This is a genomic window from Billgrantia ethanolica (genome assembly GCF_021404305.1).
Classification (GTDB): domain Bacteria; phylum Pseudomonadota; class Gammaproteobacteria; order Pseudomonadales; family Halomonadaceae; genus Halomonas; species Halomonas ethanolica.
Map to the genome: position 1 here is coordinate 57672 of NZ_JABFTX010000004.1, position 55848 is coordinate 113519.

The window sequence follows — 55848 nt, forward strand, 5'->3', positions numbered from 1 at the left end:
ACAGCGAGAAATTGCCGCGCCGGCACTGCTCGCACTCGCCGCAGGTGATGGTGAAGGGCACCACGACGCGGTCGCCGACCTTGAGCTCGCGGGTCTCGCTGCCGACCTCCATCACCTCGCCCATGAACTCATGCCCCACCACATCGCCCGATTCCATGGCCGGAATGAAGTGGTGGAACAAGTGCAAGTCGGAGCCGCAGATGGCGCAGCTGCTGACATTGATGATGGCGTCGCGGGGATGCTCGATCTGCGGGTCGGGAACCGTTTCGTAGCGGATATCGTTCTTGCCGTGCCAACACAGCGCTTTCATGACTCTCTCCCTGTCTTTGACTGCCTGCGAAAGCGAATGACCTGGACTTCACCTTAGTTCAGCGGCGTCCGGCGACAGGTAAGGGAGTTTGGTAGCTAGGTTACGATCCTTTGCTCGGACGGGCGGCCCGGCGCCCTGGCAAGCGCCGGGCGCTGGTCACCCGCAGTTGGCACCGTTGTCCATCACAGACTTCCGTGCCCGCCTCAGTCTTCCGCCAGTGAGGGCAACAGCGTCTTGAGCTTGCGCGTCAGTGTATTGCGCCCCCAGCCCAGCAGCTCGGCGGCTTCGCCCTTGCGCCCGCCGGTGTGTTTCAGCGCCGTCTCGATCAGGATGCGCTCGAAGTCCGGCACCGCCTCCTCCAGCAGATGGGTATGACCCGCCGCCAGGGCGCGGTCGGCCCAGTCGCGGAAGGCGGCACGCCAGTCACCGCTGGGCGCCTCACCGCCCTCGCCCTGGCGCAGCTCCGGCGGCAGGTCCTCGACCAGAATCTCGCGCCCCGAGGCCATCACCGTCAGCCAGCGGCAGGTGTTCTCCAACTGGCGCACGTTGCCGGGCCACGGCAGCCGGGTCAGGTGAGTCTCGGCATCCTTGGTCAGCACCTTGACGTCGGTAGCGAGCTCCTTGGCCGCCTCGGCCAGGAAGTGCCGCGCCAGGCGAGGAATGTCCTCGCGCCGTTCGGCGAGCTTGGGCAGGTGGACACGAATCACGTTGAGGCGATGGAAGAGGTCCTCGCGGAAGCGACCGTCCTCCACCAGCGCCTCCAGGTTCTGGTGCGTGGCGGCGATGATGCGCACGTCGACCTTGACCGGGGTATGACCGCCGACGCGATAGAACTCGCCGTCGGCCAGCACCCGTAGCAGCCGTGTCTGGGTCTCGGCCGGCATGTCGCCGATCTCGTCGAGGAACAGCGTGCCGCCGTTGGCCTGCTCGAAGCGTCCCTGGCGCTGGGCGGTGGCGCCGGTGAAAGCCCCCTTCTCGTGCCCGAACAGCTCGGACTCGATCAGATCGCGCGGGATGGCGGCCATGTTCAGCGCAATGAACGGGTGGGCCGCGCGCGGGCTGTGCTGATGCAGGGCGCGAGCCACGCGCTCTTTGCCGGTACCCGACTCGCCATTGATCAGTACGGTAATGTGCGAGTGCGACAGGCGGCCGATGGCGCGAAACACCTCCTGCATCGCCGGTGCTTCGCCGATGATCTCGGCGCTCAGCCCTTCAGGCACGCTCACCGGCCGCTTGCGCTCGCGGGCGTGGGCCACGGCGCGGCGCACCAGGGCCAGCGCCTCGTCGACGTCGAAGGGCTTGGGTAGGTATTCGAAGGCGCCGCCCTGATAGGACGCCACGGCGCTGTCGAGGTCGGAGTGGGCGGTCATGACGATGACCGGCAGATCGGGATGCACCTCGCGGACCCGCGACATCAGGTCCAGGCCGTCGATACCCGGCATGCGGATGTCGGTGACCAGCACGTCGGGGGGATCGTCGAGAAGACGGCTGAGCGCCATATCGGCCCGGTCGATGCACTCGACCTCGAGGTCGGGCTGAGCCAGGGCGCGCTCCAGCACCCAGCGAATGGCGCGGTCGTCGTCGACCACCGCGACACGTGCGACATCAGTCATGGCGCTTCTCCAGTGGAATAAGCAGACGAAATTCGGTATGCCCGGGGCGGGACTCGCATTCGATCAGTCCTTGATGCTGATGCAGAATGCCCTGGGCAATGGACAGTCCCAGTCCACTGCCGTCGGCACGCCCCGATACCATGGGGTAGAAAAGGGTTTCCTGCAGGGCTTCGGGAACGCCGGGGCCGTTGTCGATCAAGGCCACCTCACAGACCAGGCGATGACGCTCGGCGCCCAGGGTGAATTGGCGGCGGGCGCGGGTACGCAGCAGTAGACTGGGCGCTTCGGTTCCGGCTTCGGTCATGGCTTCCACCGCGTTGCGCGCCACGTTGAGCACCGCCTGGATCATCTGCGCCTCGTCGCCAGGAAAATCCGGCAGGCTGGGGTCGTAATCGCGCTCGATTCTCACCCCCGGCGTCTCGGCGGAAAGCAGCGTACGCACCCGCTCCAGCACCTTGTGTACGTTGAGCGGCTCGTGACGCAGCAGCTTGTTCGGTCCCAGCATGCTGTCGACCAGGTCGCGCAGGCGGTCGACCTCCTCGACGATGATATGGGTGAACTCACGCAGGGCGGGGTCGTCGAGGTCGCGCTCCAACAGTTGCGCGGCGCCACGGATACCGCCCAGCGGGTTCTTCACCTCGTGGGCCAGCCCCCGCGACAGCACCTTGATCGCTTCCTGACGATTGAGCAGGGCTTCCTCGCGGGATATTCGCAGCAGACGGTCGCGTGGCTCCATTTCCACCAGCAGCTCGGCCGAGGAGAGCGGCGTGACCGTATAGTCGATGGTCACCACGCCGCCGCCCAGCAGCGCCAGGCGAACTTCGCGCTGGGTAAAGGGATGCTGGTCGTCCCGCGCCTTGGCCAGCACCTCGCCCATGCCATCGTCTTCGACCAGCAGTGCCGCCAGACTGTGTCCCTTGACCCGGCCCAGGCTGACTGCCAGCAGGGCCTCGGCCGCCGGATTCATCCAGCTTAACTGCAGCTCATCGTCCAGCAGCAGCACCGCCGTGGTGAGGTGTTCCATCAGGCGTCGATACATTTTCGACCTTTTCTCGCAAAATGAAGGGGGACTGAGCGCTGCGTTTGCATCGTCTTGGCGCATGCCCGGCTCATCGCCGAAGCGGCATCTCCCATGGGCGCCCCCTGCCCCTACACAAGAAGGAAGCAAGAAGCGCGCCAACCCTTGCAAGTGCGATATGGCGCCGTTTCGGGGCGGATGCAGCACCCACTCATGCACCATAATGGTGCATGCTATTGGGAGGCGCCAGTGAAGATTGCACCGACCTCACCCACCATGGCGCGACGTCCTATCGATATCGGGGCAATTCTCTGCGCGAGCGATGCGCAGAAGGCGTTCAGCCACCGGCACCCTGCGGCTGCGTGGCGCTGGTGCGCTGAACGTAAAGCGAGACCGGCGCCGTGCGGTGGCGTATCTGGCCTTGAGCATCGAGCAGCTCGGCCTGCAACACGTACTCGCCGCGGGGCAGGTTGGTCAGCATGAAGGCACTGGTATGCATGGCGGTCTGGCTTACCTGGCCGTCGACCAGCAGCCTCACGCGGTGGTCGGGGCGCAGCGCCGGCACGATGGCCAGCTCGACCTGCAGATTGCCGGCGTAGCTGGCGGGAAGCTCGCCCCCGCGCCCCGGCGAGCGAATACGGAAGGTGTCGTAGGGCATGAACGGCTGGCCCGGTGACTGACTCTCCCGTGGGGCAGTTCCCTCGACCCGCGGCGGCTCGGCCCGTCGCCCTTCGCTACGCGCAGGAATCACGGTCACCGGTGCCAGCTGGACCGGCTCGCCGCCGCGATTGGGGTCGTCGGTGAAGATCACGTTGCCCTGGGCATCGGTGGTGCGATAGATGGTCGTGGCCTGCGCCGAACAAGCCACCAGCACTCCCAGCAGGCACGGCACGATCAGCTTGAACATGGGTCGCTTCCCCTTGGCTGCTCCGCAGCTTACCCGTGGGCCTAACCCGGGCATGAGCAGGGCGGAGTCGGGTGCACGTAACGGAACGTTCCGCCTAGTGTACGACAAAAAAGGCCCCGCAATGCGGGGCCCTTCGCGGCGGACCGGCAGCAATGCCACCGGACGCGGCGGCTGCTTAGCAGCTGTAATACATGTCGAACTCGATCGGATGCGTGGTCATGCGGATACGCTCGACATCTTCCATCTTCAGCTCAATGTAAGCATCGATCATGTCATCGGTGAACACGCCACCTTCGGTGAGGAACGCACGGTCAGCGTCCAGCGCCTCGAGCGCCTGATCCAGGCTGCTGGCGACGGTCGGAACCAGCTTGCCCTCTTCCGGCGGCAGGTCATAGAGGTTCTTGTCCATGGCATCGCCGGGGTGGATCTTGTTCTTGATGCCGTCGATACCGGCCATCAGCATGGCGGCGAAGGCCAGGTAGGGGTTGGCGGTCGGGTCGGGGAAGCGAGCCTCGACACGCTTGCCCTTCGGGCTCGCGGTGTAGGGAATGCGGATGGAGGCAGAACGGTTGCGGGCACTGTAGGCCAGCATGACCGGCGCCTCGAAGCCCGGCACCAGACGCTTGTAGGAGTTGGTCGAAGCGTTGGTGAAGGCGTTCAGGGCACGGGCGTGCTTGATGATGCCGCCGATGTAGTAGAGCGCCATTTCGGACAGGCCCGCGTACTGGTCGCCGGCGAACTGGTTCTGACCGTCCTTCCAGAACGACTGGTGCACGTGCATGCCGCTACCGTTGTCGCCGACCAGCGGCTTGGGCATGAAGGTGGCGGTCTTGCCGTAGGCGTGGGCCACGTTGTGGATCACGTACTTCATTTCCTGAACTTCGTCGGCCTTCTTCACCAGGGTGTTGAACTTCACGCCGATCTCGTTCTGGCCGGCGTTGGCCACCTCGTGGTGGTGCACCTCGACGGTCTGGCCGATGGCTTCCAGGGTGTTGCACATCGCGCCGCGAATATCGTGGAAGCTGTCGACCGGGGGCACCGGGAAGTAGCCGCCCTTGACCCGCGGACGGTGCGCCAGGTTGCCGCCTTCGAGCTGGCGATCGGTGGCCCAGGCACCCTCTTCGGAGGTGATCTTGTACATGGCGCCTTCGATGTCGGCTTTCCAATGCACTTCGTCGAAGATGAAGAACTCGGGCTCGGGGCCGAAGAAGGCAGTATCGCCCAGGCCGGTGGACTGCAGGTAGGCTTCAGCGCGCTTGGCGATGGAACGCGGGTCGCGCTCGTAGCCCTGCATGGTGGCCGGCTCGATGATGTCGCAGCGCACCACCAGGGTGGCGTCTTCGGTGAACGGGTCGAGGAAGGCGGTACCGTCTTCCGGACGCAGGATCATGTCCGACTCGTTGATGCCCTTCCAGCCGGAGATGGAGGAGCCATCGAACATCTGGCCGTTCTCGAAGAACTCCTCGTTGACGTCACGGGCCGGAATGGTGACGTGCTGTTCCTTGCCCCGCGTGTCGGTGAAGCGCAGGTCTACCCACTTCACATCATGTTCTTCGATCAGGGCGAGAGTCTTGGCTGACATTGTGTCCTCCGTTTGAGCGGTAGCTCGATACGTTTTGGCTGAAGTCCACTGCGCTGGTTCATTCCAGCATGTGTTGTAGCACGCGGCAGATATCCTGCCCACGTTCACCATGCACGAACATGGCGCTGGCCAACCTAATGCAGGTTGCGTGCCAACCTGCACCATCAATGCCCCGTCAGCACGCAAGCCACTGTTCACGTTTAAAAAACCCGTCCACCCACATGCACCACTCTGTGGCGGCAGCGCGGTGCATCATGGTGCCGGGCGATTTTCAGGCTTTTTTTCGCGCCATGATGGTGCGTTTTTTTCATCTTTGCACCATGTTGGCCCATCAGCTTCCACCACCATAGATAACACCTGCCCGTCGGGCTCACGCGCTTGCGTTGATTAAGCGTCGAATCGATGGATTGAGACGGACCCCACCAGCGCATAGGGTGCTAGGTCCGAGCTTAACTCAGCAAAAGTTTTTAGCGACAAGCCCTAGCTCAAGAAAAATTGCTGCCTGCTGCCCACTAACCAATAAATAACCTGCTCGCTCCACTATGCCCGATACGCCACGCATGCACTTCTGGCCGGGCCTGGGCCTCGCCGCCGTTGCGCTGATTCGCCAGCACCAGCGTGCCGCCGCACATCGCGATCCCGGTGGTGATCCTCCTGTGCCAGCTGAGCCGAGGACCGAGTTTTTGCACTGCGCTCCCGGACACCCCGGGGGCAGCAGCACTTGAGGCCAAGCAGGAGAAAGCCTGCCCACGCCTGACAACCCAGCGCTGCTCGTACCGAGGGCGCACGACAACAAAGAGGGGACAAGAATGAAAATGACAACGATCGGCACCGCGGTACTTGCCGCTTCCATGGCCTTCGGCGCGGCCGGCCTGGCCCAGGCCGAGGACTTCCCAACCAAACCCCTGACCCTGGTGGTGGGCTTCGCCGCTGGCGGTTCCACCGACATCCAGGCCCGCGTGCTGGCCAACGTGCTGGAGGAGAACCTCGGCCAGCCGGTCAACGTGGTCAACCAGCCCGGCGCCGGCGGCGCGGTATCGCTGACGCGCCTGATGAACAATCAGGACGAGGGGCACACCTTCGTTTATGCCGGCACCAACGGCACGCTCACCTTCGCGCCCCACGCCCACGATACCGACTTCACCCTGGACGACTTCCGCTACGTCGCCAGCATCACCACCGTGCAGCATGCCATTGTCACCGGCGAGAACCGCCCCTTCGGCGACAGCTGGGAAGACCTGGTGGAGTATGCCCGTGAGAATCCGGGCACCAGCTATGCCACTCAACACGCTCTAGACCGTCTGGTAATCGAGTACATCATGGAGCAGGAGGGGCTCGACCTGCGCATCGTGCCCACCTCCGGCGGTGGCGGCATGGCGCCGCTGATCCTCTCCGGCGACGTCGACTTCGGCTACAGCGGCGGCACCCACTCCGGCTACGCCGAGACCGGCGAGATGCCGGTGCTGCTGAGCATGGACGGCGAGCGCCTGTTCGCCTACCCCGATGCCCCCACCGTGATGGAAGCCGGGTATGATATCGACACCTCCGACTTCCGCGTGGTGGTGGTACCGAAGAGTACCCCCGATGCTCACGTGGAACGTCTGGCCGAGGCGCTGGAAGCCGCCACCCAGGACGAGCGCTTTATCGAAATCACCGAAGAGCGCATTCTGATGCCGGTGCACTTCCGCGGCGAAGAGGAAGCCACCGAGCTGCTCTACGCTCAGTCGGAGAACTATCGTGAACTGCTCGAGCGCATGGGCGGCGTACCCGAGGAGGACTGAGCCACGCGCCTAGCCGCGACAGTGCCCACCTTGCGGTGGGCACTGCGCCTTATATCTGGCCATATCGTGATCCGCCCGCCAGAGGCGAGCGCCGCAGGCGCGCAGCCGGTCGAGCAGGTCGGCGGGGGCCTCACTGTCCAGCTGCGGATCGAAGCCGCCGATGAGCTCGAACCAGGTCCGGTCAACCCAGAAGGTAACCCCCGAGGCGGTCCGCTGCATCCAGCCCCACCAGCGCAGCAGCCGACCGTCGCGATGCACCGGCAGCACTGCCACATCCCAGGTTCTTTCCGCTTCCACCTCCGGCAGCCAGTCGCTCAGCCACTCGAGCACACGACGGTCGACCAGGCCGGGGAACAGCAGCAGCTCGCCGTGGCTGGCATCGACGGCGGCGTTGAGCCGAGCGCCCTGGGTGGGCGCAATGCACGGCAGCAATGTCGCTCGATGTCGCCGTGCCAGGTCGGGCAGGCGCCGGTCGCCGGTATCGTCCACCAGCAGCAGCTCATGCGCCTCTTTCCAGTTGCCCGTGACCCGCTCAAGGATCACCAGGCTGCGTGGCAGCTGGGCTCCTGCAGTGCGAGCATCGAGAATGACACTGTAAGTCGGCATTGCCCGGGCTCCGCAGGTGTACATGAGTTACTGTTTGTTTAGTTGAGTGTAGAAAGGTATCCAAAAAGGTCGCTAATGAATTTTCCAGCGAGTTTTTTCAGCGCCTGCCCAGCCATTGCCGGTAGAGAACATGGTCGGGTCAAAGCAGAATGCATGGGACAGGACGATGCAGCGGGCTGAGGACGGTCATATCGCCCGGTAGTGCTATTCCCCATCCCTTGTTATCTGTACAATGCGCCTCCACTCCCTACCCAGCGCCTAGGGGACCTCACTTCAATGTGGTCATAGGTGCGCCCCTGTTGATGAGTCACACCTTATGAACACAGCTGTAACCCCCTCTCGCATCGAGAGTTTGCGCAATATTGCCATCATCGCCCACGTCGACCACGGCAAGACCACCCTGGTCGACAAGCTGCTGAGTCAGTCCGGCACGCTCGATCGCAAGGCCGAAGGCCAGGAGCGGGTCATGGACTCCAATGACCAGGAGAAGGAGCGCGGCATTACCATCCTGGCCAAGAACACCGCGATTCGCTGGCAGGACGGCAACGGCCGTGACTACCACATCAACATCGTCGACACCCCCGGACACGCCGACTTCGGCGGCGAGGTGGAGCGCGTGATGTCGATGGTGGACTCGGTGCTGCTGCTGGTCGACGCCGTCGACGGCCCCATGCCGCAGACCCGCTTCGTGACCCAGAAGGCCTTCGCCCAAGGGCTCAAACCGATCGTGGTGGTCAACAAGATCGACCGTCCCGGCGCGCGCCCCGACTGGGTCATCGATCAGATCTTCGATCTGTTCGACAACCTCGGCGCCACCGACGAGCAACTCGACTTCCCGATCGTCTACTGTTCGGCGCTCAACGGTATCGCCGGCATGGAGCCGGAGTCGCTGGCCGAGGACATGTCGCCCATGTTCCAGGCCATCGTCGACATCGTCGAGCCGCCGGCGGTAGAGCTCGACGGCCCGTTCCAGATGCAGATCTCGGCGCTGGACTACTCCAGCTACGTGGGCGTCATCGGCCTTGGCCGCATCAAGCGCGGCTCGGTCAAGCCCAACCAGCAGATCGTGGTGGTCGACACCGAAGGCAACACCCGCAAGGGCAAGGTCGGCCAGGTGATGACCCACCTGGGCCTGGAGCGCGTGCAGACCGAACTCGCCACCGCCGGCGACATCGTCTGCATCACCGGTATCGACGAGCTCTCCATCTCCGATACCCTGTGCGACCCGGCCGCCGTCGAGGCACTGCCGCCGCTGTCGGTGGACGAGCCTACCGTCTCCATGACCTTCCAGGTCAACGACTCGCCCTTCGCCGGGCGCGACGGCAAGTACGTCACCAGCCGCAACATCAAGGATCGCCTCGACCAGGAGCTGATCCACAACGTGGCGCTGCGCGTGGAGCAGGGCGAGAGCCCGGAGAAGTTCAAGGTTTCCGGCCGCGGCGAGCTGCACCTCTCTGTACTGATCGAGACCATGCGTCGTGAAGGCTTCGAGCTGGCGGTGGGCCGCCCCGAGGTCATCCTCAAGGAGATCGACGGCGTCAAGCAGGAGCCGTACGAAGAGGTGATCATCGACTGCGAGGAGCAGCACCAGGGCTCGATCATGGAGGAGCTCGGCTACCGCAAGGGCGAGCTGACCAACATGAACCCCGACGGCAAGGGCCGCGTGCGCCTGGACTTCATCATCCCCGCGCGCGGACTGATCGGCTTCCGCGGCCAGTTCCTGACCCTGACCTCGGGCACCGGCATCCTCACCAGCCGCTTCGACCACTACGGCCCGCTCAAGCCCGACGCCGCCATCGAACGGCGTAACGGCGTGCTGGTCTCGATGGTCGACGGCAAGGCGCTGGCCTACGCGCTCTACGCCCTGCAGGAGCGCGGCAAGCTGATCATCGATCACGGCACCGAGGTCTACGAAGGCATGCTGGTGGGCATCCACAACCGTGCCAACGACCTGGTGGTCAACCCCACCAAGGGCAAGAAGCTCGACAACATGCGTGCCTCGGGCAACGACGAGAACATCGTGCTGACCCCGCCAGTGAAGTTCAGCCTGGAGCAAGCCATCGAGTTCCTCGACGACGACGAGCTGGTGGAGATCACCCCCAACCACATTCGCCTGCGCAAGAAGTTCCTCAAGGAGCACGAGCGCAAGCGCGCCAAGAAGTAAGCCTCGCTTTCGCATCCCCCAACCGGCGCCAGCATCTGGCGCCGGTTTTTTTTCGCCCGCGCATCCTGCCGCACTTGCAGGCCCGATTCTTGGCATTTCGCACTCCCAGAACCTAGGTTGAAGCTGACCGCAGCCGACTTACTGACCAGCCAGGGGAGCAAGAGAACACCATGTGCAAGCTGTGCAAAGCGCGCGCCGGCGCGACACGCCGCGAGTTCCTCAAGGGCACCCTGGCCGCAGGGGCCGGCGCCATGACCGGCGGCGGCCTGCTCGCCTCCGCCAACGGCTCTCCCAGCGTCGCCACTCGCAGCGACGAAGCCCGCAGCGAGATGCCGGCACACAGCGGCGAGGCGGGGCGGCGCGTACTGATCCGCGGCGGCCACGTGCTCTCCATGGACGACAGTGTCGGCGATTTCGCCCACGGCGACGTTCTGATCGAAGGCAGTCGCATCGTCGCTGTCGGCGCCGAACTCGAGGCCGACGACGCCGAGGTGATCGACGCCCGCGGGCGCATCGTCATGCCGGGCTTCATCGACACCCACCATCATCTGTTCGAGACGGCGCTGCGCAGCTTCCTGGCCGACGGCATCATGTTCGACGACGGCACGCCGGAAGGCTCGCCCAACTACATGGATCACATCCTCGGCAAGCTGACCCCGGTTTACCGCCCCAAGGATGTCTACATCAACGTGCTGTTCGGCTCGCTCAGCCAGCTCGATGCCGGAGTGACCACGGTGATGGACACCAGCCAGATCCATCACAGTCCCGAGCACTCCGATGCCGCGCTGGAAGGCCTGCGCGACTCCGTCCGGCGCAGCGTGTTCGGCTACTTCGAGGGCCAGGGTGAGCACAGCCGATACCCGCAGGACGCAAGTCGCCTTCGCGAGCAGTACTTCGCCAGCGGCGATGGGCTCTCCGCCGACGGCCTGATGACCATGGTGATGGGCGGCGAGATCTACCTGCCCGACCACGAAGCCGCCTGGGCGCTGGCCCGTGAGCTGGAGCTGCCGCTGGCCTACCACGTGGTGGGCAGCCTCGGCATGGCCGAGACCTTCGATGAGCTGGCGGCAAGCGGCCAGCTCGCCGAGAACCACATCCTCATCCACATGACCGGCATGAGCGATATGGCCTGGCAGGCGGTGCGCGATGCCGGCGCTCACGTGTCGCTGGCGGTGCCCATCGAGATGACCATGCGCCACGGCACGCCACCACTGATGAAAACGTCGGAACTGGGCATTTTGCCCTCGCTTTCCAGCGACGTGGAGTGCACCATGACGGCCGATTTCTTCACCCAGATGCGCTCGACGCTGACGCTGCAGCGGATGTTCGTCAATGAGCTGGCGCTGCAGGGCGAAGAGGAGCGGCCAGCGCTGCTGACGTCGCGAGAGGTGATCCGCTATGCGACCATGGGCGGCGCCAAGGGGCTGAGGCTGGAGCAGCGGGTGGGCTCGCTGACGCCGGGCAAGGAGGCCGACATCCTGCTGCTGGACGCCGAGGCGATCAATGTGGCGCCGCTGAACAACGTGCCGGGGGCGGTGGTCACCCTGATGGAGCGCAGCAACGTCGAGACGGTGCTGGTCGGCGGGCGCATCCGCAAGTGGCGCGGCCAGTTGCTGGGGGCAGACCTTCCCCGTCTGCGCGACGAGCTCACCGCCTCCCGCGACTATCTGTTCGAGGCCGCCGGCGTCGATCGCCGCCTGTTCGACTGACAGCGACCACGAGAGAGAAGGAGCGAACCATGCATCGCCACGTGGAATGGGACGACCCCGGCGCCGACAGCGTCATGCGCCACTACCAGAAGAACCCCACCGGCTACTCCGACCCGGGGCCGGGCGACATTCTCTCGGCCCGCTATCAGGGCCTGGTGGTCAGGGTGCGGGTCGAGGCCTACGTCAATGGCACCAGCATCGGCGAGGTGGTAGCGCTGATCGAGCCGTACAGCGGCAAGCGGCGCAAGCTCATCGGCAAGCTGGCCCTGGGCGATACGGTGAGGCTGGCAGACGAATGCCGCGCCTTCGAGCCGCGGCCGGGAGATAGCGACGAGCCGGACGAGGAGCCCAAGTGACTTTCATGATCGCACGGACTCTCATGATCACACGGGCTTTCATGATCACACGGACTTCCATGATCGCACGGCCGCGTCATCTGCCGCGTCCAACGGATCCTTAACGATTTACCACTGGCCACGAAACGGGTTCTGTCGCACAGTGTACGCGCTCCCGGCAGGCCCCACCCGCACGGCCCAAGGTAGCGACATCGCGGGCTCAAAAGGCCACAAGACGGATTTCGAAGACACCATGAGTACGCACAACGTCTGGACACACAAGGGCACCTTCCTGCTGGCCGCCGTCGGCTCGGCGGTGGGGCTCGGCAATTTATGGCGCTTTCCCTACCTGACCGGCGAGAATGGCGGCGGTGCCTTCATTCTGATCTATGCCCTGACCATCTTCGCCGTCGGCATTCCGATCCTGATCGCCGAAACCATGCTCGGGCGCGCCAGCCGCAGAAGCCCGATAATGGGCATGCGCTTTCTGATCCGTACCCACAAGACCTCCCGCGCCTGGGAGTCGATCGGCTGGCTGGGCGCCGCGGCCGCCTTCCTGATCCTGAGCTTCTATTCAGTGATCGCCGGCTGGGCCATTCACTACACCTGGCAGATGCTCACCGGCTCGCTGGTCGGCGCCGATGCCGCCACCATCGGGGCCGGCTTCGATGCGCTGCTGGCCTCGCCGGGGCTGCTCACGCTCTATCACACCCTGTTCATCATCGCCTCGGGGCTGATCGTCGGCCTGGGCATTCACAGGGGGATCGAAAGCGGGCTGCGCATCATGATGCCGGCGCTGTTCGTGATCCTGCTGGTGGTGCTGGGCTACGGCATCGCCAACGGCGACTTCGGCGCGGCGGCTAGCTTCCTGTTCACCTTCAATCTGGCCGATCTGAGCCTCGAAGGCTGGCTGCAGGCCATGGGTCAGTCGTTCTTCACCCTGAGTCTCGGCATGGGCGCGATCATGGCCTACGGCGCCTATATGTCCAGCGAGGCCTCGCTCAGCCGCACCGCCTTCGCCGTGGCCTTCGTCGATACCGCGGTGGCCATGGTGGCGGGCCTGGCGATCTTCTCGCTGGTGTTCGGCGCCGGCCTCGACGCCGGTGCCGGCCCGGGGCTGATGTTCGTCACCCTGCCGCTGGCCTTCGCCGAGATGCCCTTCGGCGCGCTGATCGGTGGCGTGTTCTTCATCCTGGTGCTAGGGGCCGCCATCAGCTCCTCGATCTCGTTGATCGAGCCGGTGGCCGCCTTCCTCGTCGAGCGCTTCGACCTCACCCGCCCCCAGGCGGTGTTCGCCATGGTGGTGGCCAGCTGGGCACTGGGCCTGCTGACGGTGATGAGCTTCAACATGTGGGCCGAGGCCAGCCCCTTCCACACGCTGTTCGGCCGCAGCGCCTTCGACTTCATCGAGCTGCTGACCAACATCTTCATGCCGCTGGGCGGCCTGCTGATCGCTCTGTTCGCCGGCTGGGCGCTGACCCACTCCGAGGTGATGAAGGAGATGCGCACCAGCGAAACCTGGTTCCAGGTATGGCGCTTCCTGGTACGCTTCGTGGCACCCGCTGCGGTCGCCTTTGTCTTCCTGCGCACCATTCCGCAGGTGGAAGGCTATCTGGTACCTACCGTCGGTGCCCTGGTCATCGTCGGCGCCTTTGCCGCCGGTCGCACCTTCCTGGCCGAAAACAGTCAGCAACAGTAGCAGCACGAGAAAGCCGTCGCCGCCAAGAGCGGGGACTCGATATACGCCACCCGGCCTCGCGCCATGCGCAGGGGCTGGGCGCATAACAAAGATATAAAAGTGCAGGAACCAACATGCCATCCATCATCGACGTGCGACACGTCTACAAGGCCTTCGGCGGCCTGAAGGTCATCAACGACTGCTCGATCCAGGTCGAGAAGGGCTCAATCACCGGCCTGATCGGCCCCAACGGCGCCGGCAAATCGACCCTGTTCAACATCATTGCCGGCGCCCTGCCGCTGGACAGCGGCCAGATCCTGCTCGACGGCGAGGACATCACCAATCGCCCCGCCAACGAGCTGTTCCACAAGGGCCTGTTGCGCACCTTCCAGATCGCCCATGAGTTCTCCCACATGACCGCGCTGGAGAACCTCATGATGGTGCCGCCCAAGCAGGCCGGGGAGAGCCTGTTCAGCGCCTGGCTCAAGCCGGGCCTGGTCAACCAGCAGGAGACGGCGGTTCGCCAGAAGGCGCTCGAGGTGATCGACTTCATCGGCCTGCACCACGTGCGCAACGAGCTGGCCGGCAACCTCTCCGGCGGGCAGAAGAAATTGCTCGAACTCGGCCGCACCATGATGACCGACGCCCGCGTGGTACTGCTCGACGAGATCGCCGCCGGGGTCAACCGCACCCTGCTGGGCGACCTGGTCGAGAACATCGAGCGGCTCAACCGCGAGCTGGGCTACACCTTCCTGGTCATCGAGCACGACATGGACATGATCGCGCGCCTGTGCGACCCGGTGATCGTGCTGGCCCAGGGCAGCGTGATGGTCGAAGGCACCATCGAAGAGATCCAGAACAATCCTCAGGTGATAGAGGCCTACTTTGGTTCTACCGCGGCCTGAGGGGCTCTACCACGGCCGGAGGGATTCCACCGCGGCCTGAGGGGAGAGGCCACGCCTGCCCAAGGTCTCGGTACAGCCACAAGAAGAACAGTAACGATAGCGCAGAGACTCCACGATGCCATTACTCGAAGCACGCGACGTGCACGGCGGCTACGGCGGCATGAACATCCTCAACGGGGTGGACATGTCGATCGAAGCCGACGAGGTCGGTGTGATCGTCGGCCCCAACGGCGCCGGCAAATCGACCATGCTCAAGGCCATCTTCGGCCTGCTCACCGTCAGCCAGGGCGAGATCCTGCTGCGCGGCGAACCGATCCACAACCTGCCGCCCAACAAGCTGGTACAGCGGGGCATGGGCTTCGTGCCCCAGGAGAAGAACGTCTTCCCCAGTCTCACGGTGAAAGAGAACCTGGAGATGGGCGCGTTTCTCAAGCCGAACAACGTCAAACGGATGCTCAAGCAGGTCTACGACTTCTTTCCACCGCTCTACGACAAGCGCCACCAGCCCGCCGGCGAGCTCTCCGGCGGCCAGCGCCAGATGGTCGCCATGGGCCGCGCGCTGATGGCCGAGCCCGAGGTGCTGCTGCTCGACGAGCCTACCGCCGGCCTCTCACCGCTCTACATGAACGAGATCTTCGAGCGGGTGAAGGAGATCAACGCCGCCGGCGTCGGCATCCTCATGGTCGAGCAGAACGCCAAACAGGCCCTGGCCATCGCCGACAAGGGCTTCGTGCTGGCGGCCGGCAAGAACCGCTTCACCGACACCGGCGCCGCCCTGCTCGCCGACCCGGAAGTGGCCAAGAGCTTCCTGGGCGGTTGAGCCCGGAGCCCGTAATGGAGAGTAAGTCGTGAACGAACTGGTATTCTTCATCAACAACGTGATCATTGCCGGCAGCGTAACCGGCTCGATCTACGCCATCGGCGCCATCGGCGTGACGCTGATCTTCAGCATCATGCGCTTCGCCCACTTCGCCCATGCCGACATGATGACTTTCGGCGCCTTCATGGTGCTGCTGCTGACCCTGGCCTTCCCCGGCGTGGGCGGCGTGGTGGGTCTGCCCACTCCCATCGTCATGCTGCCGCTGGCGATGATCCTCACCGCCGCGCTGGCCGTGGGCATCGACAAGGTGTTCTACAAGCCGCTGCGGGCCCATGGGGTCAAGCCCATCGTCATCGTCATCGGCTCGCTGGGCGTGACGCTGATGCTGCAGGGGCTGATTCGCCTGTTCGCCGGCACCAGCGCTCAGAACATGTACCTGGCCGGCGAGCGCAAGGAGATCTACCGTCTCGACGTGCCGTTCGAGCTGGCTACCCGGCCGATCATCGTCACCGAGCCGCAGATCATCCTGTTCATCCTGACCATTGCCTGCGTGGTGGGGCTGCATGTGTTCCTCAACCGCACGCGGCTGGGCAAGGCGATGCGCGCCATGTCCGACAACCCCGACCTGGCGCGGGCCTCGGGCATCAACACGAACTACATCGTCTCGGTGACCTGGGTGATCGCCGGCAGCCTGGCGGCCATTGCCGGTACGCTGCTCTCTCTCGACGTGACCTTCAAGCCCGACCTGAGCTTCTTCCTGCTGCTACCGATCTTCGCCGCGGCCATCGTCGGCGGCGTCGGCCACCCCTACGGGGCCATCGCCGGCGGCTTCGTGGTGGGCTTCGCCGAGACCCTGGCGGTGTTCAACTGGGCGGTGCTGCTGCGCCCCATTGCGCACTTGTTCCCCGAGTGGATCGAGATCCCGCGCAACCTCGCCTTCGTCGGCACCGAGTACAAGATCGTGGTGCCCTTCTTCATCCTGGTGGCGATCCTGGTGTGGCGCCCCACCGGCATCTTCAAGGGTAAGGTGATCTGATGAACGCTCAACGTACCGAACGCCGGGAAGACACCGTTGCCGAGCCGTCGCGCTTTCCGCTGCGTGAAATCATTCTATTCGGCGCCCTGCTGGCGGTGATCCTCGGCATCTATATGGTGATGGGCACCGCCTACAGCACGCGCATGCTGGTGGAAGCCTCCTGCTACGCCATCCTGGCCCTGGGTCTGACCATCCAGTGGGGCTATGCCGGTCAGTTCAACGCCGGTGTGATGGGCTTCGTCGCCCTGGGTGGTTTCTCCGCCATGCTCTTCAGCGTGCCGGTCAACAACGCCTTCTGGGGCACCGAGCTGCCCGGCGAGCTGGGCCGCGTGCTGCTCTACGGCGCGGCCGCGGCAGTGTTGGTGTACGGCGCCACCAAGCTCGACCGCATCGGCGTGCCGAAGAAGCTGCGCACCGTCATCGCCATCGTGCTGGCCGTGGTGCTCTATCTGGTGGTGATCAGCATGCTGCGCAGCGTGACCGGCGAGATCCAGTCCCGCGCCGGCTTCATCGGCGGCTTCGGGCTGCCCGCCTGGACCGGCTGGATCTTCGGCGGCGCCCTGGCCGGTGCCGTGGGCTACTTTATCGGCCATATCTGCCTGGGCCTGCGCAGCGACTACCTGGCCATCGCCACCCTGGGCATCGCCGAGATCATCAAGGCGTTCCTCAAGAACTCCGACTGGCTGACCCGCGGCACCGCCACGGTATCGCCGCTGCCCTGGCCCACCCCGGGGCCCAGCGAGCTGGGCTTCACCCTGGCCCGGGCACTGTACCTCTCGGTCACGGCGGTGATGATCGCGGTGATCTTCTTCCTGCTGCATCGCGCCTATCATGCCCCCTGGGGCCGCATGATCCGCGCCATTCGCGACAACGAGATCTCCGCCTCGGCGATGGGCAAGGACATCAACAGGCGCCGCCTGGAAATCTTCGTGCTGGGCTGCATCCTGATGGGCATCGGCGGCGGGGCGTTGGCCTCGTTCAACAGCCTGTTCGACCCCAACGGCTACCTGCCGCTGAACCACACCTTCCTGGTGCTGGTGATGGTGATTCTGGGCGGCCCGGGCAACAACCTGGGCACCATCTTCGGCGCCGTGGCGGTGTACATCATCTGGCTGATGTCCGAGCCGCTGGCACTGTTCCTGATGCAGGGTGCGGTGAGCATCGGCGAGGGCTGGTTCGGCTGGCAGCCGCCGGGCAACCTCGATAGCCGCGCACTGCAGGCGCGGGTGTTTGTGATCGGCCTGCTGATCACTCTGGTGCTGCGCTTCGCGCCGAATGGGTTGTTGCCCGAAAAAGTCAAACACCACGGTTAGGCTTCAACGAAAACTGTCTGCGCTCGGCCATACGGCGTTAAAAATCAGCTCAAGGTACTCATTTACAACTGTAAACTCCGTCCTTTCGCTGATTTTTGCCTTGTCTGGCCTTCGCTCGACGACTTTTCGAAAGAAGCCTTATGAAAATGAATGGCCCCGGCGGGAATTCCCGCCGGGGCCATTCTTTGCGAGCTTGGTGCGTTAACGCTTAGAGGTCGACGAGGCCCTTGCCGACGAAGGCGCCGTCCTCTACCACCATTTCCACGACTACGCCCGGTACGTCGCCGTTCTCGTCGAACTCATGGCTACCGGAAGCACCTTCGTAGTTGATCTCCTCGCCTGCGGCGATCAGTTCAACGGCCTTCTCCCACTCGCCCGGCAGGATCACTTCACCCGGTGCGGAAGAAACGCTGCGCAGGGCCTGGGAGAGACCTTCGCGCTCGGCGCTGCCGTTCTGCTCGATAGCCAGTGCCAACAGGAAGGCGGCATCGTATGCCTGGGCCGCGAACACCGCGGTGGGATCAAAACCGGCGGCCTCAGCGGCCTCGGCAAAGATCTCGGTGCCCGGCAGTTCGGGGCTGCCGGGGCGGGTAGCGATCATGCCTTCGAGCACATCGGCACCCACCGCCTCGACCAGCGACGAGCCCACCATGCCATCGGCGCCGGCATACTGAGTGAACATGCCACCCTCATAGGCCTGACGCAAAATGGTCTGGCCCGAGCCATCGGCGTAGGCCAGCACCACCAGAGTTTCAGCACCGCTGGCGGAGAGCGAGCCCAGCTCGGAGCGGTAGTCGGCGCGGCCATCCTCATGGGCCACGTTCTCGGCCACCAGGCCGCCACCCGCCTCGAAGGCTTCGGTGAAGGCATCCGCCAGGCCACGACCGTAGTCGTTGTTGACGTAGGTGACCGCGACCTCATCGAAGCCCTTGTCGAGCATCAGCTTGGCCAGGATCTCACCCTGATAGGAGTCCGAAGGTACGGTACGGAACACCAGGTCGTTGTCGTCGAGTTCGGTAACCGCCGGTGCGGTGGAAGCCGGCGACACCATCACCACCCCACCGGGAATGGCGGCACTGTTGGCCGCTGCCACGGTGGCACCGGTACACAGCGCACCGACGATGGCCGTGACGTTCTCGGTGTTGACCATGCGGTCGGCCGCGTTGGAAGCCGCCGAGGCGTCGCTACAGGTGGTGTCGGCGCTGGGCATGACCAGCGTCTGCCCGCCAAGAATGCCGCCCTGCTCATTGATCTGCTGGACCGCCAGCCGCGCGCCGTCATAGATCGGCGGCGTCAGGCTCTCGATGGGGCCGGTGAAGCCGCCGATGAAGCCGACCTTCACTTCCGCCTGCGCCGCGCCAACGAATGCTACGCTGGTGGCTGCGATCGCCATCGCTAGAACGCTTTTCTTCATGGTTGTTCTTCTCACTCTGGTTTTTTTACGTCTGGTTACCAAGGTTAGGCACCCCCTAAATCTGGAAGCCTACGAGGCAAAACACAAGCCCCCCATACCAACGTTCTAGCCCCGAACGACAACGCCAACTGCCTATCGATGAGGAGCAATCCCGTTTCGGCACAGAAGTCGGGCACGACCCACGAAACGCCGCCGCCAGCCTTCGCCTATACTGATTGACCCGTCATGCCATCCGACAGGAGGCACCTCATGCGCCCCGCTCTCGCACTCCTTGCGCTGCCGGCATCGCTCGGCCTGGTCACCGGCGCTCACGCCTTCACCTCCACCGGCAGCGATATTGTCTACGAGGTGGGCGACGAAACCTTCGAAGGCTACTACGCCGCCGCCAGCGGCGAGGCCAGCGGCACGGTACTAATCGTTCACGACTGGAACGGGCTGGACGACTACGAACGCCAGCGCGCCGACATGCTAGCCGAGCTGGGCTATGACGCCTTCGCCGTCGACCTGTTCGGCCAGGGCCAGCGCCCCGAGACTCTCGAAGCCCGTCAGGAAGCCACCCGCGCGCTCTACTCCGACCGCGAGCGCATGCGCGAGCTGACCCTGGCCGGCCTGGCAGAGGCGCGCGAGCAGGGCGCCGCGGAGAGCGTCGTGATCATGGGCTACTGCTTCGGCGGCGCCGTGGCGCTGGAGATCGCCCGTTCGGGCGAGGCCGACAACGTGGCCGGCTATACCAGCTTCCACGGCGGAGTGGCCACACCGGACGGCCAGGAGTGGCCAGAGGAGGTGCCGCCGCTGCTGATCGCCCACGGCGGCGCCGACACCAGCGTCACCATGGAAGACGTCAGCGGGCTGGTCGAGGAGCTCGAGGCCATCGAGGCCACCTACGAGATCCAGATCTACTCCGGCGCCCCCCACGGCTTCACCGTCTTCGGCGACGAGCGCTACCAGCAGCGCGCCGACGAGAAGTCCTGGGCAGCCTTTCTGAACCTGCTAGAGGAGGTGCTATGACCCGGCGACTACGCCCCCTGCCGCTGACCGAGCTGAGCGGCAGCCATCACGAGATCGGCGCCCAGCACGGCCGCATTCACCGCCAGTTGATCCAGCGCGGTATCGAGGTCTACGGCCGGCTGTTTCACGATTTCGTCGGCATTCGCTGGGAGCAGGCCCGCGACCGCGCCTGCCACTTCGAGGCCCAGATCGCCCAGGGTTTTCCCGCCATTCTCGAAGAGATGAACGGCATCGCCTGGGGCGCGGGGGTCGATTTTCTCGACGTCCTGACGCTCAACTGCCGCAGCGAAATCGCCCTCACCCAGGCCAGCGGCGGCTGCTCGGCCTTCGCCCTGCAGCGCCATGGGCAGCAGTGGCTGGCGCAGAACTGGGACTGGCGCAGCGACCAGCTCGACAACGTGGTGGCCCTGCACGTGCGGGGCAATGGCAAGCCGGCCCTGGTAAGCATCGGCGAGGCCGGCATGGTGGGCAAGGTCGGCCTGAACGAGCGAGGCATCGGCGTGTGCCTCAACGCCATTCGCTCGCAGACCTGCGGCAGCGGGCTGCCGATCCACATCGCCCTGCGCAAGATTCTGGAGAGCGATGACATGCAGAGCGCCCTTGCCGTGGCCAGCCACGACCGGGTCTGTTCCCCCGCCCACTTCCTGCTCGCCAGCGCTCAGGTCGGCAACGAGGGCGGCCAGGCCGTGGGGCTCGAGGTGCAGCCCGGCGAGCCGGGGCGAATCGCGCCGCGCAACGGCATCGTCACTCACACCAACCACCTCTACGCCGACAACACCCCTTGCCCGGTGCAGGACTATCCCCGGATCGACTCACAGCCGCGGCTGTGTCGCCTCGACGCGCTGCTCCACGACGAGCTGCCGCCGGACGCCCCTCTCGACGAGGCGCGCCTGTTCGACGTGCTCAGCGACCATCAGGGCGCGCCGCTGTCGATCTGCCGTCACTTCAATCCCGACCAGCCCGCCGAAGAGCGCATGGAAACCCTCTTCTCGGTGGTGATGAACCTGAACGAGCGCCGCCTGACCCTGCGCCACGGCAAACCCTGCGAAAGCGAAGACAGCCTGAGCGTCACTCTGAACTGAAGCGCCCCAGCCCCTCGTCTCCCGGGCCAGGCTCGGGCAACTCCCCTTTCAGGTAGCGCTCGGAGGTGAGCATGAACGAGCGCCGGAACAGCTCGTGCCGGGCCTCTTCCCGATGGAGCTGCAGCAGCTCGAACTCCTCCTGGGAGAGAGCGGTGTCGTGACGCGGGTACTCGCGGGCCAGGCGCACCGAGCCCGGTGTGACGTCGCAGATCTGCAAGGTAGGAGCGATTTCCCACATGGCGGCAGGGGTGAAGTACGACATTGGCGACCTCCGTTAACGCCATTAATGATAACAATTATCATTAACTATCGGAAATCTAGTCACCCCTCACTCAGCTGTCAACACAAAGAAAAATCATTCTCAAAACTCGCCTAGCCGGCCAACGCCTCTTCCACCACCGCACGCGCCTCCGCGCTCATGGGGAGCGTCAGCGCCAGCTCATGGGCTTTGGGCGACATCTTCTTCCAGGTCATCTGCACGATGCGCACCAGGTGGTCGTGCTCCACCTGCTTGGAAAAATCGGCGAAGTAGTTCTCGAGAAACACTAGGCAGGCACAATCTTCCACCGCCTGAGTGCCCGGATCGCGGCCCAGGCCCTGCTTGCGGATCATCCGCGACACCTCGGCGGCCTCTTCGGCCGAGTAGCCCGCCGTCTCCATCACCCGTGCCGTGGTTTCCCCGGCGCGCTTGCCCTGGTCGCGGCGCCAGGTCAGATAACCCACACGCCCCTCGGGGTACTCGCTACGCGGCACTTCCCAGCGCTGCAGATGCTGCGAGCGCACGGCGAGCTGAACCAGTTCGCTGGGCGCTTCCACCACGCGCTCGAGCCAGGCGCTCATGCGCCCCGCGTGCCAAAGCTCCAGCGGCAGCGTCTCGCCCTCCACCTCTACCTGACGCGGGTCCTGCGCATGCAGGGCATCCAGCTCGGTCATCGCGCGCTGAAAGGGAGTCGGCTCAGTCATGGGGCATTCCTCGTAAATCGTCATGGGCACAGCATACCGCACCTGACGACACGGCCACGAGCCAGCGCCTGGACAAGGCCCACCTGCCGTATGGCGAGGCGGGACAAGTTGCCGCATCGCTTCGCCTTGTTGAGCGCATCGGCGTTAACTAGCATTCAAAATGCTTCTTAACAAACGAGGTATGCAGATGAAACACCTTACCGTGGCCATCCTTCTCGCCCTGCTGCCCCTGGGCATTGCCCAAGCCCAGGAAGAGGCTCAGGAACAGATGCAGGAAGAAGAGCTCGTCGAACAGCTAGAGCAGGCTCAAGGCCAGCCCATCGACACCCTCAAACAGGCCGTCGACGCCCTGGAACTCCGCAACGACCTGCTCGACGTGCTGCTCAGCAAGAATGAGCTGACCGAAGGCGACATGGCCATCATTCAGCAGCTCACCGAGACCATCGACAACGCGCTGGCCAAGATCGACGAAGAGCTCGGCATCATGCGCGAACACGTGCAGGAAGTGCGCTCGGGTGCCGGTGACCGGGAGCAGGCGCGTATCCGCGAAAACGGGCAGGCGTATCTGGAACGGATCAAGACGCTGATGCAGTAAGCCAGGCCAACGCCCGGCGAGGTGCCGCCGGGCCTACCGTTCCTAGCGCACCAGCATGCGGCCCAACACATCCTGCCCGTGGCGGCGGTGCCAGAACACCATTGCCACATGGCCGACGATCAGCGCCAGCAGAAGCCAGCCCAGCTCACCGTGCAGCAGGCTGCCCGCAGCCACCATCCACTCGATACGCTCGCCCTCGAAGCCCGACATCAGCGGAATGCCGAACGGCTCGAAGGCGCGACCCGAACCGTACTGCCGCAGCAGCGCCAGAGTCGGCACCACCAGCATCAAACCGTAGAGAGCCAGGTGTCCCAGGCGCGCTGCCCTGCTCACTGCCGGCGGCTGGCTCGTCCGGCTCGCCAGCGCCCAGAGTACTCGCACCGCCACCAGCACCATCAGCAGGAAGCCTGTAGACCTATGGGTCGGCCACAGCAGCTCGTCCAGTGCGCTGTCGCTCAACAGCACCCGAACGCTGGTGGTGGTGAACTGCCAGGCCAGCAGCAGCGCCATACCCCAGTGCAAATAACGATTCACGCGCCCGTAGTGGGCGTTCCCTGCAGTGCTCATGACTCATTCCTTATCACGGATCAGGAAGCGGGTTCGTTACGCCTGAAAACCCAACGATAACGACAGAATGAGGAAACCCTGTGAACGATGCGACGGGGCCGCTCGCTTGGGATGGAATGCTTGGCTTGCGCATCCTGTACTGCGCTCGGCATGATGAGAGCCAACATCACTGACGCGGAGCCAGCATGTCGTTCTTCTCTCGCCTGAAAGAAGTGGCCTCTCCCACCATCGGCCTGGGCTGCATGAATCTCTCCCACGGCTACGGCAACCCTGTGCCCGAAGCCGAGGCGATCCGCGCCCTCCAAGAAGCCTTCGAGATGGGCTATCGACACTTCGACACCGCCACCCTCTACGGTGCCACCGCCAACGAGCAGGTAGTGGGCAAGGCGCTGGCGAGCAAGCGCAACGAGATACTGCTGGCCAGCAAGTGCGGCATGGCCATGGACCCGGCGCTGGGCAAGAAAGTGATCGACGGCCGCCCCGAAACGCTGCGCCGCCAGTGCGAAGCAAGCCTCGAGCGCCTGCGTACCGACCACCTTGACCTCTACTACCTGCACCGGCTGGACCGCCAGGTACCCATCGAAGAGAGCGTCGGCGCCCTGGCGCGACTGGTGGAAGAAGGCAAGATTCGCGCCATCGGGCTCTCGGAAATCTCCGCCGCCACCCTGCGCCGCGCCAGAACCGAACACCCCATTGCCGCCGTGCAGTCCGAATATTCGCTGTGGACCCGCAACCCCGAGATCGCCCTGCTCGACGCCTGCCGCGAAGCAAACACCGCACTCGTCGCCTTCAGCCCGCTGGGCCGCGGCTTTCTGGCCGGCGCCGTGACCGATGCCAGCCAGCTCAGCGAGAACGACGTGCGCCACGGCATGCCGCGCTTCAGCGCCGACAACTTGCCACGCAACCTGCGCCAGTTGGAAAAGCTCCAGGCCATCGCCAGCGAGCAGGAAGTCACCACCGGCCAGCTCGCCCTCGCCTGGCTCACCGCCCAAGGCGACGACGTGATCCCTATTCCCGGCAGCCGCTCCATCGCGCACATGCGCGAAAACCTCGCGGCGGAAAGCCTGCGTCTGGACGCCGCCACCCTGGAACGGCTCACCGCCCTGCTGACGCCGGACCAGGTCGCCGGCGCCCGCTACAGCGAAGCGCTGCAGAAGGAGATCGATACGGAGGAGTTTGAAAAGAGCTGAGCAGCGGCGCTAGATGACCTCCGCCACTTCTTCGAACGCCAGCCTCGGCCCCCTTGGGCGCTGGCTTTGCGGCTCTCCCACGCCGAGGTTGACCAAAAAGTTGCTCTTGTAGCGGCCGTCGGGAAAGAACTCTTCGTCGATCATGTCGTGGTCGAAGCCGCTCATGGGGCCGACGTCGAGCCCCAGCATGCGGGCGGCGACGATGAGGTAGGCGCCCTGCAGGGTGCCATTGCGGCAGGCGGTGTCGCTGGCCTTGTCGGGGTTCTCGGCGAAGCGCTCGCGGGCATTGGGCGATTGCGGAAAGACGGTGGGCATGTGCTCGTAGAAACGGGTGTCGACGGCCACGATCACGGTGGCCGCGGCTTCGTGGGCCTTGTCGCGGTTGCCTTCGGAGAGCGCCGGGATCAGGCGCGACTTGCCCTCGTCGCTCACCACGAAGACGTAGCGCGCCGGCTGACAGTTCATCGAGGTGGGGCCCCACTTGAGCAGGTCGTAGAGCTCACGCAGGGTAGCCTCTTCGATGGGCTCCGGCCGAAAACCGTAATGGGTGCGCGCTTGGCGAAACACGGTGTCCAGCGCGGTATCGTCGAGGGGCTGACGAGGCATGAAGCTCTCCAGGTCGCGGTAGGCTTGTTTCACTTTACGCGCTCGTTACCGGCCGGTCACGACCGGTTGTGCGAAGCGTTACCCATTCAGCCAGACGATCCCTGCATTGAGGTAGCCCGCAAAGCTGACCCAGGCCAGGTAGGGCACCAGTAGCCAGGCAGCCAGTGACGAAATGCGAGCAAAGCGACGAATCGTCAGCAGCAGCAGTCCCCATAGCAGCACGAGATCGAGCAGGGCGACGACCATCAGGTTCATGCCGAAAAACAGCAGCGACCATAGCCCGTTGACCGCCAACTGGGCGACGAAGGGCCACAGCACCGTGACCCGTTGCTCGGGAGGAACGCGTAGCGTAACCCGCCAGGCGGCGATCACCATCAGCAGGTAGAGTATCGGCCAGACCACCGAGAAGACCCAGCCGGGGGGTGTGAGCGGCGGCTTTTCGAGCTCGGCATACCAGGCGCCAGGCGAGGTAAAAGCTCCAATCATGGCCACGAGGGCGACCAACAACAGCCAGCCGAGAAAGATCACCAGCGAGTGACGGGGGGCGACGGAAGGGACTGTCATGCGCAACTCCTTTTGCTCGATGTCGCCAGTGGAACGAAGCGGTTGCCCCCGGCCTGAACCATACTCTAGACCAGAGTAGCGCTATTCAATTAAACGCCCGGGACGGCACCACGCCATGACCCTCCGGTTTGACGACTTCGAACTCGATACGGCGCACTATGAGCTGCGTCGACACGGCGAGCTGCGCCGCGTGGAACCGATGGTCTTCGACCTCATCGTGCATTTTGCCCATCATCCGGATCGGGTCTTCAGTCGCGATGAACTAATCGACGCCGTGTGGGCGGGACGCATCGTCTCGGACGCTACCGTCGCTTCCTGCATCAAGCAGGCACGTCGCGCGCTGGACGATCGCGGCGATACCCAGGTCTACATCAGAACGGTACGCGGCCGAGGCTTCCGCTTCACCGCGAGCGTGACCGAAACCGACGATGGTGTCTCTGAACGTATAGCGGTTGCCGCCGCCCCATCCTTCGGTAGCGACGACCCTTCCCTGCTCATTCTTCCGCTGCGTGCACTGGCCGCCCCCCCTGAACTCGTTCGCTTCGCCGATGCGCTGACCGGCGAGCTGAGCTCCGTCCTCACACGGATACCCCTGCTGCGCCTGAGCGCCCGGGGCGAGCAGTATCTCGACCGCCCGGTGGCTCCGTCCGCACGCGAGATTCACGAGGCGCTGGGGGTCGACTACGTGCTGGAGGGCAGCGTGCAGGCCTGGCCCGACGAGGGCACGGAGCGGATGCGCATCACCGTGCATCTGACCGATGCCAAGGCCGGCTTTCGGCTGTGGGCCGAGACCTTCACCCTGATCGGTCCGGTGGGCGAGGCCCTCGATACCGGCGTGCCCATGATCATCGCCAAACTGGAACCTCAGCTGCATCGCGCCATCTATCGCAAGGTGCTCTGCATCGATGGCGAACGTAGCGCCCGCCAGCTCTATCTCGAGGCCAGCGGTATCCTGGCGCTGCGGGGTTGGCATCATGAGTCCTTCGCCGCGGCGGCGGATCTGCTGCGGCGCAGTTGGCGGCTGGAGCCGGGCTTCGCCCTGGCGGCGGCCTATCTCTCGTTGGTGCGTGGCCTGGGGCATCGCTTCGATCTGATGAGCGATCGCGAGCAGGCGTGGGCGGAAGCACTCGATGCCGCCGAGTGCGCGTTGCAACTCGATAGCATGGACTCGATCGTGCTCGGTTACGCCGGCTGCGCCTTGGCCGATATCGGTTATCCCGACCGCGGCGTGCCGATGCTACGCAAGGCCCTGGAACTCAACCCGGCCAACGCCCAGGCCTGGGCGGCACTGGGCTCGGCCTACCTGGCCGGCAACCGCCTGGTGGAGGCTGTCGCTCACCTGAGCCATGGCATTCGCATCAGTCCGCTCGACAGTCGCCTGTCGATCTGGGGCTCGGTACTCGCCATGGCCTATCTGCTCATTGGCGATCGCAGCGCCGCCCGCGAGCAGGCCGAGCTCGCCTGCCAGCGCGACGACCGCTGCTATATGCCGCGCATCGTGCTAGCCGCCATCCATCGGCTCGATGGCAGGCAGGAGCTGGCCCGCCGGGCGCTCGAGGATGCCTACCGTATCAAGCCCGACCTGACCCTCAAGCAAATTGCGGCGCTGGTCGGGCAAAAGCACGGCATGCGCTTGATGGCACTGTAGCCCTGTTTGCCCCCCTCCCTCTCCTCACTCCCTCTCCCCACGCAAATCCCCACAAATCCCCACGCAACCCGCAAGCCGGCGGTGAGAGCCCTGCATACGCTGTGCTTGTCGCTCGGCAGCGCCCACTGCGGGTCGAGCGACGAAAGCACAAAAACAATCCACCCAAGGAGTTTTGCCATGTCTCTCTCTACCCCGCTCGGGTCGCAGGCCGCCGGCCCCGATTACGCGGCGATCAAGGCCAAGCAACAAGCGGTTTGGGGTGCCGGTGACTATGCCCGTATCGGCGTCACGCTTCAGATCGTCGGCGAACAGCTCTGCGAAGCCATGGACCTGCATGCCGGCCAGTCCGTGCTCGACGTGGCCGGCGGCAACGGCAACGCTTCGCTGGCTGCGGCCCGGCGATTCTGCAAGGTCGTCTCCACCGACTACGTGGAAGCGCTGCTGGCCAAGTCTGCCAAGCGCGCCGAAGCGGAAGGACTGGCGATCGACTACCAGACGGCGGATGCCGAGAACCTGCCGTTCGCCGACGCTTCTTTCGACAACGTGGTTTCCACCTACGGGGTGATGTTCACGCCCAACCAGGGCCAAGCCGCCGCGGAGCTGCTCCGGGTATGCCGGCCCGGCGGCAAGATCGGCCTGGCCAACTGGACCCCGGCGAGCTTCATCGGTCAGTTGTTCAAGACCGTCGGTCGCTATGTGACGCCGCCGCCGGGCGTGAACTCTCCGGCGGCGTGGGGCACTCGGGACTTCCTCGATACGCATTTCGGCCCGCACGTACAGAAGCTCGAGGCCCAGCCGAGGTATTTCACTTTCCGCTACCAGTCGCCAACGCATTGGGTGGATGTGTTCAGCACCTACTATGGGCCGACGCTGAAGGCGTTCGAAGCGCTGGATAGCGACGCCAGGCAGGCGCTGCGAGGGGAGATCCTGGCCCTGATCGAGGCCCACAACCGCGCTACGGACGGCACCATGGTGGTGCCCTCGGAGTATCTGGAGGTGGTCATTACGCGCTAGTTGGCCGCACTTCTCTCCACCGCCGGGAGCGGCATCCTGTCGCTCCCGGCATTGCTCACGAGCCGTAATGTCTCGTCGCGCTTTTCTTCTCGCGCTTTTCTTTGCTCGACTACTTTTATAAAAACAAAAGATCACATTTCCCTTATCTGACAAGGAATCCCCTCATGCTTCGCCGTTTCTTCCTGCCATTCGCGAGTGCCGTGCTGATGCTCCTCGTTTCTCCCTTGGCCCTGGCCCAGCAGTCCTCTCAGGAGTACCAGGCCTACGAGGACGCCCTGGCCCGGGGCGAGCGCCATGCCAACGTGTGGCAGTACGGTTGGGCGGGGGTGTACGCCTCTACGCTGGCCGTGAATGTCTATCAGGCCAGCGAGTCGGACAGCCGCGATACCCGTTACGATGCCCGGGTGGGCACGGTGAAGTCTGCGCTGGCACTGGCCGGCACGCTGATGGACCGTCAGCCTCACCCAGCGGCCCGCCGTCAGTTGCGCGAGGGGGACGGCGATATGGAGAGCGCGCGCCGGCTGCTGCATGAGGTGGCCGCAGAGGAGCGCCAGCGCCGCAGCCTGGAGGCGCGCCTGGGCTCGCTGCTGGTGAATACGGCCTCAGGCCTGCTGATCGGTGTGGGTGACGGCCGCGGCCGCGACGGGGCGATCAATTTCGCCACCGGCATGCTGGTCAGCGAGCTGCAGCTGCAGACCCAGCCACGCCAGGCCTCGGTGGCGATCAATCGCTTCCAGCCGGCGCGGGTCTCGTTCGGCGACATGCACCTGGAAGGCGAATACGCTCTGCTGCTGATGCCCAATCAGGTGGGCGTGGCGCTGCGCTATTGAGCCATTGATGAAACGTATTGTTTAGAGACCAGAGCCAGGCTGCCGAGTCTGGGCTCTTATTTGGTTCATTTGTGTTATGATATAACATATCTAAAATGACACTTGGCCGGTCCCATGTTCGATACGCTGCTCTGGTGGCTGACGTCACCCTTCGACTATGCCTTCATGCGCCGTGCTCTGGTGGCTGCCCTGGCGCTGTCGCTCAGCGCACCGATTCTCGGCGTGTTTCTCACCCTGCGCGGCATGAGCCTGATGGGCGAGGCACTGTCTCATGCCATTCTGCCGGGTGTGGCCGTTGCCTTCATGCTGGCCGGCTTCTCCCTGCCGCTGATGATGACCGGCGGCGTGCTGGCCGGGCTGGTTACCGTGGCCCTGGCCGGCGGGGTGACGCAGTTCAGCGGGCTCAAGGAGGACGCAGCCATGGCCAGCCTGTTCCTGGTGGCCATGGCCGCGGGCGTGCTGATTGTCAGCTTGTCGGGGAACGCGCTGGACCTGGGCCATGTGCTGTTCGGTACCATACTCACGGTGGACAGCCGTACGCTGATGCTGGTGGCGGTGGCCAGTAGTGCGATAGTGCTCGGTGTGGCAGTCGCCTTTCGTGCCTTGGTGGTGGAGTGCCTGGACCCGCAATTCCTGACGCTCCAGGGGCGCCACGCCGGCTGGACCCATGCCCTGTTCATGATGATGGTGGTGCTCAGCCTGGTGGTGAGCTTCCAGACCTTGGGCACCTTGATGGCGGCCGGCCTGATGCTGCTGCCCGCCGCTGCCGCTCGCTACTGGAGCCAGCGCCTCGAAGGGATGATCGCCATCGCCGTGGGGCTTGCGGTGGTTTCCAGCGTGGTAGGGTTGCTCGTTTCCTATCACGCCGGATTGCCCTCCGGCCCCGCCATCATCCTGCTGGCCGGGCTGGGCTATGGCGCTTCCGTGCTGCTGGGAATCCATGGCGGGCTGTTGCCGCGCCATGTTCGTGCAGCGTCAGATATGGCGCCCGGCCAGGCAGAACTGCGACAATGACGCTTCCTCGGTTCATCGAATGCGAGATACTGCTGCCCTTGGTCTGACTCGAGTTCATCCCCACATGAGGGTAGGCATTCATTCGGCAGTGCTCTTTACTGAATGTTTTGTTATGTTATATCTTAATCAGTTTTGCGAGGTCATTGTATGGCACACCGCACGCATCGGCATCGCCCCGAGGGGCCGTGCCATTTTTCACTGATGTCGCTTTCCGCCACGCGCCGCCTGCTGCTGGCCACCGCACCGCTGGGCGTGCTGTGGCTGGCCGTTTCCTGGGCGGCAGGATGGTGGGGCTGATGCCGGTGGAGCAGAGCTCACGTCTGGAGCTGCGCGACCTGCAGCTGGCCCAGGCCAACCGCACCGTGCTAGAGCACGTGAACGGCCGCTTCCGCGATGGCGCCATCACTGCCCTGGTGGGAGCCAACGGTGCGGGCAAGAGCACGTTGATCCAGGGCATCATGGGCATGCTGCGTCCCGTGGCGGGCAAGGTGATCTGCTCCGTCCCCAAGGAGCGCCGCGCCTGGCTGCCACAGCAGCTGGCGCTCGATCTCACCTTCCCCATGAGCGTGGAAGAGCTGGTGATGACCGGCAGTTGGCCGAGCCACGGCGCCCTCACCGGCTACTGTGCCCATCACTATCGCCGTGGGCGTGAGGTGATGGCGCGCCTGGGCATCTCGCACCTGGCTCATCGCCCCCTGGGCGAGCTCTCCGGTGGCCAGCGTCAGCGCGCGCTGATCGGACGCACCCTGATGCAGGAAGCGGAGCTGCTGCTGCTCGACGAGCCGTTCGCCAACGTCGACGTGGAAACCGTCGAGGTGCTGATGACGGTGCTGCAGCAGATGGCCGCCGATGGCGCCACCATCATCGTGGTACTGCACGACATGGAACAGCTCGCCCGCCTGGCCGACGAGGTGGTGGTACTGAACCACGGCCACGCCCAGTGGACCACGGCGCGGGAGATCCTCCACAGCCGCCCCACTGCCGCCGATTCGGCACGCCTGGCCCTAGGCATTCCGGGGGTGGGGGCATGATCGAACTGCTTCATGAGTGGCTGATCGCCCCCTTCGACTACGGCTTCATGCGGCGCGCCGCGGTGGCCGGCCTGGCCCTTTCGCTGGCGGCACCGCCCATGGGCGTGTTTCTGATGCTGCGCGGCATGAGCCTGATTGGCGATGCCATGGCCCACGCCATACTGCCCGGCGTAGCGCTGGGCTTTCTGCTTGCCGGCTTCTCGCTGCCGGCCATGAGCCTGGGCGGCGTGCTCTCGGGGCTACTGGTGGCGATGCTGGCGGGCAGCGTGTCGCAGATGACCGGCCATCGGGAAGACTCGGCCATGGCCAGCTTCTTTCTGATCTCGCTGGCGGCGGGGGTGATGCTGGTCTCGCTGGGGGGCAGCAGCGTCGATCTCACCCACGTGCTGTTCGGCTCGATTCTGGCGGTGAACACCACCGCGCTGCTGCTGATCGCAGCGATCAGCAGCGTGATCGTGATCACCCTGGCACTGATCTTCCGCGCCCTGGTGGTGGAGTGTCTCGATCCGCTGTTCCTGCGCGGCCAGGGCATGCAGGGCGGGCTGGTTCACGGCATCTTTCTCGGCCTGGTGGTGCTCAACCTCACCGCTGGCTTCCAGACCCTGGGCACGCTGATGGCGGTAGGCCTGATGATGCTGCCGGCCACCACCGCGCGCTTCTGGAGCAAGCGCCTGGAAGGACTGATCGGTATCGCCGTGCTATTGGCCCTGGTGGCCAGCACCGGCGGACTGCTGCTGTCGTACCACCTCAGCATTCCTTCCGGTCCGGCGATCATTCTGCTGGCCGGGGTGGGCTATACACTCTCGGCTCTGTTCGGCCGTCATCACAGCCTGTTGGCGAAGTTTCGCCGGCACGCCACGCCACTCGGCTCACCCGAGCCGCACTGACCCTAGACGAAAAACACCAAGCTACGAGGAGGCTTACCATGCGACACGCCACACCTGCGGCCCTGATCCTGGGCACTTCGGCCATGCTGGCACTGCCGGCCGCCATCGCCGCCGAACGTATTCAGGTCGTCACCAGCTTCAGCATTCTGGCCGACATGGTGCAGAACGTGGGCGGCGAGCATGTGGAGGTCATCTCGCTGGTCGGCCCCGACAGCGACGCTCATGTCTACTCCCCCACGCCGCGCGACGCCCGCGCCCTGGCCGATGCCGACCTGGTAGTGTTCAACGGCCTGTTGTTCGAAGGCTGGATGGAGCGGCTGATCGACTCCAGCGACTACAGCGGCCCGCTGGTGACCACCACCGACGGCATCGACAGGCTGGACTATCACGGTCATGACCATGAGGAAGCGCATGGCCATGACCACGGACATGACGACGATCATGGGCACGACCATGGCCACGACCATGATGACCATGGCCACGACCACGATCATGACGACCATGGCCACGACCACGATCACGATCACGATCACGATCACGACGATCATGGCCACGACCACGATCATGCGCATGGCGATTACGACCCGCACGCCTGGCAGGATCTGGCCATGGGCAAGGTGTACGTGGGCAACATCCGCGACGGCCTGATCGAGGCGGACCCGGACAACGAAGCCGCCTATCGCGAGAATGCCGAGCGCTACATCAACGAGCTAGCGGCCACCGACGCCGAAATCCGCGAGCTGCTGGGCGAGATTCCATCTTCCACAAGCGTGATCACGGGACATGACTCCTTCGGCTACTTCTCTAACGCTTACGGCATTCGCTTCCTCTCGCCGGTGGGGCTCTCCACCGAGGCCGAGCCCAGCGCCGCCGACATGGCCAGACTGATCGACGTGATTCGTGAGCAGGACGTGCGCGCCCTGTTCCACGAGAACATGACCAGCCCGGCGGTGATCAATCAACTCGCCGAGGAGACCGGCCTACCCATTGCCGGTACGCTCTATGCCGATGCGCTGGCGGCCGAAGGCGAGGCCAGCACCTATCTGGGCATGATGCGTCACAACGCCCAAGTGCTGCACGACGCCCTGGCCGAGCCGGGTCACGACGATCACGGTCATGACCACGGTCACAGCCATGATCACGGTCATGGCCACAGCCACTGAGATTCAGCACGATATTGTCCACAGGGGGCGCCGGCGGCGCCCCTTTATTGTCTCCCGTCATTCACCACCTGGCTGCGCACGAAGTTGTGCACATGTCGCCTACCGCTTATTCACAGCCAGTCACAGGTTTACCCACAGGCCAAGCGCCTCTGCTCGCGCCATCAGAGCCTCAGGCCGCCATCGCACTCGATGATTCGTCCGGTGAAGTAGTCGTTGTCGAAGATGAACGCCACGCTCTGGGCAATGTTGTCGGCCTCGCCCAGTCGTTTCAGCGGTATGCTGGCGGCCACCTTCTCGACCATGTCGGGGCGCATGGCGGTCGTCATGGGAGTCTCGATGAACCCTGGTGCCACCGTGCCCGTACGAATGCCGTACCGGGCCAGCTCCTTGCCCCAGGTCACCGTGAGCGCATGCACGCCCGCCTTGGCGGCGGCGTAGTTGGTCTGGCCCATGTTGCCCGCGCGAGAGATACTCGAGATGTTGACGATCACGCCCCCCTGCCCCGCTTCGACCATCTGAGTCGCCGCTTCGCGGCCGCACAGGAAGACACCGGTCAGGTTCACGTCGATCACTCGCTTCCACGACTCGAGCGACATGCGCTTGGTGACGGCGCCATCTTCCGCCTTGAGCAGCATCGCGTCATCGGTGATGCCGGCATTGTTGATACAACCCGCCACCGGGCCCAGCCGCTGGGCGATATCGGCAAACGACTCGATTACCGATGCCTCATCTGCAACGTCCAGCGGAAAGGCGTGGGCATCGATGCCCCGGGCAGCCAGCGCGGAGACCGCCTCGTCCAGGATTTCCGCACTTCTGTCCAGCAGCGCGACGCTTGCGCCCTGGCTGCCCAGCCGCTGTGCCATAGCATAGCCGAGCCCGCGGGCACCGCCCGTGATAGCAATGACTTTGTCGTTGATATTCATGTGCTTCGTCGTCCTGTCGTCTCGTCAGAAACCGACCTTGTCGGCGCCTTTCAACTGCAGCATTTCGCGAGCCTCGTCGGGGGTCGCGATCTGCAAGGAGAGTCCTTCCAGGATCTTGCGCACCTTGGCCACCTGGCTGGCATTGCTCTCGGCCAGCTTGCCCGGCGCGAGCCACAGCGAATCCTCGAGGCCGACGCGTACATGGCCACCCATGGCGGCGGACTGGGCGGCAATCCGCATCTGGTGGCTGCCCGCCCCTAGAACGGACCACTCGTAGTCGTCGCCGAACAGCCGATCGGCGGTACGTCGCATGTGCAGCACGTCTTCCGCATGGGGGCCGATCCCACCCAGGATGCCGAACACGCTCTGCACGAACACCCGACCGTCGATGAAACCGCGGTCCATGAGATGGCGCAGATTATAAAGGTGGCCGATGTCGTAGCATTCGCACTCGAAGCGAGTGCCGCTCTCGGCGCCCAGCGTCATGGTCTTCTCGATGTCGGCAAAGGTGTTCCTGAACACCAGGTCGCGACTCTTCTCGAGGTGCTCCACCTCCCACTCGTGCTGGAAGCTGTCGTAGCGCTTGAGCATGGGAAACAGGCCGAAGTTGATCGAGCCCATGTTCAGCGAAGCGAGCTCGGGCTTGAACTCGATGGCCGGTCGCATGCGCTCCTCCACGCTCATGTGCGGGCTGCCGCCGGTAGTGAGGTTGACGACGGCGTCGGTGGCGCTCTTGAGGCGTGGCAAAATGCGCTCGAACACGGCCGGGTCCTGGGTGGGTTTGCCGCTGTGCGGGTCGCGCGCATGAAGATGAAGAATGGCAGCACCAGCCTCGGCGGCGGCGATGCCCTCCTCGGCAATCTCCTCGGGCGTGACCGGCAGGTGCGGTGACATGGAAGGGGTATGAATAGCGCCGGTCAGGGCGCAGGTGATGATGACCTTGCGTTGCGATGCCATGGAAAATTTCTCCAGGTAGGTGAGATCCAGAAGCGATCGGTGCAGGACCGATGGGCCATCGGAGCTGTTGCGATAAGGCACGGCTTCGCCGTCTGGCACCGGAAATTCCGGTGCCAGCGTCAGGCGCTGCCTGAGGTGCCGCTTACAGTGATTCGACGTTGGCGCAGACGCTCAGCGCTTGGCCCGAGATGTTGGCGCCGGCGGGAGCAGACAGGAACAGCGCCATCGCGGCGATATCCGTGGGCTCGACCATGCGCTTCATGGAAACCCCGGAGAGGTATTCCTTCTCCATCTCGGCGTAGCTGAGCCCGCACTTGGCGGCCCGATCCGCGATGACTCTCTCGATGCGTGGACCGCGCACGATACCGGGCAGAATGGCGTTGACCCGAACCCCCGCAGTGCCGAGCTCCGAGGCCAGGCTCTTGGTCAGGCCGACGATGGCCCACTTGCTGGCCGTGTAGGGCGTGCGATAGGCGAGGCCCAGACGGCCGGCCACCGAAGACATGTTGATCAACACCCCCTGGCTCTCGCGCAGCAACGGAACGGCCCGATGCGCAACCCGGTACTGGCCGTTGAGGTTGATGTCGATGGTGCGGGTCCAGGCCTCCTCGCCGATCTCCTCGATGCCGGCGGTGGGCCCGGCAATGCCGGCATTGTTGATCACCACGTCGAGCCCGCCCAGGGCCGCGACGTCCTGAAACAGCCTGTCCACATCCACTTCCTGGCTGACGTCTGCCACGGTGTGGCTGACACCCTCGGGCAATGCCGCCAGCGCCTGGGTATCGATATCGCAGACGTGCACCCGGGCGCCCGCCTCGACAAAGGCCTGGGCCATGGTCAGGCCGATGCCGTTGGCGCCGGCGGTGATCAGCACTCTGAGGCCCGGGCGAGGCATCAAGCTATCTATCACTTTCATCGTCAGTTACTCCATTCAATCTCGAGAGCGAGCCGGCTCAACTGCCCATCAGCAGCGAAGGCAGACCGGTGATCAGCACCGGGAAGAAAGCCATCAGCACACAGGCCAGTACGATCAGCGCCACGAAGGGCACCACCGCCTTGTACAGGTCGACGATCTCGACCCCCTTGGGCGCCACCCCCTTCATGTAGAAGAGCGCGTACCCGAACGGCGGGGTGAGGAACGAGGTCTGCAGCACCACCGCCACCATCACCACGAACCACAGCACGTCGACGCCCAGCTGCTGGACGATCGGTAGCATGATCGGGAAGCTCAGTAGCACGATGCCGGTCCAGTCGAGGAACATCCCCAGCAGGAACACCAGGAACAGCATGAAGATCAGCGCGCCCACGGTGCCGCCGGGCATCGCCATGACCAGATCACTGATCACCGTCATGCCGCCGCCGCGGGAGAAGACCCCGGTGAAGGCGGTGGCGCCGACCAGCACCAGCATCACCATGGTGGTGGTCTTGCCGGCATCGATCAGGGTACGAAAGCAGGTGGTGAGCTTGCGGTCGCCGAAGATCAGGAACAGCAGGAAGGCGATGGCCACGCCGATGGCCGAGGCCTCGGTGGCAGTGGCCACCCCGGTGAACAGCGCGCCCAGCACGCCGAGGATCAGCGACATCGGCGGCAGCACGTACTTGGCCAGCATGACCAGCAGCTGCCCGGTGGAGACCTCGGCGCGCTCCGCGGCGGGCACCGGGGGGCCGTAGCTCGGCTTGACGAAGCAGATCACCAGCACGTAGAGCGCGTACATCGCCCCCAGCATCACGCCCGGCACCAGGGCGCCGGCGAACAGCGCGCCCACCGAGACCGGCGAGTAGCTGGCCATCAGGATCAGCATGATGCTCGGCGGGATCAGGATGCCCAGACAGCCGCTGGCCATGATCACCCCGGTGCTGAGCTCCTTGTTGTAGCCGTACTTGAGCATCGGGGCCAGGGCGATCATGCCCATCACCGCGATGGAGGCGCCGACGATGCCGGTGGTGGCGGCCAGCAGCACCGAGACGATGACCACGGTCAGCGCCAGGCCGCCGCGCAGGTTGGCCAGCAGCAGGCGCATCGCTTCGAACATCTTCTCGGTGACCCCCGAGTCGTTGAGGAAGCGCGCCATCAGCACGAACAGGGGAATGGCCACCAGGACGTAGTTGTCCATGGCGTTGCCGTAGATGTTGTTGATGATGGTGCCGAGCACGCGCTCGCCGGGGCCGAGATAGGCGCCGATGACGGCCACGCCGCCCAGCACGAAGGCCAGCGGATGGCCCATGAACAGGCCGATCAGCAGCCCGCCGAACATCACCAGGGTGAGCAGTTCGGGACTCAGGTTCATGCGGCTCTCTCCTCCCGCAGCTGCTGAATGGCGCGGATGACGATGGCGATGGCCTGCAGCAGGATCAGCACGGCAGCCACCACGATCACCCCCTTGATCGGATAGACCGGGATCGAGACCATGCCGTAGGTGGTCTCGCCGCGGCTCCAGGAGCGCAGGAAGAAGCTCCAGCCCAGGGTGGTCAGCATGTAAATGAACGGCACGAAGAAGATCAGGTAGCCGAGGATCTCGAGCAGCGCCTGCTTGCGGCGGGCGAGCAGACGCTTGAGCACGTCGACCTCGACGTGGGCGTGATGGCGCAGGCCGTAGGCGGCCATCAGCATGAAGTGGGCGCCGAACAGCATCTTGGTGATGTCGAAGGCCCAGTCGCTGGGGCGCCCGGTGAACAGGCGCAGGGCGATATCGTAGAGCACCACCAGGGTGATGACGGCGATCAGTGGCGCAATGACCCGCCCGAACACCTCGTTGAGCGTGTCGATCGCCTTGGCAATCGCATTCATGGGTCCAGTCTCCGACGTCGGAACGACAGCCGCCCCGGGTGGGGCGGCCGGTACAGCCTTACAGACAGGCTTCGATCTCTTCCAGAGACGGCAGGTTGTCCATGGTGCGGCTCATGTTGAAGGGCGCGGAGATGTCACGCCAGGTGGCGTAGTGCTCCAGGTAGCCGATCATGGAGTGGTAGACCTTGGCGTGGTCCGGGTGCTCGCAGGCGCCGCGCAGGATCACCTCGTTGGTGACTTCCTGGATATGAGCCAGGTCGGATTCGGAAAAGTGGTTGATGGTCACCCCGGCGTCGATGAATTTCTGGGTGCCCTCGGTCGACTCTCTTTCCGACCATGCCAATGACCAGGCCAGGGTGGCATCGGCGGCGATCTTCAGCTTCTCCTGGGTCTCCTCGGAGAGGGCGTCCCAGGCGTCCTGGTTGATCATCACGCCGAACACCGTTGCCGACTGGTGCCAACCCGGCGTAGCCCAATAGTCCGCCACTTCCGCCAGGCCCACGCTATAGTCGATTCCCGGCGCCGAAAACTCGGCGGCATCGACCACACCACGCTCGATGGCCTGATAGACCTCACCGCCGGCCAGCGTCACCTGGGAGCCGCCGAGCTGTTCCAACACGCGACCCTGGTCGCGTCCGGCGAGACGCAAGCGTTTGCCGTCGAGATCGGCCAGGCTCTCGATGGGCGTACGGCCCATGAAACCCGACTCGTTGTTCAGTACACCATACGGCAGGTAAACCAGACCGAACTGGCCGTAGATCTCTTCGTAGAGCTCGCGGCCGCCCCACTGCTGAATCCAGTTCAGGTAGTCGACGGCGTTGAACAGCATGGGCGTGGAGGCCAGCGGGGAGAAGGCCGGATTGCGGCCGGCCCAGTAGCCGGGCCAATCACCGGAGGCTTCGATACTGCCGGTCTCGGTGGCGTCGAATACCTCGGTGCCGGGCATCAGGGTACCGCCGGCACGGAAGTCGATTTGCAGCTCGTCGCCGGCGATCTTGTTGACCAGCTCCACCCAGTGGCGGTCGATCTTGATCGCATCGATACTATCCGGCCAGGTGGTAGTCATGGTCCAGTTTTGCTGAGCCTGAGCGGTAGCGCTCAGAGAGACCAGGCTCACGCCGATGGCGAGCCCGGCGAGCATGATGGCGTGCTGGGATTTCATCTTGTTTTCCTTACCTTTCAATCAGCTTGATGCTGTTTTTATAAAAAGAGGCGTTTTCACTCCCGACAACCCAGGCCTGACTGGCGCTCTTTTGGCGACCCCTCATGAATGGCCTCGGGAGCGATGTTGTCTGCAGCTACTCTACAAAGGTATCCTGGGTTCAAGGAAGGTCAGAAACGGTCTTCATGAGGTCTTTTTCGGACATTCATCGAGGCAACCATCATGCCTGCTTTCCAAGCTAACCTGCTGAACCAGAAGATTTATGCACCTTACAAGATTGCCGCTTTGGTTGATGCCGTGGCGGCACAGGGCATCGCGCCCGAAGTGGTAATGGATGGGCTCGGTCTGGATCGGGAGGCCCTCGCGGACCCGGCCACCCTGGTTTGCATCAAGCAGTACATCGATGCCTGCACCAATGTCATTGAAGCAGGGGCCAACCTTTCCACTCCTTTCGAAACTGCCGCCAGGCTGCATTTGACTGCCTACGGCATGTATGGATATGCCCTGCTCACCAGCCCGACCATTCGTGATTACTTCAATTTCGGCGTGAAGTATCACCCCCTGGCGACGCCGACCCTGCATATGACATGGCGGGAATCAGAGGAATCGGCCATCTTTGCGTTCAAGGAGGCCTACTCGTATATCACTAACATCAACACGAGAAATTTTCTTATCCAGCAACAGATGGGGCAGAACGTCATCCATATTCGTGACGCCGTGGGCCCAAGCCTGACGCCTACGAAAGCCCTGCTTGCCTATTCCGACGCAGGCACACGGGACATTCACGAAAAATATCTTGGCTGCGAGTGCCACTTCGACCAGGAAACGAGTGAAATTCACTACCCGAAGGAAATTCTCGATCAGTCTCCTTTGTTGGGCAATCAGCTCTCCATCAAGCTGCTTCAGGAGACCTGTAACCAACTCCTCGGCCAGACCAAGATGTCGTCTGGCATCACGGGGGAAGTCTATCAAGTCTTGATGATGTCACCGAACAGCTTTCCCAGCATGGAAGCCGTCGCCGATTTGCTCTGCATCACCACACGCACCCTGCGCAGAAAGCTGGATGCGGAAATGACCAGCTACAGGGAAATTCTCGATGATGCGCGCTGCACCTTGGCAACCGAGTATCTGCTGGCAACGAAAATGAGTACGGATGATATCGCGGCAAGGCTGGGATTCAGCGACAGCGCAAACTTCAGAAGAGCCTTCAAGCGCTGGACAGGCAAATCGCCGCATCAGTTCAGAAAGAGCGGATAGCCATAGCCGCTGAATTTCAGCCCGATACTGTCCACAGGGGGGCGCCGACGGCGCCCCTTTATCGTCTCTCGCCCCGCTTTCCTTTACGCTTCACTCGGATTTTGATTCGGCTTCGATGCCGCAAGACGCCGGATGGCACGTTCTGACCCACAAACCCTAGACCAAAGTCTTATTATGCTATTTCCCCCCTAATAGATGGCACGAAATGCAAAAAGTGTGGCTCGATGCGTAAACCCGGCGAATCACTTTCCCCCTACCATGAACGGGCGTGCCTGGGAGCGAGTAACCGCTTTTGAGACAACTCACATCCTTTACACAGAGGTTCACCAAATTACACACAATCTTATCCACAGCCTGTCGCAACGACCCAAAGCCTCACACAACAACCACAAGGGCAGACAATGACAACGACACGCCAAGGCCAAGGCCAAGGCCAAGGCCACACAAGAGCTGCCCCATGAACGCACCGCAAGACGACCTGACGCCGCTGTTCCACGACACCATCCGCCGCTTCCTCGAGCAGGAAGTGGTGCCCTACTACCAGGCGTGGGAAGAAGCCGGCGAAATGCCGCGCTCGCTGTGGCAGAAGCTCGGCGAGGCCGGCCTGCTGGGCATCGATTTGCCTGATGAGCTGGGCGGCAGCGGCGCCGACTTCGCCATCGTCCAACTGGCGCTGGAGGAGATCTCACGTCAGGGTTTCGGCGGCCTAGCCAGCGCTTACAACATCCACGCCAACATCGTGATGCCCTACCTGCTCCACATCGGCACGCCGGCCCAGCGCGAGCGCTGGCTGCCGGCCATGGCCAGCGGCGAGACCATCGGTGCCATCGCCATGACCGAGCCCGGGGCGGGCAGCGATCTGGCGGCGATGAAGACCCGCGCCAGCCGCACCGAATCGGGCTGGCGGCTCGACGGCAGCAAGCTGTTCATCACCAACGGCCAGGTGGCCGATCTGGTGATCGTCTGCGCCAAGACCGATCCATCCGCCGGCGCCCGCGGCGTCTCGCTGTTCCTGGTCGACACCACGCTTGCCGGCTTCTCCCGCGGCCAGCCGATCAAGAAGATCGGCCAGCACGCCAGCGACACCGCCGAGCTGTTCTTCGACGACCTGCGCCTGCCGGAAGAGGCCCTGCTCGGCGAGGCCGGCGCCGGCTTTGCCTACCTGATGCAGGAGCTGCCCCGCGAGCGCCTCGGCGTGGCGGCTCAGGCCTTGGGCGCCATGGAGGGTGCGCTGGCGCTGACCCTCGACTACGTGCGCGAGCGCCGCGCCTTCGGTCGCGCCATCGGCGAGTTCCAGAACACCCGCTTCACCCTGGCCGAGGTGCGCGCCCAGATCGACATGGGCCGCGCCTACTTCGAGCAGTGCGTGGCCAAGTACCGCCAGGGGGAGATGAACGGCACCGATGCCGCCATCCTCAAGCTCCAGCTCAGCGAGATGCAGTGCCGCACCATCGACGCCTGCCTGCAGCTGTTCGGCGGCTACGGTTATACCCGGGAGTACCCGATTTCACGCTTCTACCTGGATGCCCGCGTGCAGACGCTCTACGCCGGCACCTCGGAAATCATGAAGGAAGTGATCGCCCGCTCGCTGCTCGGCAAGAGCGACGCCGCCTGATCGCTTGCACGGCAATTCAAGAAGACAGGAGAACTCCATGCGGCTCGATTCCGTCGTCATTCTCGGCAGCGCCCGCACCGCCATCGGCAGCTTCGGCGGCAGCCTGGCCGGGCTCGCTCCCCATGAGCTGGGCACCGTCACCGCCCGTGAGGCGCTGGCCCGCGCCGGTGTCGAAGCCGGCGCCATCGATCACGCCGTCTACGGCCACATCATCACCACCGGACCGCAGGACGCCTACCTGGCGCGCCACATCGCCCTGGATGCCGGCGTGCCCGAGGGCGCGGCGGCGTTCAACGTCAATCGTCTGTGCGGCTCCGGCGTGCAGGCGATCCTCTCGGCGGCGCAACAGATCGTGCTCGGCGACAGCCGCCTGGCACTGGCCGGCGGCGCCGAGTCGATGAGCCGCGGCGCCTACCTGCTGCCGCCCCAGGCGCGCAACGGCCTGCGCATGGGCCACGCCAGCGTCACCGACCTGACCCTCGGCGTGCTCAGCGACCCCTTCGGCAGCGGCCACATGGGCGTGACCGCCGAGAACATCGCCAAGCGCTGCGGGCTCGAGCGCGAGGCCATCGACCGCTTCGCCCTGGAGAGCCACCACAAGGCCGCCCGCGCCATCGCCGAGGGCCGCTTCGACGGGCAGATCGTGCCGGTCACGGTGCGCGAGGGTAAGAACGAGCGCCAGTTCGCGCGCGACGAGCACGTGCGCGACGGCGTCACGCTTGAGGACCTCGCCCGGCTAAAGCCCGCCTTCGCCAAGGAGGGGGTGGTCACCGCCGGCAATGCCTCGGGAATCAACGACGGCGCCGCCAGCCTGGTGCTGGCCCATGCCGACGAGGCCGAGCGCCGCGGCCTGACGCCTCGCGCGCGGTTGATCGCCGCCAGTACCGCTGGGGTCGAGCCCAGCCTGATGGGCCTGGGGCCGATTCCCGCCGTGCGCCACTGCCTCGACGAGGCGGGCCTCGCCATCGCCGACATCGACGTGATCGAATCCAACGAGGCCTTTGCCGCCCAGGCCATGGCGGTGGCACGCGAGCTCGATTTCCCCGCCGAGCGGCTCAATCCCAACGGCGGTGCCGTGGGGCTGGGGCACCCGGTCGGCGCCACCGGCGCGATCCTGACCATCAAGGCGCTGGCCGAACTGGAGCGCACCGGCGGTCGCTACGGGCTGATCACGCTGTGCATCGGCGGTGGCCAGGGCATTGCACTGTTGCTGGAACGGTGAGAGATGTGAGCGCATCCTTTCCGGTTCCCGAACGCTGTGCGATTCTCCATCAACGCTTACATAGCCATTATTGCCCTGCAGCACAGATGGTTACTGCAAGAAGTAATAAACTGTAAGAAGCCATAAACTGAAAGAAAGTAATAAGAAAGGGCCTGAGTCGCTGTGTTGGCGTAGTGCTTACGCAGCAGCCAGGCCGCTCATGAGAGGCCATTCATGTCGAACGTTCAGTATTACGATAACAAACCCTGGATGAGCCATTACCTTGCCGTCCGCCCTGACACCGGTGAAGCCACCGCCAGCCACCACCTTCACGACAGCCTGCCGGCGCTGATCCAGGCGGCCGGGCAGACCTACAGCCAGCAGCTCGCCTTCACCACCTGCATGCCCAACGGCATGAACGGCCGCCTGACCTATGCCGAAGTGCAAGAGATGTCGGATGCCTTCGCCGTCTACCTGCGCGAATCCCTCCAGTTGGAAGCCGGCGCCCGTGTGGCCGTGCAGATGCCCAACTGCCTGACGCTGCCGGTGGTGGCCTTCGGCATTCTCAAGGCCGGCTGCATCCTGGTGAACGTCAACCCGCTCTACACCAAGCGGGAAATGGAGCACCAGTTCAACGACAGCGGCGCCCAGGTGCTGGTGATCGTCGACATGTTCGTCGACAAGCTCGAGGCGATCATCGACCGGACGGGGATCAAGCAGGTGGTGGTCACCTCCGTTGCCCAGTGGTTCCCGCCTGTGGTGAAAGGGGTCTTGCAGCTGGTGCTCAAGTATTGGAACCGGGTGATTCCCAAGCACCGGCTGGACGTCCACACCATCGACCAGGCCCTGGCGAAAGGGCGGCAGGCGAAGGCCTCTAACGGTATCGACACGCGCCAGTACTGGCAGCATCTGACCCGCACGGATACCGCCCTGCTGCAATACACGGGTGGCACCACCGGGGTCAGCAAGGGCGCCGAGCTGACCCACGGCAACCTGATCAGCAACCTGGAGCAGGTCGATTCGGTGGCCGGCGACCACATCGAGCCGGGCAAGGAGTGCATCCTGACGGCGCTGCCGATCTACCACATCTTCGCCTTCACCGTTAACCTGCTGGCCTTCTACCACAAGGGCGCCCACAACGTATTGGTGCCCAGCCCGCGGCCGATCCAGAACTGCCAGCGCGCCTTCGACAACTACGACATCTCCTGGATCTCGGGAGTCAACACGCTCTACAACGCCCTGCTGAACGAGGAGTGGTTCACCGTCTACCCGCCCCGCTCCATGAAGGTGGCATTGGCCGGCGGTACCTCACTGCACAAGTCGGTGGCCGAGCGTTGGCGCAACGTGGTGGGCAGCCCCATTACCGAGGGCTACGGCCTGACGGAAACGTCTCCCGTGATCTGCTTCAACCCCATCGGCAAGGAGCGCACCGACTCCATCGGCATCCCCGCGCCGGATACCGACGTGCGGCTCGTCGATGAGCAGGGCGAGCCGGTGGCGGTGGGGGAACCGGGCGAGATCATCGTGCGCGGGCCGCAGGTGATGAAGGGCTACTGGAACCGCCCAGAGGAGACCGCCAACTCCCTCAAGGATGGCTGGTTCTATACCGGCGATATCGCCGTCATGAGTGAAGACGGCCACTTCAACATCGTCGACCGCAAGAAGGACATGATTCTGGTCAGCGGTTTCAACGTCTATCCCAATGAGGTCGAAGAGTGCATCGCCCGCATTCCCCAAGTGCAGGAGTCGGCGGTGGTCGGTGTCGCCGACAGCCAGACCGGAGAAGCCGTCCATGCCTATATAGTGCTGCGCGAGGAAGGCATCAGCGAGAAGGATGTCATCGCCCACTGCAAACAGGAGCTCACCGGCTACAAGGTGCCGAAAAAAGTGGTGTTCTGGGACGAGCTGCCCAAGACCCCCGTCGGTAAGGTACTGCGCAAGGAAGTGCGAGCCGCCGCCACTGGCGGTTGACCTCATTGGCCGCGTAGCGGATTCGATAACAACGACTCAATGACAATTCAATAACAACGAGATGCTGGAGCATAACGAATGCTGAGCCCATTGGAAGAGACCCTGCTCTCCCTCATGATGGTGATTATCATGTTCGGCATGGGGTCGTCGCTGACCTTCAAGGACTTCAGGCTGGCCATGCGCCACCCGCAGGCCGTCGGTGTGGGATTCGCCTCCCAGTACATGCTGATGCCGTTGATCGCCTTCCTGCTGTCGCGGGTGCTGAATCTGACCCCCGAGCAGACGGTGGGCCTGATACTGGTGGGCTGCATGCCCGGCGGCACCACCTCCAACATCTTCGCCTACTTCTCGAAAAGCCTGCTCAGCCTGAGCATCATGATGACCATCTGCTCCACCCTGGCCGGTTTCATCATGGTGCCGCTGCTGATGGAGTTCTACACCCAGGGCATCGACGACGCCTTCCGCATTCCGCCGGACCAGATCGCCCGGCTGCTCTTCGTGCTGCTGATCCCCACTCTCATCGGCATGTGGCTGCGGCGTAAGAACTCCAACGTCGGCGCCGTCATCGAGCTGATGGGGGGCGTGCTCGGCGCCATCGTCATCCTCTTCCTGGTGGTCACCTGGGTGCCCAGGAACTGGCGTCTGCTGGTCGAGACCGGCTGGGAAGTCTATGCCGCGGTCATCCTGATCGGCCTGATCGGCTTCGCCTTCGGCTATCTGTTCTCCCGCGCCTTGCGACTGAATCCGCAGAAGGCCAGAACGGTGTCGCTGGAAACCGGCATCCAGAACGGTCCGCTGGCGGCGCTGATCGTGATCATGACCTTCGCCGACGAAACCCAGCAGCTGATCCTGCTGATTCCGGTGATGTACTCGCTGTTCATCGTCATCAACTCCACCATCGCCACGCTCTTCTACCGCCGCATGACCCGGCGCGAGGAGCTGGCACGGGATCAGGCCAAGGTCGAGCCGGCCTGACGGCGCGGATTCAGACGCTCTGGGGCAGCCTTGTACTCGCCCGCCGATAAGCGGCGGGCGAGTTGCCCGTCCAGCCCTTGAAGGCGCGGCTGAAGCAGGCCAGGTCTTGAAAACCCAGCTCGTCGGCAATGGCCAGCAGCGGACGCTCGCTGCGGGTCAGGGCCTGGATGGCGAAGTCGCGCCGAAACTCGTCCTTCACTGCCTGGAAGTGCGTGCCCTCGGCGGCCAGCCGCCGTGACAGCGTGCGCACCGACATGTGCAGCGCCCGGGCCACGTCATGCACCGAACCCGAGGTGGCCAGATGGCGCGCCAGGTGCTCGCGCACCCGATGCGACACCACGCGATCCTCGAAGGAGACGTAGAACCAGTCGGCCGGCGCCCGGCGCAGGAAGGCGCCCAGGTGCTTCTTGGTCTGGCGGATCGGCTGCTCGAGCAGGGCGGCGTCGAAGTAGATGGCGGTCTGCGCCCGATCGAAGCTCACCTTGCCCGGATAGAAGTAGAGGTAGTCGGCGCTGTGGGGCGGCTGGGCGTAGGCGCACTCCATCATCACCGGCGGAATCTTGCTTGCAATCAGCCACGAACAGATGCCGTGAAACAGCTTGAGCATCAGCTCGTGCACCAGGATACGGCTGCCCGTCGGCGGCCGATGCTCCACCAGCGCCACCCGCGCCAGCCCGTCCTCGACGCGATACTCATAGCCGAAGTCGTCCAGCACGATGCGGAAGAACAGCGTATAGCGATGCAGCGCCACCTTCAGCGTGGGCGCTTCCAGCACGCTGAGGCAGAGCAGCTTGAGCGTGCCGCTGCGCAGCGGCCGGGCGAAGAAGCCCGGCGTCTCGTCGTCGCAGGCGTTGACCAGCAGCCGGTAGAGCGTGGCGAACTGCTCCACCGTCACCCGCCCGTGGGGCGCGCTGAGCAGGAACGGCGAGATGCCCGCGCGGGCGAGATAGCCCTCGCGGTCCGCCTCGCTCTCGGGCACCCCGCGGAACAGCTCGTTGACGAAATGCATGGATACCGTGACGGTCAAGACTGGCTCACCTGCAAGCGTGATATCGCGTAATGATGCTAGACTCATCATGCCATTGATGGAGCACACCGCAATGCGCCTGACACATGAACAGGTTCATATCATCCTGACGACTGTCCACGATATTGTCGGTGGCGACGTCGAAGTGCGGTTGTTCGGCTCTCGCCTGGACGACAACCGCAAAGGCGGCGATCTCGATCTTCTGCTCATCTCATCGACTCCGCTGCCACGCCTTTCCCTGGCCGAAATCAAGTGCAAGCTCGAAGAGAGGCTTTACCTGCCTGTGGATATTTTGGCTTACTCGCGGGACAAGCAGCCTTCGCCTTTCCAGGCCATTGCCCTTAACCAAGGTTGCCCATTGAAAGAGGCGGCATGACACACGACCTGCTCGAAGAACAGCGACTCCACCTTGCCAGGCTGCTCGAAGCCATTCAGCGCTGCGCATGGTTTCTTCATCAGTCTGATGGCAAGCTCGAGTGGCCGATCGATGCTGCCCAGTTGGAAGCGCAGAAGAAGGACGTCGACCTGTTCGAAACCTTGGCTGCCATCAATGAGCGATTTGCCAAGCTGCAAGACTCCCTCGCTTCCGCCATGCGGCACAGCGCTCTGCTGATGGGTGAGCCTACCGACAGCTTCCTGAAGGTACTCGCCTTTTTCGAGAAACAGGGTGTCGTCGAGTCAATGGATGACTGGCAGCGCTGCCGTATGGTTCGAAACATGGCAGCGCATGACTATGCCACGGACTACAGCGAGATCGCTGAGCATTTCAACTTGCTTCATGATCTCAGCAAGATGCTGTTCCAGACAGCACGCAGGTTGCTCGATATTTGCCATCGCCTGATCGGAATTGAGCCCGCTTCCTCCGACTTCACCAACGAGTTCGAACGCATCTTCGCCTGAGCCGTCCACTTGTGGGACGATGAGCCTTTACCCAAGGAAGGCCCGGCCATGCTCGAATTTCGCCAGGTTTACAAGACCTACGCCACGCCCCAAGGTCCGCTTGCGGTGCTGGAAGGCGTCGACCTCGAGTTGCGCGGAGGCGAGAGTCTGGCGCTGATGGGCGAGTCCGGCAGCGGCAAGTCGACCCTGTTGCACCTGGCGGCGGGTCTCGACCTGCCGGACAGCGGCGAGGTGTTCCTTGCCGACCGCTCGATCTCCGCGCTGGACGAACCGGCCCGCGCCCACCTGCGTCGCGACACCCTGGGCCTGGTGTTCCAGCAGTTTCACCTGGTGCCGAGCCTGAACGTGCTCGACAACCTGCGCCTGCAGGCACGGCTGGCCGGGCGCGACAATGCCGAGTGGTCGACGCACTTGTTGCAGCGCCTGGGTCTGGCCGGCCTGGAACGGCGCTACCCAGAGCAGCTCTCCGGCGGCCAGCAGCAGCGCCTGGCCATTGGCCGGGCGCTGGCGCCGCGCCCCGCCCTGCTGCTGGCCGACGAGCCCACCGGCAACCTCGACGAGACCACCGCCGGCGAGGTGCTGGCCCTGCTGCTGGAACTGGTGCGCGAGGCCGGCAGCGCCCTGCTGATGGTGACCCACAGCGCCCAGGTGGCGGCACCGCTGGACCGCTGCCTACGCCTCACCCACGGCCGGCTGGGCGCACTCACGGAATCGGGATCCACGGAACCGGAGCCGAGCCGCCGCTGATGCTGACCGCCTTCGCCACCCTGCTCTCCCACTACAAGCGCCACCCCGGCCAGCTCGCCATGCTGCTGCTGGGGCTGTGGGTGGCCAGCGCCCTGTGGAGCGGCGTGCAGGCGATCAACGCCTCGGCCCGCGACAGCTACGCCCGCGCCGAGGCGCTGTTCACCACCGGACTCGACCGCCTGGAGCGCCGCGACGGCGAGCCGCTGACCCGCGACGACTACCTGCGCCTGCGCCGCGCCGGCCTTCCCGTCTCGCCGCTGCTGGAAGGCAGTATCGATGCCCCCGACGGCACCCGACTGACGGTGATCGGCATCGAGCCCTTCACCCTGCCCGGCGACAGCGACTTCGCCGCGGCGGGCACAGCCGGTGAGCTCACCGACTTTCTCACTCCGCCGTGGCAGACCCGCGTCGCCCCGGATACCCTGCCGGCGCTGAGCGTGAGCCATCGCGAGGCCCCCGGCGCCGAGCCGCGCCTGGCTGAGGCCCGGCTGCCACCGCTGATCCTGGCCCCCAGGCTGCCTCCCGACACCCTGGTGATGGACATCGCCGCCGCCGCGACGCTGCTCGACAGCGGCGAACGCATCACCCGCCTGGTCACCGCTCCCGAGGCGCTCGAACAGGCCCCGGCAGGGCTGGTACTGACCCGGGCGGCTACCCTGGTCTCGCCCGGCCAGTTGACCGAGAGCTTCCATCTCAATCTCACCGCCATGGCGCTGCTGGCCCTGGCAGTGGGGCTGTTCATCGTGCAGGCGGCGCTGGGTCTGGCCCTGGAGCAGCGCCTGGGGCTCTTGCGAACGCTACGGGCGCTGGGTGTGTCGGGGCGCGGGTTGGTCGGGCTGCTCGCCCTGGAGCTGTTGCTCCTGGGTATCATCGGTGCGCTGGCCGGTATCGTCAGCGGCGTGTGGCTGGCCCGGGTGCTGCAACCCGACGTGGCGGCCACTCTGGGCAGCCTCTACGGCGCCGACGTGGCGGTGACTCTCAACCTGCCTTGGCACTATTGGCTCGGCGGGCTCGCCGTAACCCTGGGCGGGCTGCTGCTGGCCGGCAGCGGCGTACTGTGGCGGGCGGCCCGCTTGAGCGTACTGGGGCTGGGCCAGGCCCAGGCCTGGCGCAGCGGCTTTCAGCGTCAGCTCAAGCTGATGAGTGCGGCGGGCGGCGCCGTGGCCCTGGGCGGTCTGGCCCTGTGGCTGTGGCTCGCCTGGCAGCCGCCGGGCGAGGGACTGCTGGCCGGCTTCGGCCTGGTCGCCGCGCTGCTGCTGGCCAGCGCGCTGTGGCTGCCGCCGCTGATCGCCCTGCTGCTGGCCGGGCTCGGCCGCCTGCTGCGCCGACGCCCCTTGGCCCAGTGGGCGCTGGCCGATCTGCAGCTGCAGCTGCCGCGACTGGCCCTGGCGATGATGGCACTGCTGATCGCGCTCTCCGCCAACCTGGGCGTGAGCAGCATGGTCGGCGGCTTTCGCCTGACCTTTCTCGACTGGCTCGACCAGCGCCTGGTGGCGGACTTCTACCTGCGCCCGCCCGTCGAGCAGCACGACGACATCCACGCCTGGCTGGCCGAGCACAGCGAGGTCGAAGAGCTGCTGCCCACCCGCCGCAGCGAGGGTACCTTGATTGCCGTGGAGCGCGACGCTGACACGCGCGAACTGGCCCTGCCAGTGGGCGTCTACGGCATCACCCCCGGCTCGGCGCTGTTGCCGAGCTGGCCGCTGCTGGCAACCCGGGCCGGCCGCGACGAAGCCTGGAAGGCCTTCGCCGCGGGCGAGGCGGCCTTCGTCAACGAGCAGCTCGCCATCGCCGAGGGGCTCGCCCCGGGCGACCGCATCGGCCTGACGGCGCCGGGTGGGGAAGCGGTTCTGCCGGTCGCCGCCGTCTACCCCGACTACGGCAACACCCGCGGCGAAGTGCTGTTGGCCACCCCGGTACTCGCCCGCCGCTTCGCCGCCCCGCCGGGCTCCATCGGCATCGTACTGGCGTCGGGTGGCGACGGGGCCGCGCTGAGAGCTGGCTTGCGCCAGCACTTCGCCATCGGTGGCGACGAGCTGGTGGATCAGCGCGAGGTGAAGCGTATCGCCACCGGCATCTTCGAGCGCACCTTCACCATCACCCGGGCGCTCTCCGCGCTGACCCTGGCAGTGGCCGCCCTGGCGCTGCTGGCGAGCCTGCTGGCCCAGGCCCGCGAGCGCCGCCTTCAGCTGGCGCCGCTGTGGGCGCTGGGGGTACCGCGCCAGCAGCTGGTGACGGTGCAGCTGGCGCAGCTCGGCGGCGCGGCCTTCGTGGTCGGCGCCCTGGCGCTGCCGCTGGGCACGCTGCTGGCGCTGGGGCTGGTGGCGGTGATCAACGTGGCGGCCTTCGGCTGGCGCCTGCCGTTGCATGTCTTCCCCGGTGAGATGGCCCTCACGCTGGCCACGGCGGTAGGCGTGGCGCTGGCCGCCGCCGCGCTGCCGGCAACGAAGCTGTGGCGCGCGCCGCCCCGCGCCCTGCTGGCGGAGGAGGCCACATGATGCGTATCGCCATCTTGGCCGCGCTGCTGGCTGCGCTCTGGCTGTCGGGCTGCGCCGAGGAAGCGCCGCCCGGCGAGACCGCCGGCTTCGCCGGACTGGGCCAGGAAGCCGGCGAGTTCGCCCAGGCCCACGAGGACATCCGCCTGAGTTTCCCCGACGACCACGCCGCCCACCCGGACTACCGCATCGAGTGGTGGTACCTCACCGCCAACCTCGAGGACGAGAGCGGCGAGCCGCTGGGCTTGCAGTGGACCCTGTTCCGCCAGGCGCTCACTCCTCCGGACGAACGCCCCGAACCCGCTCCCTGGACCGCCGACCAACTGTGGATGGCGCACATGGCGGTCTCCCGCGGCGAGACTCACCGCGTGGCGGAGCGCTTTGCCCGCAGCCATTCCGGGCAGGACGACGGCCAGGCGGGCGCGGTGGCCGAGCCCTTCCGCGCCTGGATCGACCACTGGCAGCTGGCCACTCGCGTCGATACCTCAGACGAGCCGGGCGACACCTTCACCGAGCTACAGCTGACAGCCCACCAGGACGACGCCCACGGCGGCTTCGGCTATAACCTGACTCTGGTTGCCGAGGGGCCGCTGGTGCTGCACGGCGTGGGGAGCTTCAGCCAGAAATCCGCTGACGGCCAAGGTTCCATGTACTACAGCCAGCCGTTCTGGCGCGTGGAAGGCGAGGTCACCCTCGACGGCGAGACTCGCGCGGTGAGCGGGCGCGGCTGGCTCGACCGCGAGTGGAGCAGCCAACTGCTGGGCCCCGAGCAGCAGGGCTGGGACTGGTTCTCGCTGCACCTGGCGAACGGCCACAAGCTGATGGCCTTCCAACTGCGCGGTGGCGGCGCCGACGGCGGCGACTACCGCTCCGGCACCTGGATCGACCCCGAGGGCGAGCCCACCGCGCTGACCCCGGACGAGATCGGCATGACGCCGCTGGCCACCCAGCGCGTGGCAGGGCGCGAGGTGCCGACCCGCTGGCGCCTGGAGATTCCCCGCGCCGGGCTCGATATGATCGTCGAGGCGCCTCACGCCGAGCGCTGGATGGACACCAGCGTGGCCTACTGGGAGGGCGAGGTGATCGCCCGCGACGCCGAGAGCGGCGACAATCTGGGCATCGGCTATCTGGAAATGACCGGCTATTGAGGTGCGCGAGGAGATCCCATGAACCTGCTGGATGCCATGACCGCCTTCGTGCGGGTCGCCGAACTCGGCAGCTACACCCGCGCGGCGGAAACGCTGGACCTGTCGCGCACGCGCATCTCGCGCCTGATCATGGAGCTCGAGAGCCACCTGGGCGTGCGCCTGTTGCAGCGAACCACCCGGCGCCTGCACCTCACCGAGGCCGGCGAAAGCTACCTGGCCAGCGCCCAGGGCATCCTGCAGGCGCTGGATGAGGCCGAGGCCGAGCTGGGCGCCGGCAGCACCGAGGTGTGCGGCCGGCTGCGGGTCAACGGCCCGATGTCCTTCGGCATGCGCTTTCTCTCGCCGCTGATCGCCCGCTTCATGGTCGAGCATCCTGCGCTGGAGGTACGCCTCGACCTCAACGACCGCCGGGTGGATCTGCTGGAAGAGGGCTACGACCTGGCCATCCGCATCGGCAGCCTGCCCGACTCCACTCTGGTGGCACGGCGCCTGGCGCGCTGCCGCATGATAGCGTGCGCCTCGCCCGAGTACCTGGCCCGCCACGGCGAGCCGCGCAGCCTGGCGGAGCTGACCGAGCACCGCTGCCTGCGCTATCGCACCACCGGCGGCAGCGAGTGGCAGTTCGGCGGGCAGCGCCTCACGGTTCACGGGCCGCTGGAGAGCAACAACGGCGATGTGCTGACCCATGCCGCCGAAGCCGGGCTGGGCATCGCCCATCAACCGAGCTTTCTGATCACCGAGAGCATTTGCCAGGGGCGCCTGGTACCGCTGCTGCAAAACGAGGAGCCGATCACCCTGGGGATCTACGGCGTCTACCCAGCGCGACGCCACCTGCCGGCCAAGGTCGAGCGGCTGCTCGACTACCTCGCCGAGGCCTGGGGCGATCCCCCCGCGTGGGAGCGCGAGATGGGATTGTCACCCATTGCGCAATAAAGTTGTTCACCTGGAGAGGATTATCCCGAGTCAAGTGCGGCGTAGAGTGAAGGCATCCCTGACAACAACGGAGTTCTTTCCCATGCAAACCACCGCTACCCCGCTTGCCGCTGCTCAAGCTCAGACCCAGTCTCAAAACCAGGCCCATGCCACTGCCCTGCTGCGCGTGTCGCTCGGCATCATGGCCCTCGCCCACGGCTTGCTCAAGGTGTTCGTCTTCACCGTGCCCGGCACCGTGGGCTTCTTCGAGTCGCTCGGCCTGCCCCCCTTCATCGCCTACCTGACCATTCTGGCCGAAGTCGGCGGCGGCCTGGCGCTGGTGCTCGGCATCTACACTCGCTGGGTGAGCCTGGCCCTGGTGCCCATCCTGCTCGGCGCCGCCTGGGCGCATGCCGGCAACGGCTGGGTCTTCTCCAACCCGGGCGGCGGCTGGGAGTACCCGGTGTTCTGGGCCATCGCCCTGCTGGTCCAGGCCGGCCTCGGCAGCGGCAGCTTCGTCGTCAGCCGCCGCTTCGCCTGACCTCTCTGCCTGAACTGGCCCACTGCCTGGCGCCGCCCGCGGCGCCAGGCATCGAGGCGCTTTTCCAACGAGCTTTTCCTACGAGCTTTGCCAAGGAGCTTTTTCAAGGAGCTATGCCATGTTGCCCAGCCTGTTCATTTCCCACGGCTCGCCCATGCTGGCCCTCACCCCGGGGCCGGCCCATGATTTCCTGCGTGAACTCGGCGCCGGGATGTCACCCAAGGCCATCGTGGTGGTTTCGGCCCACTGGGCCAGCGAGCGCCTGCTGGTGAGCGTCAGCCAGCGACCCGAGACCATCCACGACTTCGGCGGCTTTCCCCGCGAGCTCTACGAGTGCCAGTACCCGGCACCGGGCGACCCCGAGCTGGCCCTGCGCCTGGCCCGCACGCTCAACGCCGTGCCGCTGGAGCGGGGCCTGGACCATGGCGCCTGGGTGCCGCTGTCGCTGATGTTTCCCGCCGCCGAGGTGCCGGTGGTATCGCTGTCGCTGCCGGTGACCTGGTCGAACCAGGCCTTGATGGCGCTGGGCGAGAAGCTGGCGGCGCTGCGTGAAGAGGGCGTGCTGGTGGTCGGCTCGGGCAGCCTGACCCACAACCTCAGCGAGATGCAGGTGCAGGGCGCACCGACGCCGGCCTGGGTCGGCGAGTTCGCCAACTGGGTTCACGGCAAGCTGACGAGCGGCGAGCGTGATGCGCTGCTGGCGTGGGAAACCGCCCCCCAGGCGCGGCGCAACCACCCCACGCCGGAGCACTTCCAGCCGCTGCTGGTGGCGCTAGGCGCCGGCGGCGAGGCCAGCCGTCTGCACCACAGCGTGGAGCACGGAGTGCTGGCGATGGATGTCTACGCCTTCAACTAGATTCCAGCACTGGATGGAACTCGCCCTGGTGGCGTGCCCGGAAATGCGGCTCGCCCGACGCCACGTCGTTGCGCACCGCGGCCAGCAGTGCGGCGTCCAGGCTGGGGTCGTCGAGGGCGAGCAGGCCGCACTGCGACAGGGCCCGACGCAGCCCGACCTGCTCGTCGATCCGCTCGAACAGCACCCGCACGCAGCAGGGCATGCGCTCGCTGTTGTCCGCCACGCCGAGCCTGAGCCCGGTCAGCCGGGTCACCTGGCTCTGGAAGGTCGGGAACAGAATGGTATGGGTCACTTCGTAACCGTTGAGGGTTTCGTAGTCGGTCAGGAAGATGCGGTCGGCGAGTTTGACCGCGACCCCCGTATAGCGATTGTGGCAGGGCCGAATCTGATTCGCGCCCTGCAGGCGTTCGGTGCGCTGATAGACGATGCCGCTCTCCCGCGCTTCCAGGCAGACCAAGGTACGAATGATATGCCCAGGCTGGGCCATCGAGTGGTAGTACTCGAAGTAGCGCCCCAGATAGCGGGCCATGCCCTCACGGCCACGCTGCAGCAAGGCGTCCGGCCATTCGACTCCCCCCTGGCGTGACGACTCGGTCGGCAAGCGACCCGCCTGCACCAGTGAGACGAAGTTTTCGTGGGGCAGGTAGAGCTCGTGCTCTTCCACGCCGAAGAACGCACATAGACGCCGCATGGCGGCATGCCGCGGACGATAGCGTCCGCTCAGATAGCGGTTGAACTGGGCGCGATTGATATCCAGCCGACGGCACACCTCGGCGATGGAAGGGTAGTAGCTGCACAACAGCCGAAGGTTGGCGACGAAGTCGTCGTGCATGTGGGCTCCCGGTGCGCCAGGCAGGATGGTGCACTCTGGCGCACTTACTTTCGCAGAAAGTGCACTAGAGTGCAACGTAGCGCCAAATCCCACCACCCCCTCACAGTTGTTTCAATCAATGGCAGGCTTTTTACAGCTCTATATTTCCCGTTACCAAATCGGTGCCTTAACAACAAAATGACCGAAAA

Annotated in this window: 54 protein-coding genes (1 of these 54 cut by a window edge); 34 read left to right on the forward strand and 20 right to left on the reverse strand. The window is 64.9% G+C overall.

The window, feature by feature from the left end; genetic code table 11:
• The 5 genes from HOP53_RS16840 to glnA form a co-directional block, all read right to left on the reverse strand.
• Window positions 1-310: the 5' portion of a zinc-dependent alcohol dehydrogenase gene (locus HOP53_RS16840; protein ID WP_234271107.1), read on the reverse strand. It extends 860 nt beyond the left edge of the window; 310 of the gene's 1170 nt are visible here — the first part of the coding sequence; the start codon lies at window positions 308-310; its stop codon lies off the left edge, out of view.
• A gap of 203 nt (window positions 311-513) precedes the next feature.
• Window positions 514-1923: a nitrogen regulation protein NR(I) gene (ntrC, locus tag HOP53_RS16845; protein WP_010626400.1), complete on the reverse strand. Its 1410-nt coding sequence runs from the start codon at window positions 1921-1923 to the stop codon at window positions 514-516.
• Window positions 1916-2962: a nitrogen regulation protein NR(II) gene (gene glnL / locus HOP53_RS16850; protein ID WP_234271108.1), complete on the reverse strand. Its 1047-nt coding sequence runs from the start codon at window positions 2960-2962 to the stop codon at window positions 1916-1918. Before glnL ends, ntrC begins: the two co-directional genes overlap by 8 nt.
• Window positions 2963-3278: 316 nt before the next feature.
• Window positions 3279-3848, reverse strand: coding sequence for a DUF4124 domain-containing protein (locus HOP53_RS16855; RefSeq protein ID WP_234271109.1), 570 nt, complete (start codon window positions 3846-3848; stop codon window positions 3279-3281).
• A gap of 175 nt (window positions 3849-4023) precedes the next feature.
• Window positions 4024-5430 (reverse strand): glutamate--ammonia ligase, encoded by a 1407-nt coding sequence (gene glnA / locus HOP53_RS16860; protein WP_234271110.1) that lies wholly within the window; start codon window positions 5428-5430, stop codon window positions 4024-4026.
• A gap of 809 nt (window positions 5431-6239) precedes the next feature.
• Here glnA and HOP53_RS16865 point away from each other — a divergent pair.
• Window positions 6240-7211: a Bug family tripartite tricarboxylate transporter substrate binding protein gene (locus HOP53_RS16865; RefSeq protein ID WP_234271111.1), complete on the forward strand. Its 972-nt coding sequence runs from the start codon at window positions 6240-6242 to the stop codon at window positions 7209-7211.
• A gap of 9 nt (window positions 7212-7220) precedes the next feature.
• Here HOP53_RS16865 and HOP53_RS16870 read toward each other — a convergent pair whose 3' ends face one another.
• Window positions 7221-7817, reverse strand: coding sequence for a glycosyltransferase family protein (locus HOP53_RS16870; protein WP_234271112.1), 597 nt, complete (start codon window positions 7815-7817; stop codon window positions 7221-7223).
• A 316-nt stretch (window positions 7818-8133) separates the two neighbouring features.
• On the opposite strand from HOP53_RS16870, the gene typA reads away from it, so the two are divergent.
• The 8 genes from typA (at window position 8134) to HOP53_RS16910 (ending at window position 17777) form a co-directional block, all read left to right on the forward strand.
• A complete protein-coding gene (gene typA / locus HOP53_RS16875) occupies window positions 8134-9981 on the forward strand; it encodes a translational GTPase TypA (RefSeq protein WP_234271113.1) in 1848 nt (615 codons plus the stop codon).
• A 170-nt stretch (window positions 9982-10151) separates the two neighbouring features.
• The gene (locus tag HOP53_RS16880; RefSeq protein WP_234271114.1) at window positions 10152-11690 is read left to right on the forward strand and encodes an amidohydrolase family protein; all 1539 of its coding nucleotides are present in this window, start codon (window positions 10152-10154) and stop codon (window positions 11688-11690) included.
• A 29-nt stretch (window positions 11691-11719) separates the two neighbouring features.
• The gene (locus HOP53_RS16885) at window positions 11720-12046 is read left to right on the forward strand and encodes a hypothetical protein (RefSeq protein ID WP_234271115.1); all 327 of its coding nucleotides are present in this window, start codon (window positions 11720-11722) and stop codon (window positions 12044-12046) included.
• Between the two features lie 232 nt (window positions 12047-12278).
• A complete protein-coding gene (locus HOP53_RS16890) occupies window positions 12279-13724 on the forward strand; it encodes a sodium-dependent transporter (protein ID WP_234271116.1) in 1446 nt (481 codons plus the stop codon).
• 113 nt (window positions 13725-13837) lie between these two features.
• On the forward strand, window positions 13838-14608 hold the full coding sequence (locus HOP53_RS16895) for an ABC transporter ATP-binding protein (protein WP_234271117.1): 771 nt from the start codon (window positions 13838-13840) through the stop codon (window positions 14606-14608).
• A gap of 115 nt (window positions 14609-14723) precedes the next feature.
• The gene (locus HOP53_RS16900) at window positions 14724-15428 is read left to right on the forward strand and encodes an ABC transporter ATP-binding protein (protein ID WP_010626388.1); all 705 of its coding nucleotides are present in this window, start codon (window positions 14724-14726) and stop codon (window positions 15426-15428) included.
• Window positions 15429-15456: 28 nt separating this feature from the next.
• The gene (locus tag HOP53_RS16905) at window positions 15457-16464 is read left to right on the forward strand and encodes a branched-chain amino acid ABC transporter permease (RefSeq protein ID WP_086510701.1); all 1008 of its coding nucleotides are present in this window, start codon (window positions 15457-15459) and stop codon (window positions 16462-16464) included.
• Entirely contained in the window at window positions 16464-17777 is a 1314-nt protein-coding gene (locus HOP53_RS16910; protein ID WP_234271118.1) for a branched-chain amino acid ABC transporter permease, read from the forward strand. The genes HOP53_RS16905 and HOP53_RS16910 overlap by 1 nt, the downstream gene beginning before the upstream one ends.
• 208 nt (window positions 17778-17985) lie before the next feature.
• On the opposite strand, the gene HOP53_RS16915 is transcribed toward HOP53_RS16910, so the two are convergent.
• Window positions 17986-19191 (reverse strand): ABC transporter substrate-binding protein, encoded by a 1206-nt coding sequence (locus tag HOP53_RS16915; protein ID WP_234271119.1) that lies wholly within the window; start codon window positions 19189-19191, stop codon window positions 17986-17988.
• Between the two features lie 249 nt (window positions 19192-19440).
• Between HOP53_RS16915 and HOP53_RS16920 the strand changes: the two genes are divergently transcribed.
• Together HOP53_RS16920 and HOP53_RS16925 are read left to right on the forward strand one after the other, a co-directional pair.
• Window positions 19441-20199 carry a dienelactone hydrolase family protein gene (locus tag HOP53_RS16920; RefSeq protein ID WP_234271120.1) on the forward strand — a complete coding sequence of 253 codons (759 nt, stop codon included), beginning with the start codon at window positions 19441-19443 and terminating at the stop codon, window positions 20197-20199.
• Window positions 20196-21281, forward strand: a complete 1086-nt coding sequence (locus tag HOP53_RS16925) for a C45 family autoproteolytic acyltransferase/hydrolase (RefSeq protein WP_234271121.1) — start codon at window positions 20196-20198, stop codon at window positions 21279-21281. The genes HOP53_RS16920 and HOP53_RS16925 overlap by 4 nt, the downstream gene beginning before the upstream one ends.
• Here HOP53_RS16925 and HOP53_RS16930 read toward each other — a convergent pair.
• Both HOP53_RS16930 and HOP53_RS16935 read right to left on the reverse strand, forming a co-directional pair.
• On the reverse strand, window positions 21268-21543 hold the full coding sequence (locus HOP53_RS16930) for a hypothetical protein (protein WP_234271122.1): 276 nt from the start codon (window positions 21541-21543) through the stop codon (window positions 21268-21270). The two genes, HOP53_RS16925 and HOP53_RS16930, sit on opposite strands and share 14 nt — an antisense overlap.
• Window positions 21544-21653: 110 nt before the next feature.
• A complete protein-coding gene (locus HOP53_RS16935) occupies window positions 21654-22244 on the reverse strand; it encodes a DUF4202 domain-containing protein (protein WP_234271123.1) in 591 nt (196 codons plus the stop codon).
• 187 nt (window positions 22245-22431) lie between these two features.
• Between HOP53_RS16935 and HOP53_RS16940 the strand changes: the two genes are divergently transcribed.
• Window positions 22432-22839, forward strand: coding sequence for a DUF6746 family protein (locus tag HOP53_RS16940; protein WP_103969716.1), 408 nt, complete (start codon window positions 22432-22434; stop codon window positions 22837-22839).
• A 42-nt stretch (window positions 22840-22881) separates the two neighbouring features.
• Here the strand turns inward: HOP53_RS16940 and HOP53_RS16945 are convergent, their stop codons facing one another.
• Window positions 22882-23406, reverse strand: coding sequence for a cytochrome b (locus HOP53_RS16945; RefSeq protein WP_234271124.1), 525 nt, complete (start codon window positions 23404-23406; stop codon window positions 22882-22884).
• Window positions 23407-23591: 185 nt separating this feature from the next.
• Here HOP53_RS16945 and HOP53_RS16950 point away from each other — a divergent pair, with 185 nt between their 5' ends.
• Window positions 23592-24596 carry an aldo/keto reductase gene (locus tag HOP53_RS16950; RefSeq protein WP_234271125.1) on the forward strand — a complete coding sequence of 335 codons (1005 nt, stop codon included), beginning with the start codon at window positions 23592-23594 and terminating at the stop codon, window positions 24594-24596.
• 9 nt (window positions 24597-24605) lie between these two features.
• On the opposite strand, the gene HOP53_RS16955 is transcribed toward HOP53_RS16950, so the two are convergent.
• Both HOP53_RS16955 and HOP53_RS16960 read right to left on the reverse strand, forming a co-directional pair.
• Window positions 24606-25235, reverse strand: coding sequence for a malonic semialdehyde reductase (locus HOP53_RS16955; protein WP_338073308.1), 630 nt, complete (start codon window positions 25233-25235; stop codon window positions 24606-24608).
• A 45-nt stretch (window positions 25236-25280) separates the two neighbouring features.
• Window positions 25281-25766, reverse strand: coding sequence for a TspO/MBR family protein (locus tag HOP53_RS16960; protein ID WP_234271126.1), 486 nt, complete (start codon window positions 25764-25766; stop codon window positions 25281-25283).
• A 115-nt stretch (window positions 25767-25881) separates the two neighbouring features.
• On the opposite strand from HOP53_RS16960, the gene HOP53_RS16965 reads away from it, so the two are divergent.
• The 8 genes from HOP53_RS16965 (at window position 25882) to HOP53_RS17000 (ending at window position 33353) form a co-directional block, all read left to right on the forward strand.
• Complete coding sequence (locus HOP53_RS16965) at window positions 25882-27414, forward strand: winged helix-turn-helix domain-containing protein (RefSeq protein WP_234271127.1); 1533 nt, start codon at window positions 25882-25884, stop codon at window positions 27412-27414.
• Between the two features lie 177 nt (window positions 27415-27591).
• Window positions 27592-28428, forward strand: coding sequence for a class I SAM-dependent methyltransferase (locus HOP53_RS16970; RefSeq protein ID WP_234271128.1), 837 nt, complete (start codon window positions 27592-27594; stop codon window positions 28426-28428).
• 164 nt (window positions 28429-28592) lie between these two features.
• Complete coding sequence (locus tag HOP53_RS16975; protein ID WP_234271129.1) at window positions 28593-29258, forward strand: hypothetical protein; 666 nt, start codon at window positions 28593-28595, stop codon at window positions 29256-29258.
• Between the two features lie 114 nt (window positions 29259-29372).
• A complete protein-coding gene (locus HOP53_RS16980) occupies window positions 29373-30272 on the forward strand; it encodes a metal ABC transporter permease (protein ID WP_234271130.1) in 900 nt (299 codons plus the stop codon).
• Between the two features lie 147 nt (window positions 30273-30419).
• A complete protein-coding gene (locus tag HOP53_RS16985) occupies window positions 30420-30569 on the forward strand; it encodes a hypothetical protein (RefSeq protein ID WP_234271131.1) in 150 nt (49 codons plus the stop codon).
• On the forward strand, window positions 30569-31303 hold the full coding sequence (locus HOP53_RS16990) for a metal ABC transporter ATP-binding protein (protein ID WP_234271132.1): 735 nt from the start codon (window positions 30569-30571) through the stop codon (window positions 31301-31303). Before HOP53_RS16985 ends, HOP53_RS16990 begins: the two co-directional genes overlap by 1 nt.
• Entirely contained in the window at window positions 31300-32190 is an 891-nt protein-coding gene (locus tag HOP53_RS16995; RefSeq protein WP_234271133.1) for a metal ABC transporter permease, read from the forward strand. Before HOP53_RS16990 ends, HOP53_RS16995 begins: the two co-directional genes overlap by 4 nt.
• Before the next feature lie 38 nt (window positions 32191-32228).
• A complete protein-coding gene (locus tag HOP53_RS17000) occupies window positions 32229-33353 on the forward strand; it encodes a metal ABC transporter solute-binding protein, Zn/Mn family (RefSeq protein WP_234271134.1) in 1125 nt (374 codons plus the stop codon).
• Window positions 33354-33514: 161 nt separating this feature from the next.
• Here the strand turns inward: HOP53_RS17000 and HOP53_RS17005 are convergent, their stop codons facing one another.
• The 6 genes from HOP53_RS17005 to dctP form a co-directional block, all read right to left on the reverse strand.
• Complete coding sequence (locus HOP53_RS17005) at window positions 33515-34276, reverse strand: SDR family oxidoreductase (RefSeq protein WP_234271135.1); 762 nt, start codon at window positions 34274-34276, stop codon at window positions 33515-33517.
• A gap of 24 nt (window positions 34277-34300) precedes the next feature.
• Window positions 34301-35233 (reverse strand): 3,5-dioxohexanoate:acetyl-CoA acetone transferase, encoded by a 933-nt coding sequence (kce, locus tag HOP53_RS17010; RefSeq protein WP_234271136.1) that lies wholly within the window; start codon window positions 35231-35233, stop codon window positions 34301-34303.
• 142 nt (window positions 35234-35375) lie between these two features.
• On the reverse strand, window positions 35376-36149 hold the full coding sequence (locus tag HOP53_RS17015) for an SDR family oxidoreductase (RefSeq protein ID WP_234271137.1): 774 nt from the start codon (window positions 36147-36149) through the stop codon (window positions 35376-35378).
• Between the two features lie 37 nt (window positions 36150-36186).
• Window positions 36187-37521, reverse strand: coding sequence for a TRAP transporter large permease (locus HOP53_RS17020; RefSeq protein ID WP_234271138.1), 1335 nt, complete (start codon window positions 37519-37521; stop codon window positions 36187-36189).
• On the reverse strand, window positions 37518-38021 hold the full coding sequence (locus HOP53_RS17025; RefSeq protein ID WP_234271139.1) for a TRAP transporter small permease subunit: 504 nt from the start codon (window positions 38019-38021) through the stop codon (window positions 37518-37520). The genes HOP53_RS17020 and HOP53_RS17025 overlap by 4 nt, the downstream gene beginning before the upstream one ends.
• Window positions 38022-38079: 58 nt before the next feature.
• Window positions 38080-39183, reverse strand: a complete 1104-nt coding sequence (gene dctP, locus HOP53_RS17030; protein ID WP_234271140.1) for a TRAP transporter substrate-binding protein DctP — start codon at window positions 39181-39183, stop codon at window positions 38080-38082.
• A gap of 222 nt (window positions 39184-39405) precedes the next feature.
• Between dctP and HOP53_RS17035 the strand changes: the two genes are divergently transcribed.
• The 5 genes from HOP53_RS17035 to HOP53_RS17055 all read left to right on the forward strand — a co-directional run bounded on the left by HOP53_RS17035 (window position 39406) and on the right by HOP53_RS17055 (window position 46202).
• Complete coding sequence (locus HOP53_RS17035; RefSeq protein WP_234271141.1) at window positions 39406-40440, forward strand: AraC family transcriptional regulator; 1035 nt, start codon at window positions 39406-39408, stop codon at window positions 40438-40440.
• Window positions 40441-40897: 457 nt separating this feature from the next.
• On the forward strand, window positions 40898-42055 hold the full coding sequence (locus HOP53_RS17040; protein WP_234271142.1) for an acyl-CoA dehydrogenase family protein: 1158 nt from the start codon (window positions 40898-40900) through the stop codon (window positions 42053-42055).
• 37 nt (window positions 42056-42092) lie between these two features.
• Complete coding sequence (gene bktB / locus HOP53_RS17045; protein WP_234271143.1) at window positions 42093-43277, forward strand: beta-ketothiolase BktB; 1185 nt, start codon at window positions 42093-42095, stop codon at window positions 43275-43277.
• Window positions 43278-43490: 213 nt separating this feature from the next.
• Entirely contained in the window at window positions 43491-45227 is a 1737-nt protein-coding gene (locus HOP53_RS17050) for an AMP-binding protein (protein WP_234271144.1), read from the forward strand.
• Window positions 45228-45305: 78 nt separating this feature from the next.
• Window positions 45306-46202, forward strand: coding sequence for a bile acid:sodium symporter (locus HOP53_RS17055; RefSeq protein WP_234271145.1), 897 nt, complete (start codon window positions 45306-45308; stop codon window positions 46200-46202).
• A 10-nt stretch (window positions 46203-46212) separates the two neighbouring features.
• On the opposite strand, the gene HOP53_RS17060 is transcribed toward HOP53_RS17055, so the two are convergent.
• Window positions 46213-47229, reverse strand: a complete 1017-nt coding sequence (locus tag HOP53_RS17060; protein ID WP_234271146.1) for an AraC family transcriptional regulator — start codon at window positions 47227-47229, stop codon at window positions 46213-46215.
• Between HOP53_RS17060 and HOP53_RS17065 the strand changes: the two genes are divergently transcribed.
• The 8 genes from HOP53_RS17065 (at window position 47210) to HOP53_RS17100 (ending at window position 54828) form a co-directional block, all read left to right on the forward strand.
• Window positions 47210-47605: a nucleotidyltransferase domain-containing protein gene (locus tag HOP53_RS17065; protein ID WP_234271147.1), complete on the forward strand. Its 396-nt coding sequence runs from the start codon at window positions 47210-47212 to the stop codon at window positions 47603-47605. The genes HOP53_RS17060 and HOP53_RS17065 overlap by 20 nt on opposite strands.
• The gene (locus HOP53_RS17070; RefSeq protein ID WP_234271148.1) at window positions 47602-48129 is read left to right on the forward strand and encodes a hypothetical protein; all 528 of its coding nucleotides are present in this window, start codon (window positions 47602-47604) and stop codon (window positions 48127-48129) included. Before HOP53_RS17065 ends, HOP53_RS17070 begins: the two co-directional genes overlap by 4 nt.
• Window positions 48130-48177: 48 nt before the next feature.
• Window positions 48178-48876 (forward strand): ABC transporter ATP-binding protein, encoded by a 699-nt coding sequence (locus HOP53_RS17075; RefSeq protein ID WP_234271149.1) that lies wholly within the window; start codon window positions 48178-48180, stop codon window positions 48874-48876.
• Entirely contained in the window at window positions 48876-51374 is a 2499-nt protein-coding gene (locus tag HOP53_RS17080; protein ID WP_234271150.1) for an ABC transporter permease, read from the forward strand. Before HOP53_RS17075 ends, HOP53_RS17080 begins: the two co-directional genes overlap by 1 nt.
• Window positions 51371-52519: a lipocalin-like domain-containing protein gene (locus tag HOP53_RS17085; RefSeq protein WP_338073309.1), complete on the forward strand. Its 1149-nt coding sequence runs from the start codon at window positions 51371-51373 to the stop codon at window positions 52517-52519. The genes HOP53_RS17080 and HOP53_RS17085 overlap by 4 nt, the downstream gene beginning before the upstream one ends.
• A gap of 18 nt (window positions 52520-52537) precedes the next feature.
• On the forward strand, window positions 52538-53452 hold the full coding sequence (locus tag HOP53_RS17090) for a LysR family transcriptional regulator (protein ID WP_234271151.1): 915 nt from the start codon (window positions 52538-52540) through the stop codon (window positions 53450-53452).
• Between the two features lie 82 nt (window positions 53453-53534).
• Window positions 53535-53972: a DoxX family protein gene (locus HOP53_RS17095; RefSeq protein WP_234271152.1), complete on the forward strand. Its 438-nt coding sequence runs from the start codon at window positions 53535-53537 to the stop codon at window positions 53970-53972.
• A 118-nt stretch (window positions 53973-54090) separates the two neighbouring features.
• Complete coding sequence (locus HOP53_RS17100; protein WP_234271153.1) at window positions 54091-54828, forward strand: dioxygenase family protein; 738 nt, start codon at window positions 54091-54093, stop codon at window positions 54826-54828.
• Here HOP53_RS17100 and HOP53_RS17105 read toward each other — a convergent pair.
• The gene (locus tag HOP53_RS17105; RefSeq protein WP_234271154.1) at window positions 54821-55660 is read right to left on the reverse strand and encodes a helix-turn-helix domain-containing protein; all 840 of its coding nucleotides are present in this window, start codon (window positions 55658-55660) and stop codon (window positions 54821-54823) included. The two genes, HOP53_RS17100 and HOP53_RS17105, sit on opposite strands and share 8 nt — an antisense overlap.
• Window positions 55661-55848 lie beyond the last annotated feature (188 nt).

Excerpts from the sequence above, each read along its gene's own strand:
- ntrC (WP_010626400.1), bottom strand. The coding sequence starts at position 1,923 with ATGACTGATGTCGCACGTGTCGCGGTGGTCGACGACGACCGCGCCATT.
- glnL (WP_234271108.1), bottom strand. The coding sequence starts at position 2,962 with ATGTATCGACGCCTGATGGAACACCTCACCACGGCGGTGCTGCTGCTG.
- HOP53_RS16855 (WP_234271109.1), bottom strand. The coding sequence starts at position 3,848 with ATGTTCAAGCTGATCGTGCCGTGCCTGCTGGGAGTGCTGGTGGCTTGT.
- glnA (WP_234271110.1), bottom strand. The coding sequence starts at position 5,430 with ATGTCAGCCAAGACTCTCGCCCTGATCGAAGAACATGATGTGAAGTGG.
- HOP53_RS16865 (WP_234271111.1), top strand. The coding sequence starts at position 6,240 with ATGAAAATGACAACGATCGGCACCGCGGTACTTGCCGCTTCCATGGCC.
- HOP53_RS16870 (WP_234271112.1), bottom strand. The coding sequence starts at position 7,817 with ATGCCGACTTACAGTGTCATTCTCGATGCTCGCACTGCAGGAGCCCAG.
- typA (WP_234271113.1), top strand. The coding sequence starts at position 8,134 with ATGAACACAGCTGTAACCCCCTCTCGCATCGAGAGTTTGCGCAATATT.
- HOP53_RS16880 (WP_234271114.1), top strand. The coding sequence starts at position 10,152 with ATGTGCAAGCTGTGCAAAGCGCGCGCCGGCGCGACACGCCGCGAGTTC.
- HOP53_RS16885 (WP_234271115.1), top strand. The coding sequence starts at position 11,720 with ATGCATCGCCACGTGGAATGGGACGACCCCGGCGCCGACAGCGTCATG.
- HOP53_RS16890 (WP_234271116.1), top strand. The coding sequence starts at position 12,279 with ATGAGTACGCACAACGTCTGGACACACAAGGGCACCTTCCTGCTGGCC.
- HOP53_RS16895 (WP_234271117.1), top strand. The coding sequence starts at position 13,838 with ATGCCATCCATCATCGACGTGCGACACGTCTACAAGGCCTTCGGCGGC.
- HOP53_RS16900 (WP_010626388.1), top strand. The coding sequence starts at position 14,724 with ATGCCATTACTCGAAGCACGCGACGTGCACGGCGGCTACGGCGGCATG.
- HOP53_RS16910 (WP_234271118.1), top strand. The coding sequence starts at position 16,464 with ATGAACGCTCAACGTACCGAACGCCGGGAAGACACCGTTGCCGAGCCG.
- HOP53_RS16915 (WP_234271119.1), bottom strand. The coding sequence starts at position 19,191 with ATGAAGAAAAGCGTTCTAGCGATGGCGATCGCAGCCACCAGCGTAGCA.
- HOP53_RS16920 (WP_234271120.1), top strand. The coding sequence starts at position 19,441 with ATGCGCCCCGCTCTCGCACTCCTTGCGCTGCCGGCATCGCTCGGCCTG.
- HOP53_RS16925 (WP_234271121.1), top strand. The coding sequence starts at position 20,196 with ATGACCCGGCGACTACGCCCCCTGCCGCTGACCGAGCTGAGCGGCAGC.
- HOP53_RS16930 (WP_234271122.1), bottom strand. The coding sequence starts at position 21,543 with ATGTCGTACTTCACCCCTGCCGCCATGTGGGAAATCGCTCCTACCTTG.
- HOP53_RS16935 (WP_234271123.1), bottom strand. The coding sequence starts at position 22,244 with ATGACTGAGCCGACTCCCTTTCAGCGCGCGATGACCGAGCTGGATGCC.
- HOP53_RS16940 (WP_103969716.1), top strand. The coding sequence starts at position 22,432 with ATGAAACACCTTACCGTGGCCATCCTTCTCGCCCTGCTGCCCCTGGGC.
- HOP53_RS16945 (WP_234271124.1), bottom strand. The coding sequence starts at position 23,406 with ATGAGCACTGCAGGGAACGCCCACTACGGGCGCGTGAATCGTTATTTG.
- HOP53_RS16950 (WP_234271125.1), top strand. The coding sequence starts at position 23,592 with ATGTCGTTCTTCTCTCGCCTGAAAGAAGTGGCCTCTCCCACCATCGGC.
- HOP53_RS16960 (WP_234271126.1), bottom strand. The coding sequence starts at position 25,766 with ATGACAGTCCCTTCCGTCGCCCCCCGTCACTCGCTGGTGATCTTTCTC.
- HOP53_RS16965 (WP_234271127.1), top strand. The coding sequence starts at position 25,882 with ATGACCCTCCGGTTTGACGACTTCGAACTCGATACGGCGCACTATGAG.
- HOP53_RS16970 (WP_234271128.1), top strand. The coding sequence starts at position 27,592 with ATGTCTCTCTCTACCCCGCTCGGGTCGCAGGCCGCCGGCCCCGATTAC.
- HOP53_RS16975 (WP_234271129.1), top strand. The coding sequence starts at position 28,593 with ATGCTTCGCCGTTTCTTCCTGCCATTCGCGAGTGCCGTGCTGATGCTC.
- HOP53_RS16980 (WP_234271130.1), top strand. The coding sequence starts at position 29,373 with ATGTTCGATACGCTGCTCTGGTGGCTGACGTCACCCTTCGACTATGCC.
- HOP53_RS16985 (WP_234271131.1), top strand. The coding sequence starts at position 30,420 with ATGGCACACCGCACGCATCGGCATCGCCCCGAGGGGCCGTGCCATTTT.
- HOP53_RS16990 (WP_234271132.1), top strand. The coding sequence starts at position 30,569 with ATGCCGGTGGAGCAGAGCTCACGTCTGGAGCTGCGCGACCTGCAGCTG.
- HOP53_RS16995 (WP_234271133.1), top strand. The coding sequence starts at position 31,300 with ATGATCGAACTGCTTCATGAGTGGCTGATCGCCCCCTTCGACTACGGC.
- HOP53_RS17000 (WP_234271134.1), top strand. The coding sequence starts at position 32,229 with ATGCGACACGCCACACCTGCGGCCCTGATCCTGGGCACTTCGGCCATG.
- HOP53_RS17005 (WP_234271135.1), bottom strand. The coding sequence starts at position 34,276 with ATGAATATCAACGACAAAGTCATTGCTATCACGGGCGGTGCCCGCGGG.
- kce (WP_234271136.1), bottom strand. The coding sequence starts at position 35,233 with ATGGCATCGCAACGCAAGGTCATCATCACCTGCGCCCTGACCGGCGCT.
- HOP53_RS17015 (WP_234271137.1), bottom strand. The coding sequence starts at position 36,149 with ATGAAAGTGATAGATAGCTTGATGCCTCGCCCGGGCCTCAGAGTGCTG.
- HOP53_RS17020 (WP_234271138.1), bottom strand. The coding sequence starts at position 37,521 with ATGAACCTGAGTCCCGAACTGCTCACCCTGGTGATGTTCGGCGGGCTG.
- HOP53_RS17025 (WP_234271139.1), bottom strand. The coding sequence starts at position 38,021 with ATGAATGCGATTGCCAAGGCGATCGACACGCTCAACGAGGTGTTCGGG.
- dctP (WP_234271140.1), bottom strand. The coding sequence starts at position 39,183 with ATGAAATCCCAGCACGCCATCATGCTCGCCGGGCTCGCCATCGGCGTG.
- HOP53_RS17035 (WP_234271141.1), top strand. The coding sequence starts at position 39,406 with ATGCCTGCTTTCCAAGCTAACCTGCTGAACCAGAAGATTTATGCACCT.
- HOP53_RS17040 (WP_234271142.1), top strand. The coding sequence starts at position 40,898 with ATGAACGCACCGCAAGACGACCTGACGCCGCTGTTCCACGACACCATC.
- bktB (WP_234271143.1), top strand. The coding sequence starts at position 42,093 with ATGCGGCTCGATTCCGTCGTCATTCTCGGCAGCGCCCGCACCGCCATC.
- HOP53_RS17050 (WP_234271144.1), top strand. The coding sequence starts at position 43,491 with ATGTCGAACGTTCAGTATTACGATAACAAACCCTGGATGAGCCATTAC.
- HOP53_RS17055 (WP_234271145.1), top strand. The coding sequence starts at position 45,306 with ATGCTGAGCCCATTGGAAGAGACCCTGCTCTCCCTCATGATGGTGATT.
- HOP53_RS17065 (WP_234271147.1), top strand. The coding sequence starts at position 47,210 with ATGGATACCGTGACGGTCAAGACTGGCTCACCTGCAAGCGTGATATCG.
- HOP53_RS17070 (WP_234271148.1), top strand. The coding sequence starts at position 47,602 with ATGACACACGACCTGCTCGAAGAACAGCGACTCCACCTTGCCAGGCTG.
- HOP53_RS17075 (WP_234271149.1), top strand. The coding sequence starts at position 48,178 with ATGCTCGAATTTCGCCAGGTTTACAAGACCTACGCCACGCCCCAAGGT.
- HOP53_RS17080 (WP_234271150.1), top strand. The coding sequence starts at position 48,876 with ATGCTGACCGCCTTCGCCACCCTGCTCTCCCACTACAAGCGCCACCCC.
- HOP53_RS17085 (WP_338073309.1), top strand. The coding sequence starts at position 51,371 with ATGATGCGTATCGCCATCTTGGCCGCGCTGCTGGCTGCGCTCTGGCTG.
- HOP53_RS17090 (WP_234271151.1), top strand. The coding sequence starts at position 52,538 with ATGAACCTGCTGGATGCCATGACCGCCTTCGTGCGGGTCGCCGAACTC.
- HOP53_RS17095 (WP_234271152.1), top strand. The coding sequence starts at position 53,535 with ATGCAAACCACCGCTACCCCGCTTGCCGCTGCTCAAGCTCAGACCCAG.
- HOP53_RS17100 (WP_234271153.1), top strand. The coding sequence starts at position 54,091 with ATGTTGCCCAGCCTGTTCATTTCCCACGGCTCGCCCATGCTGGCCCTC.
- HOP53_RS17105 (WP_234271154.1), bottom strand. The coding sequence starts at position 55,660 with ATGCACGACGACTTCGTCGCCAACCTTCGGCTGTTGTGCAGCTACTAC.